47 protein-coding genes, 6 pseudogenes and 1 riboswitch are annotated in these 48237 nt (G+C 37.4%); of the genes and pseudogenes, 34 read left to right on the top strand and 19 right to left on the bottom strand.

Annotation, left to right across the window (positions count from 1 at the left end; genetic code table 11):
• The 5 genes from M44_RS27345 to M44_RS11600 all read left to right on the top strand — a co-directional run.
• Positions 1 to 207: hypothetical protein (locus tag M44_RS27345; protein ID WP_010173800.1), on the top strand; the 207-nt coding region annotated here is incomplete at its 5' end.
• A gap of 52 nt (positions 208 to 259) precedes the next feature.
• The gene (locus M44_RS11615; RefSeq protein ID WP_010173798.1) at positions 260 to 535 is read left to right on the top strand and encodes a hypothetical protein; all 276 of its coding nucleotides are present in this window, start codon (positions 260 to 262) and stop codon (positions 533 to 535) included.
• An 18-nt stretch (positions 536 to 553) separates the two neighbouring features.
• Positions 554 to 1018: a hypothetical protein gene (locus tag M44_RS11610; RefSeq protein WP_010173797.1), complete on the top strand. Its 465-nt coding sequence runs from the start codon at positions 554 to 556 to the stop codon at positions 1016 to 1018.
• 881 nt (positions 1019 to 1899) lie between these two features.
• A complete protein-coding gene (locus tag M44_RS26280) occupies positions 1900 to 2556 on the top strand; it encodes a hypothetical protein (protein WP_155814955.1) in 657 nt (218 codons plus the stop codon).
• Positions 2557 to 2567: 11 nt separating this feature from the next.
• Entirely contained in the window at positions 2568 to 2978 is a 411-nt protein-coding gene (locus M44_RS11600; protein WP_010173793.1) for a hypothetical protein, read from the top strand.
• A 329-nt stretch (positions 2979 to 3307) separates the two neighbouring features.
• Here M44_RS11600 and M44_RS11590 read toward each other — a convergent pair whose 3' ends face one another.
• Positions 3308 to 3508 (bottom strand): helix-turn-helix domain-containing protein, encoded by a 201-nt coding sequence (locus M44_RS11590; RefSeq protein WP_010173791.1) that lies wholly within the window; start codon positions 3506 to 3508, stop codon positions 3308 to 3310.
• A gap of 165 nt (positions 3509 to 3673) precedes the next feature.
• Here M44_RS11590 and M44_RS11585 point away from each other — a divergent pair, with 165 nt between their 5' ends.
• The 17 genes and pseudogenes from M44_RS11585 (at position 3674) to M44_RS11510 (ending at position 18220) form a co-directional block, all read left to right on the top strand.
• Entirely contained in the window at positions 3674 to 4456 is a 783-nt protein-coding gene (locus tag M44_RS11585; RefSeq protein WP_010173789.1) for a recombinase family protein, read from the top strand.
• A gap of 125 nt (positions 4457 to 4581) precedes the next feature.
• A complete protein-coding gene (locus M44_RS11580; RefSeq protein WP_010173787.1) occupies positions 4582 to 5814 on the top strand; it encodes an IS110 family RNA-guided transposase in 1233 nt (410 codons plus the stop codon).
• A gap of 400 nt (positions 5815 to 6214) precedes the next feature.
• Positions 6215 to 6601 (top strand): hypothetical protein, encoded by a 387-nt coding sequence (locus M44_RS11575; RefSeq protein ID WP_010173785.1) that lies wholly within the window; start codon positions 6215 to 6217, stop codon positions 6599 to 6601.
• Between the two features lie 728 nt (positions 6602 to 7329).
• A complete protein-coding gene (locus M44_RS11570) occupies positions 7330 to 7944 on the top strand; it encodes a DUF421 domain-containing protein (RefSeq protein WP_010173783.1) in 615 nt (204 codons plus the stop codon).
• Between the two features lie 143 nt (positions 7945 to 8087).
• Positions 8088 to 8741 (top strand): ABC transporter permease, encoded by a 654-nt coding sequence (locus tag M44_RS11565; RefSeq protein WP_010173782.1) that lies wholly within the window; start codon positions 8088 to 8090, stop codon positions 8739 to 8741.
• Between the two features lie 14 nt (positions 8742 to 8755).
• Positions 8756 to 9748, top strand: coding sequence for an ABC transporter ATP-binding protein (locus M44_RS11560; RefSeq protein WP_010173780.1), 993 nt, complete (start codon positions 8756 to 8758; stop codon positions 9746 to 9748).
• A 5-nt stretch (positions 9749 to 9753) separates the two neighbouring features.
• Positions 9754 to 10491, top strand: a complete 738-nt coding sequence (locus M44_RS11555) for an ABC transporter permease (protein WP_010173778.1) — start codon at positions 9754 to 9756, stop codon at positions 10489 to 10491.
• A gap of 12 nt (positions 10492 to 10503) precedes the next feature.
• Positions 10504 to 11403 (top strand): glycine betaine ABC transporter substrate-binding protein, encoded by a 900-nt coding sequence (locus M44_RS11550; RefSeq protein WP_010173777.1) that lies wholly within the window; start codon positions 10504 to 10506, stop codon positions 11401 to 11403.
• Between the two features lie 279 nt (positions 11404 to 11682).
• Positions 11683 to 12234 (top strand): Ig-like domain-containing protein, encoded by a 552-nt coding sequence (locus M44_RS27340; protein ID WP_010173775.1) that lies wholly within the window; start codon positions 11683 to 11685, stop codon positions 12232 to 12234.
• On the top strand, positions 12116 to 13231 hold the full coding sequence (locus M44_RS22640; RefSeq protein ID WP_337444092.1) for a glycoside hydrolase family 18 protein: 1116 nt from the start codon (positions 12116 to 12118) through the stop codon (positions 13229 to 13231). Before M44_RS27340 ends, M44_RS22640 begins: the two co-directional genes overlap by 119 nt.
• A gap of 467 nt (positions 13232 to 13698) precedes the next feature.
• On the top strand, positions 13699 to 13920 hold the full coding sequence (locus M44_RS28260; protein ID WP_337444091.1) for a nuclease-related domain-containing protein: 222 nt from the start codon (positions 13699 to 13701) through the stop codon (positions 13918 to 13920).
• Positions 13857 to 14402: a nuclease-related domain-containing protein gene (locus M44_RS22635; protein WP_010173771.1), complete on the top strand. Its 546-nt coding sequence runs from the start codon at positions 13857 to 13859 to the stop codon at positions 14400 to 14402. The genes M44_RS28260 and M44_RS22635 overlap by 64 nt, the downstream gene beginning before the upstream one ends.
• A 28-nt stretch (positions 14403 to 14430) precedes the next feature.
• Positions 14431 to 14949, top strand: a complete 519-nt coding sequence (locus M44_RS11535) for a YfiT family bacillithiol transferase (RefSeq protein ID WP_010173769.1) — start codon at positions 14431 to 14433, stop codon at positions 14947 to 14949.
• Between the two features lie 313 nt (positions 14950 to 15262).
• Positions 15263 to 15965: pseudogene (locus tag M44_RS22630) on the top strand (class I SAM-dependent methyltransferase).
• 1318 nt (positions 15966 to 17283) lie between these two features.
• Positions 17284 to 17547 (top strand): annotated as a pseudogene (rpsN, locus tag M44_RS22625) (30S ribosomal protein S14); the annotation flags it as partial.
• 21 nt (positions 17548 to 17568) lie between these two features.
• Complete coding sequence (locus tag M44_RS11515; RefSeq protein WP_010173763.1) at positions 17569 to 17820, top strand: type B 50S ribosomal protein L31; 252 nt, start codon at positions 17569 to 17571, stop codon at positions 17818 to 17820.
• Between the two features lie 28 nt (positions 17821 to 17848).
• A complete protein-coding gene (locus M44_RS11510; protein WP_010173761.1) occupies positions 17849 to 18220 on the top strand; it encodes a hypothetical protein in 372 nt (123 codons plus the stop codon).
• Positions 18221 to 18295: 75 nt separating this feature from the next.
• On the opposite strand, the gene M44_RS29480 is transcribed toward M44_RS11510, so the two are convergent.
• From M44_RS29480 to M44_RS22615, 8 genes are all read right to left on the bottom strand, one after another.
• Positions 18296 to 19921, bottom strand: coding sequence for a hypothetical protein (locus tag M44_RS29480; RefSeq protein WP_337444089.1), 1626 nt, complete (start codon positions 19919 to 19921; stop codon positions 18296 to 18298).
• On the bottom strand, positions 19896 to 21599 hold the full coding sequence (locus M44_RS29475; RefSeq protein ID WP_337444088.1) for a hypothetical protein: 1704 nt from the start codon (positions 21597 to 21599) through the stop codon (positions 19896 to 19898). The genes M44_RS29480 and M44_RS29475 overlap by 26 nt, the downstream gene beginning before the upstream one ends.
• Positions 21596 to 23008: a glycosyltransferase family 2 protein gene (locus M44_RS11500; protein WP_010173759.1), complete on the bottom strand. Its 1413-nt coding sequence runs from the start codon at positions 23006 to 23008 to the stop codon at positions 21596 to 21598. Before M44_RS11500 ends, M44_RS29475 begins: the two co-directional genes overlap by 4 nt.
• Positions 23005 to 23226, bottom strand: coding sequence for a HEAT repeat domain-containing protein (locus M44_RS26275; RefSeq protein WP_029326861.1), 222 nt, complete (start codon positions 23224 to 23226; stop codon positions 23005 to 23007). Before M44_RS26275 ends, M44_RS11500 begins: the two co-directional genes overlap by 4 nt.
• A complete protein-coding gene (locus tag M44_RS28255) occupies positions 23216 to 24055 on the bottom strand; it encodes a hypothetical protein (RefSeq protein WP_029326860.1) in 840 nt (279 codons plus the stop codon). Before M44_RS28255 ends, M44_RS26275 begins: the two co-directional genes overlap by 11 nt.
• Before the next feature lies 1 nt (position 24056).
• Entirely contained in the window at positions 24057 to 25349 is a 1293-nt protein-coding gene (locus tag M44_RS11485) for a GGDEF domain-containing response regulator (RefSeq protein ID WP_162013669.1), read from the bottom strand.
• Entirely contained in the window at positions 25321 to 25662 is a 342-nt protein-coding gene (locus M44_RS27030; protein ID WP_010173755.1) for a hypothetical protein, read from the bottom strand. Before M44_RS27030 ends, M44_RS11485 begins: the two co-directional genes overlap by 29 nt.
• A 246-nt stretch (positions 25663 to 25908) precedes the next feature.
• Positions 25909 to 26562: a TetR/AcrR family transcriptional regulator gene (locus tag M44_RS22615; protein WP_010173753.1), complete on the bottom strand. Its 654-nt coding sequence runs from the start codon at positions 26560 to 26562 to the stop codon at positions 25909 to 25911.
• 211 nt (positions 26563 to 26773) lie between these two features.
• Here M44_RS22615 and M44_RS11470 point away from each other — a divergent pair, with 211 nt between their 5' ends.
• Positions 26774 to 27559, top strand: coding sequence for an SDR family NAD(P)-dependent oxidoreductase (locus M44_RS11470; RefSeq protein WP_202795625.1), 786 nt, complete (start codon positions 26774 to 26776; stop codon positions 27557 to 27559).
• Positions 27560 to 27766: 207 nt separating this feature from the next.
• On the opposite strand, the gene M44_RS11465 is transcribed toward M44_RS11470, so the two are convergent.
• A complete protein-coding gene (locus M44_RS11465) occupies positions 27767 to 28399 on the bottom strand; it encodes a 2OG-Fe(II) oxygenase (protein WP_010173751.1) in 633 nt (210 codons plus the stop codon).
• A 445-nt stretch (positions 28400 to 28844) separates the two neighbouring features.
• Here M44_RS11465 and abc-f point away from each other — a divergent pair.
• Positions 28845 to 30396, top strand: a pseudogene (gene abc-f / locus M44_RS22610) (ribosomal protection-like ABC-F family protein).
• Between the two features lie 46 nt (positions 30397 to 30442).
• Here the strand turns inward: abc-f and M44_RS11455 are convergent.
• Positions 30443 to 30808, bottom strand: a complete 366-nt coding sequence (locus M44_RS11455; protein WP_010173750.1) for a rhodanese-like domain-containing protein — start codon at positions 30806 to 30808, stop codon at positions 30443 to 30445.
• A gap of 210 nt (positions 30809 to 31018) precedes the next feature.
• Between M44_RS11455 and M44_RS29970 the strand changes: the two are divergent.
• From M44_RS29970 to M44_RS11430, 6 genes and pseudogenes are all read left to right on the top strand, one after another.
• Positions 31019 to 31677 (top strand): annotated as a pseudogene (locus tag M44_RS29970) (histidine kinase N-terminal 7TM domain-containing protein); the annotation flags it as partial.
• Positions 31672 to 32604 (top strand): sensor domain-containing diguanylate cyclase, encoded by a 933-nt coding sequence (locus M44_RS11445; protein ID WP_420167112.1) that lies wholly within the window; start codon positions 31672 to 31674, stop codon positions 32602 to 32604. The pseudogene M44_RS29970 and the gene M44_RS11445, both read left to right, overlap by 6 nt.
• 169 nt (positions 32605 to 32773) lie before the next feature.
• A pseudogene (locus M44_RS22605) lies at positions 32774 to 34233 on the top strand (protein adenylyltransferase SelO).
• An 89-nt stretch (positions 34234 to 34322) separates the two neighbouring features.
• A riboswitch (cyclic di-GMP riboswitch) is annotated at positions 34323 to 34407 on the top strand.
• Positions 34408 to 34493: 86 nt separating this feature from the next.
• On the top strand, positions 34494 to 35942 hold the full coding sequence (locus tag M44_RS11435) for a sensor domain-containing diguanylate cyclase (RefSeq protein ID WP_155814953.1): 1449 nt from the start codon (positions 34494 to 34496) through the stop codon (positions 35940 to 35942).
• 31 nt (positions 35943 to 35973) lie between these two features.
• Positions 35974 to 36120, top strand: a complete 147-nt coding sequence (locus M44_RS29965; protein WP_010173745.1) for an EAL domain-containing protein — start codon at positions 35974 to 35976, stop codon at positions 36118 to 36120.
• Positions 36086 to 36577 carry an EAL domain-containing protein gene (locus tag M44_RS11430; RefSeq protein WP_010173744.1) on the top strand — a complete coding sequence of 164 codons (492 nt, stop codon included), beginning with the start codon at positions 36086 to 36088 and terminating at the stop codon, positions 36575 to 36577. The genes M44_RS29965 and M44_RS11430 overlap by 35 nt, the downstream gene beginning before the upstream one ends.
• A gap of 15 nt (positions 36578 to 36592) precedes the next feature.
• Here the strand turns inward: M44_RS11430 and M44_RS11425 are convergent, their stop codons facing one another.
• Positions 36593 to 37180, bottom strand: coding sequence for a CBO0543 family protein (locus M44_RS11425; protein WP_010173743.1), 588 nt, complete (start codon positions 37178 to 37180; stop codon positions 36593 to 36595).
• A 219-nt stretch (positions 37181 to 37399) separates the two neighbouring features.
• A complete protein-coding gene (locus M44_RS11420) occupies positions 37400 to 37960 on the bottom strand; it encodes a DUF2179 domain-containing protein (protein WP_010173742.1) in 561 nt (186 codons plus the stop codon).
• Positions 37961 to 38093: 133 nt separating this feature from the next.
• Here M44_RS11420 and M44_RS28250 point away from each other — a divergent pair, with 133 nt between their 5' ends.
• The 3 genes from M44_RS28250 (at position 38094) to M44_RS11410 (ending at position 39751) form a co-directional block, all read left to right on the top strand.
• Positions 38094 to 38522: a hypothetical protein gene (locus tag M44_RS28250; protein ID WP_237705275.1), complete on the top strand. Its 429-nt coding sequence runs from the start codon at positions 38094 to 38096 to the stop codon at positions 38520 to 38522.
• The gene (locus M44_RS28245) at positions 38513 to 39031 is read left to right on the top strand and encodes a TRM11 family SAM-dependent methyltransferase (RefSeq protein ID WP_237705274.1); all 519 of its coding nucleotides are present in this window, start codon (positions 38513 to 38515) and stop codon (positions 39029 to 39031) included. Before M44_RS28250 ends, M44_RS28245 begins: the two co-directional genes overlap by 10 nt.
• A gap of 150 nt (positions 39032 to 39181) precedes the next feature.
• Positions 39182 to 39751, top strand: coding sequence for a CBO0543 family protein (locus tag M44_RS11410; RefSeq protein ID WP_010173741.1), 570 nt, complete (start codon positions 39182 to 39184; stop codon positions 39749 to 39751).
• A gap of 38 nt (positions 39752 to 39789) precedes the next feature.
• Here the strand turns inward: M44_RS11410 and adhE are convergent.
• Together adhE and M44_RS11400 are read right to left on the bottom strand one after the other, a co-directional pair.
• A pseudogene (gene adhE, locus M44_RS22595) lies at positions 39790 to 42394 on the bottom strand (bifunctional acetaldehyde-CoA/alcohol dehydrogenase).
• A gap of 142 nt (positions 42395 to 42536) precedes the next feature.
• On the bottom strand, positions 42537 to 42764 hold the full coding sequence (locus M44_RS11400) for a hypothetical protein (protein ID WP_010173739.1): 228 nt from the start codon (positions 42762 to 42764) through the stop codon (positions 42537 to 42539).
• A gap of 348 nt (positions 42765 to 43112) precedes the next feature.
• On the opposite strand from M44_RS11400, the gene M44_RS11395 reads away from it, so the two are divergent.
• The gene (locus tag M44_RS11395; RefSeq protein WP_010173736.1) at positions 43113 to 44150 is read left to right on the top strand and encodes a serine hydrolase domain-containing protein; all 1038 of its coding nucleotides are present in this window, start codon (positions 43113 to 43115) and stop codon (positions 44148 to 44150) included.
• Between the two features lie 202 nt (positions 44151 to 44352).
• Here the strand turns inward: M44_RS11395 and M44_RS11390 are convergent, their stop codons facing one another.
• The 4 genes from M44_RS11390 to M44_RS11375 all read right to left on the bottom strand — a co-directional run bounded on the left by M44_RS11390 (position 44353) and on the right by M44_RS11375 (position 48082).
• A complete protein-coding gene (locus tag M44_RS11390; protein WP_010173734.1) occupies positions 44353 to 44952 on the bottom strand; it encodes a response regulator transcription factor in 600 nt (199 codons plus the stop codon).
• A 14-nt stretch (positions 44953 to 44966) separates the two neighbouring features.
• Positions 44967 to 46088 (bottom strand): sensor histidine kinase, encoded by a 1122-nt coding sequence (locus tag M44_RS11385; RefSeq protein WP_010173732.1) that lies wholly within the window; start codon positions 46086 to 46088, stop codon positions 44967 to 44969.
• 47 nt (positions 46089 to 46135) lie between these two features.
• Positions 46136 to 47140, bottom strand: coding sequence for a Delta(5) desaturase DesA (gene desA, locus M44_RS11380; RefSeq protein ID WP_010173730.1), 1005 nt, complete (start codon positions 47138 to 47140; stop codon positions 46136 to 46138).
• A gap of 234 nt (positions 47141 to 47374) precedes the next feature.
• Positions 47375 to 48082 carry a nitroreductase family protein gene (locus M44_RS11375; protein ID WP_010173727.1) on the bottom strand — a complete coding sequence of 236 codons (708 nt, stop codon included), beginning with the start codon at positions 48080 to 48082 and terminating at the stop codon, positions 47375 to 47377.
• Positions 48083 to 48237: the final 155 nt, after the last annotated feature.

Genomic DNA, 48237 nt, shown 5'->3' with positions numbered 1-48237 from the left:
GTCAAAAAACTAGTTCAGACAGGATTAGATTATGGAGGGTACATTCCTGGCCCGTTAGGAGCAGTAGCTGATGGAGTGAATGCACTAATCTACTTAGCTGATGGTGATTATAAAAACGCAGCATTAAGTGGTATGGCCGTCTTACCTGGAGGTAGTGCGGCTAAGAGTGGAATTAAAGCAGGAGGAGCGTTAGGGGAGTGTTGCTAAGGGTAAGGTAAAAATTCATAAAAACTCGAATGACTATGTAGGTCACCAAGGCGTGTATGAGATAAAGATTGATGGGAATCTTCATAAATATGGAAAAGCAGATATGACACAAATTTCAAGTACAGGCAACCCTAAGAGACTTCAAACTCAAATAAATAAGTTGCAAAGGCAAAACCCCAATTCACAAGTTAGCGGAAGAGTGATATATGAAAACCAAAATATAAGTACAGCAAACATTAAAAAGGTAGAAACAAAAGCTATTCAAGGTTATTATGACAAGTACAAACAATATCCACCTGGTAATCAAAATCATCCAGGTGTGAATTAGTAGGAGGTTAGATCTTTAATGGAAATATTAACAAGTAGCTTGTTTTCTGAAGTAAACTGTAACTTTTCGATTAGCCATAAAATTGACTTGGAAATCAGAAAAGCTCTTAATGAAAAAATTAAGTCAGAATTGAGAATTACCTCAAGAGAAGAAGGGTTTAAGTTCATTAATCTGATGGTATCAACAAGTAGTAGTACCCACGAAGTGGAAGTGAAAGGACCGGATTTTAATCGTAAGGAAAAGATAATTAACTGGGGAATTTGGTTGCCATATAAAGAAATCGTGAACTCAGCTAATCAAGTAGTTCTCTATCTACAGTTTTACTTTGATGCCTTGGTATTGTTATTTAGAAACTATGGCATAAGTGAAGAGATTATAAGATCTATTCAGGAAGAAATTTCAAGTAAGGTAATTGGAAATAGTGAGTATGAATATGAAGATGACAGTATTGAATTTGATTTTTCCGAGTTTGATTCTAAATAAACGTATTTTTATCAACCTTGATTGGCTATATGCCTTTCAAGGTTGTTTATGTTTAAGAACTTTATTGTTAAAAATTCTATGGTTAAAAACAACGAGCCATTTAAATCGAAAACTCATGATAGTTAGCAAACTTACGAGATTGGTTGCAGTGACATTTGAATAAAACGGCAACACTCTTACTACTCGTTTTACATTTGCACACGAGAATGACAAAGCTCTTAATGCTAATGTGGTAACATACAAACACATAAAGCTAGTAACAAAAAGAAAAGATGTGTGAGCAAAATGAACAATGCCTTCATGAAATTCAGAGCTCATGAAGGTAGTACCATCATGGAGTTTGGTTTTAATACTTAGATAGGGAGACCCGTACGATAATTAGGCGAGATGACATTTTACATGGTAAGGGTATGACCTGGCATAGCTAACAAACTAACGAGAGTGACAAAGCTCGTCACGAGAACAATGGGTAACGTAAAAGAGTGTTTCCTATAATGTTTTGGCGTATAAATTTTGGGTTGTGTTTTTCCTGGAGACGGTCGTATAATACTCGCTATTCGTTTAAAAAGCGTTACGAATATTAAAATTTATGTAACGGGAGGGTAAAAAGTTGACCGTTGTCGGGTATATACGAGTATCGACTCAAGGGCAAAAGATATTTACAGCTTGAAATGGATACATATTTTTAGAGATAAAGGAATAAGCGATGCCAAACTGAACGAACACTCTTTATTTCCCAAGACACGTACTCAGGTAACGCATTTGACCCATGGACGCAGCATCTTTATACGTATACGACAAACAATCCAGTCAACTTTGTAGATCCAACAGGTCACTATCATGTGGATCCGGATGGGAATAAGGTGTTAGGGTCTGGTCAAGTGATAAAGAATCCAAGTCAACCAGGTCCATCAAATTATGGTACTCCAAGTGGTGTTAGTAAGAGTAAACCATCTACTAAGAAAACTTCTGGGGGTTCGGTCAAAAAACTAATTCAGACAGGATTAGATTATGGAGGGTACATTCCTGGTCCGTTAGGAGCAGTAGCTGATGGAGTGAATGCTCTAATCTACTTAGCTGATGGTGATTATAAAAACGCAGCATTAAGTGGTATGGCCGTCTTACCTGGAGGTAGTGCGGTTAAGAGTGGAATTAAAGCAGGAGGAGCGTTGGGGAGTGTTGCTAAGGGTAATAGTAATGCTCTTGCAAAATATGATGTTAAATTTGCCACTAGTAATCTGATAAGAAATGGAAAAATTTCAGTTGATGATTTAAAATCTATGATACCGAAGAATACACCAAATACTTTTAGACCAAGTGAAACTATAAAAGAAGGATATAAATACAAATTTGAAGTAAATGGTCAAAAAGTAGAAGTAAAATGGCATTCACCAGACTTAAATGCAAAACAACTGTATCCAAATAGTAATTCAGGGAATATGTGGACTGCTCAAGTGAAAATAGGTAAAAAACTTCTAGGACAAGATGGTAATCTTTATAAAAAACCTAATAATTTAACACATATTCCAATACAGTAGGAGAGTGAGAAATGGATTTTTCTATACTTGATGAGTTACCTGATTATTTGTCAGAAGAAACATTGAAAATGTATTTCAATCAGGTTATTGAATATTACGAAAGTACAGAAAGTGTAAATAAAATCGATTTTTCTGAGGGTATATATCAATTGTCAGAAAGACAGTGGCATACTTATAAACCTTTAGATGTGTTAATAAAACAAAAGGTAGACTTAATAATTAAAGAAATTCTAGACCCAATTTCTTATGAATTAATGGATAATGTAACATCAATAATTGCATATTTAGGACTCACAGAAAGTTTTCAAGCATTGAAGGAAATAGATAAAACAAATCTAGGTGTCGATGTTAGAAAATTGATAGAGGAAACAATAAATGAATTAGATGGAAACATTGATAACCCATATTCAGGTATAGAGTAACATTCTTTTTAACCTTGATTGGCTAAATGCCTTTCAAGGTTTCTTTTTTGTTTGTAAGGGGCTACCTAGTGCCGAATAAAACAATCTTTATTCAGACAATATACTTAAACCTTGTAAGCCCTATATGATGTTTTAACTAATTTTTTTAGTACGTACMACACCTTTAAAACGTATACCCTATTTATTCAATTTATTTACAAATAATTAACCTGAAAATTATCAGGTTWCCCACCTTTTTCATTTAGTATATCCTTACCTTCGCTTTCTCCCTGSYTTTTAAATTTTTTCGCAMCTTTTACGTACATAGAACGATTACTATGGSAAGAGGRCTACTCCACCTCGATTAACTCCTGAATGTCAATGTCTAACACCTTGCATACCGTTTCTAATGTCGATAAATAAATCCTGTCCACGTTGTCTGAACAAAGATGACTAATAGTATTTGGGCGAAGCCCTGTCATTCGTGCCAATTCACGTTGTGAAAGGTCACGTTCTTTAAGGATTTCCTTCAGTTTGATTGATATTGGCATGATATTTCCCTTCCTCTTTGTCATGTTACTTTTACGATACACAATAAATTTGTATCGGTAAAGGGGTTGATTGTATCGCTAAAGCCGCATACAATGAATTTATATTAAATATAGCGGCTAAGCGTTACGTTAATTGAGATTAGTGTAACGGAGGGGGAAAATATCATGAAAGTTATCGGATATATTCGAGTATCTACACAAAGACAAGCAAGGGATGGATATAGCCTTGCTTACCAAGAAGATGAAATCAAAGCATACTGTCAGGCTCAAGGATACACGCTTTTACGCTTGTTTAAGGACGAGGGTATCAGTGGGGCTAAAGTCGATGAAGAAGCGTTAGAAGTAGACAGAATAGGGTTTCAGGAGATATTGGAGTATCTCTCCCACCATAAGGTGGATTATGTTGTCACGCTGAATACAAGCCGTTTATGGCGGTCGGACATTGTGAAAGTGCTAGTTCATCCAGAAATGAAAAAGTATGGAGTGGACATTCGGAGTATAGAACAACCGCAGTATAGTATTCACAAGAAAGACCCTAGCGACTTTTTAATCAATGGCTTAATGGAGTTATTAGACCAATGTCAACGATTAGAAATCTCTTTAAAGCTAGGGAGAGGGCGAAACAAGAAAGCCCAACAGGGCGGCTATGCTGGAGGAAATATCGCATTAGGCTACAAATTGGAGAAAGGACAGAAAAGGCTTGTCATAGATGACAGACAAGCACAGACCGTTCATAGAGTGTTTGAATTGAAAGAGGAGTATCCTTCATGGTCATTAACCAAGATAGCAGAACAACTGAATGCAGAAGGACACAGAACGAAACAAGGAAAGCTGTTTACGAAAGTCCAGATCAAACGGATTTTAGATAGAAAAGCGTTTTATAGTGGGTTATACCACTATGGAGAAATAACGGCAAATGGCAAACATCAAGCCATTTATAACGGTTAACAGATAGAGAATGGATAGGCTTTCGTACCCTTGCGAGTCTCTTGAGACTAACGCTCGACCTAAGGTTGCCGACATTCTCTGTCTTGCTTTTACCGTTCAATCTAAAATAGGGGTGAGGTTTTCTGATGAGAAGAGATGAGTATATTTATATAGGACTTGATTTACACAAGTTTCAGCATACAGCGGTGATATTGGACTGTTGGAATGAAAAGCTAGGGGAAATGACTTTTCAAAATAAACCATCCATTTTCCAAAGTTTACTAGAGTATGTGAACAGATATCTAACAGAAGGTTTGACCCCTATATTTGGATTAGAAGATGTGGGCGGTTACGGACGAGATTTAGCTTTATACTTGCTAGAGCAAGGCTATATCGTGAAATTTGTCAATTCCTCTTTATCTAATGCAGAACGGAACAGCCATGCGATGATACAAAAGAATGATAGTTGGGACGCTCAATGTGTGGCAAGGGTTTTAATACGTGACCTACCGTATTTACCTGAAGCTACACCATCCGATATTCATTGGATAATTGCACAACTCGTGGGTAGAAGAAGTGCGATAGTAAAAGCCCAAACAGCCTTGAAAAACCAACTTCATATGCAATTAAACTATCATTATCCAAGCTATAAGGAGTTCTTTTCAGAGGTGGATGGGAAAACAGCTTTAGCATTTTGGGAAAGCTATCCTTCACCATCCCATTTGGAGGGGGAAACAATTAAGGGCTTACGAACATTCCTATTAGAAGCTAGTAACAATGCTTGTTCGACTAGAAAAGCAGAACAAATATTATCCTTCGTTCAAGCTGATGGAGAGATAAAGCGTGAATACCAAACCTCAAGAGACTTCATGATTCAAAGTATAGTAAGAGATATTCGCTTTAAAAAGCAGGAAATTAAGAAGGTGGATAGAGAATTAAAAGTAACTATTCAAACACTAGGTATGCAGCTTGAAACTATGCCTGGAATAGATGTGGTTACTTCATCCGCTTTAATTGCAGAGATTGGTGACATTCATCGGTTCGCAAACTCTGATAAACTTGCAAGATATGCAGGAATAGCCCCTATCAGAATGGGTTCAGGTGGTAAGGAAACGATGAAGAAAACAAAGCAAGGTAATCGAAGGTTATATGACATCTTTTACAACTTAGCTGTTCAACAAGTACAGGTATGCAAAGGGAGTAAAACACCTCGTAATCCTGTCTTTTACGATTACTATAACCGTAAGCTAAGTGAAGGGAAATCCAAGTCACAAGCCCTGCTCAGTATTATGAGAAGGTTAGTCAGAATTATCTATGGTATGATGAAAAATAAGATAGCATATATCATGCCAGATCAACCTGAAACAATAGCTAGTTAACTAATATGGGTGGTGGTTCATTAACTGCCACCCTTACATAAAGTACAATTTTAGATATTCCTAAGGGTACGGGTAAAATACCATCTTCGAACACTAAGGTAATAGAATTACATGAAAAGGCAGCCTTACGGCCAGTAAAACCTCAGGATGCTACAAAAAAGTGGGAGGAGTTTTTAGGGGAAGGAGAGTATAGTAATACACATCCTATAAAAGGAACGTCGGACCCTAATAGAATATTTTCTGCAGATGGAAAACGTAGCATTAGATATGGAAATCATGAAATGGGGAGCAAACCAACAAAACATTATTATCATTAAGAAATATAGGACTATGACCCAATCGAAGATACTATGATTTACAGTAACACTATTATAAGAGTTCCTTTTCAGAGGTGATGTTCATGAAAGTCAAAATAATAAAAGATGAAGGGAAATATAATGACCAGAATGTAGTAAGCTTTACTTCTAAGTTTGGTGGTGGAAAAGCTAGGTGGAATGGAGAAAATCCAATAGAAGGTCGAGAATATTTTGTCGAGCTAGAAATACCAGATACAGTAGAGTGGAGAAAAGATGTTACTATGTCGATCACAGAGCAATACTGTATTAAAAGTGATGGAAACTCCACAATTATAGTTTGTGAAGTTGAAACTTTAATAGAGTATGGGTGTTGTGATTTTAGAATAGGTTCAAGTATAGTAACTCTTGATATCGAGGGAGAACCTTATCCGAAAGGAACATTTGTTGAGATAAATTCTCAGAATCTCGTTTTGTATGATATAAACTTGTAATGATTTAACCTTGACTGGCTAAATGCCTTTCAAGGTTTTTTACTTTAAGATATTTATGGTAAACAGCAATATGACTTTTGAATCAAATACTCATGATCGTTAGCAAACTTACTAGATTGGTTGTAGTGACATTTAAATAATATAACCACACTTACTACTCGATTTATATGTGCACACTAGAATAACAAAGCAAGTAATGCTAATGGTGGCAACATACAAACACATAAAGCTAGTAACAAACAGGAAAGATGTGTGAGCAACATAAACAATGCTTAAATGAAATTCAGAGCTCATGAAGGTAAAACCATCAAGGAGTTTGGTTTTAAAAGCAGGATAAGGTGACAAGTACGATAAATAGGTGAGATGACATTTTTATGGGAAGGGTAGTTTTTGAGATGGTATAGCTAACAAACTAACGAGAATGACAAAGCTCGTGGGGATAAAAGGTAGGCTACATAAGAAGGTTACTAGTTAGCAATAGGGCAGACAAAAATTGGTTGCATTTTTCCTGATATGGTCGTATAGTACTCGCTATTCGCTAAAAAGCGTTACATAAAATCCTAATTTCCGTATCGGGAGGGTGAAAAGTTGAATGTTTGGATATTGTTCGAATTAACCAGAGGATAAAATCAAAGTATACTGTGTTACTCCCATATATATTCGAATGATTCCCTACCTTTTTCCACAAACTACTCCTAATCTAAAAATGGAATGGGAGTGGTAGGGAGATGGAATTTCAGTGGATCTGGAAGGCTGTACTCATTGTGTTTGTCGGAACTATTCTCCTCCGCATTGCGGGGCGTAAATCAATTTCTCAAATGACTTTAGCACAGACCGTGATCATGATTGGAATTGGGTCCCTTCTTATTCAACCCTTGGCTGGGAAAAATATTTGGGTCACGTTTGGGGTAGGAATGATGCTGGTCTTGACCCTCGTTGTCACAGAATATCTACAAGTAAAATTTGACTGGTTTGAAACATTCATTACAGGTAAGTCCAAGATGATTATTGATAATGGAGTTATTCAAGAAGATTCATTAAAGAAATTACGTATGACGGTCGATCAACTAGAAATGAAATTAAGGCAACAGACCATTAGCAGAATGGAAGATGTGAAGTATGCCACACTCGAGCCTAATGGACAAGTAGGGGTTGAACTGCAAAACGATGCAAAACCGGCAACGAAGAAAGACATTCAAGATCTTATGAGCGAAGTCCAGCATTTGAAAACTTCCTTGAATGTGATGGCCATGGCACAAAATGTATCAATCAATCATGGTGACATTTTTGAAGAAATATTATATGAGGGTCACGGTAAAGAGCCTCCAACTTATTTAAAGTGAGCTACATGTATACAAACCTATCTTATCGTTTCTACTTTTTTTCTTTAGGGTAGAACATAATTAGTTTGTAAAGGGAGAGAATAGGTCAATGTTGATGAGTATGATAAGATTTCAATTTAAAATCGTTAAAGGAGGATAATAGGGTGGAAAAATGGATGAAGTTCCTTGAGGTCAATTTTCCGCGAATTGTTGATTTAACCATTCAACATACGGTTTTAGTAGGGTTAGCCATTATAGTGGCTTTACTCATAGCGGTTCCACTGGGAATATATTTAACAACCAATGATGATTTAGCTGAAACTGTGTTACAAATTGCTTCTGTTATGCTAACTATTCCAAGTATTGCGTTATTTGGAATCATGATTCCAATCTTTTCACAAATCAATCAAGGAATAGGCTTTGTACCTGCGTTTGTTGCATTAGTTTTGTACTCTCAGCTTCCTATCATACGTAATACATATACAGCAATCAAAAATGTTTCACCAGAAATGAGAGATGCAGCCAAAGGTGTTGGAATGAAGACATTTCAACGATTATGGAGAGTTGAAATCCCAAATGCTTTTCCTATTATTATGGCAGGAATCAGAACAGCTGTTGTGTTAAATATCGGTATTGGCGTAATTGCAGCCTATATTGGAGCTGGTGGTTTAGGAGTTTTAATCACACAAGGAATAACTAGAGGTGATAATTATTTAATTATCACTGGTTCTGTTGCAGTCGCGATATTAGCCATGATTGCTGATGGAATCCTACTTTTCATACAAAAAAGATTTACTCCAAAAAGCATAACGAATTAAGGATGGGTGAAGGAATGATTACATTTGATCAAACGACAAAAATTTATGAAGGTGGAGTAACAGCAGTAGACGGGGTTGATTTTAAAGTGGAAAAAGGGCACATCGTGGTTCTGCTTGGACCCTCGGGGTGCGGGAAGACCACCTTGTTACGAATGGTAAATCGCCTTGAGTCCATCACAAAGGGAAGAATCGTGATAGATGGACAAGATTCAATGGAATTGAATGAAATTGAATTAAGGCGGAAAATTGGCTACGTTATTCAGAGTAATGGTCTTTTTCCTAATATGACCATAGAAGAAAATGTCATGATTGTACCTGATATGCTTGGTTGGGATAAGGATAAAAAGCGAAAACGTTTTGAGCGATTAATGGATATGATCGGTCTTAGTGCTGATAAATATCGAAAACGATATCCGTATGAACTTTCAGGGGGACAACAACAACGTATTGGTGTGATTCGCGCGTTAGCAGCAGATCCACCTGTTATGTTGATGGATGAGCCTTTTGGAGCTTTAGACCCTATCATCCGTGAGAAGATTCAAGATGAATTCTTACAGATTCAAAGAGAAGTAAAAAAAACGATTTTGTTTGTTAGTCATGATATTGATGAAGCGATTAAAATGGCGGATAAAATTGTGCTTCTAAAAGGCGGACAAGTTATGCAATATGATTCTCCTTCTGAAATGCTAGTACGACCAAAAAATGATTTTGTAGTTGAATTCTTTGGAAAAGATCGAGCGTTAAAAAGTCTCTCTCTTCATACCATCCGAGAGCTTAACGAGATAATAGGATTAGAACAAATTGACGACAACATTCCAGACACCAAAACACTAAACGTAAATCAAGACCTTCGCAATACGCTTTCTATGTTACTAAATCAAGAGGCAGATCAAGTAATTGTTATGGACGATTTAGGAGATCGACTTGGGGCAATCACAATTGATATCGTTCAGAAATATTTACACTATGAAATTAAAGGGAAAACGGCGGTAGGACAAGGAGGTTGAAGCAGGTGAATAAGAAGAAACTAGCCAGTACGATTGTGAAAATAGTAGTGTATGGATTTGTTATATATTTTTTTATTTGGTCTATTGGAAATGGATATTTTAATTATATCTTTAGTGAAACTTCAACTTTTTTACTCCTTATGAGGCAGCATGCTGAATTAGTACTTGTTTCTTCCATCCTTGCAATTATTATTGCAGTGCCGGCAGGTATACTCATCACTCGTAAAGGGATTAGAAAAGCAGAATGGTTAGTATCTAACGCCGTGAATTTTGGACAGACTATACCAAGCCTTGCGGTACTCGCCCTTATGATATCAATATTAGGCATAGGTTTTAAGACAGCCATTTTTGCATTGTTTATTTACTCCCTGCTACCGATATACAGAAATACAGTAGCAGGAATTGACTCTCTTGATGAAGATTTAATTGATGCGGCAAGGGGGATGGGGATGACGCCTGCTCAAATTTTATTTCGCATTGAGCTTCCGAATGCCGCATATAGCATATTAGCAGGAATTCGTACGGCTGTTGTATTAAATATAGGTACAGCTGCCCTTGCCTATGTAGTAGGAGGTGGGGGGTTAGGAGTCTGGATTTTTACAGGTATTCAATTATTTGATAACGGATACCTAATATCCGGAGCAATCCCTGTCATTCTGTTTGCAATAGGTATAGATCTGCTATTACGACTAATCGAAGCTATGGTTGTCTCAAAAGGATCTAAACCAACAGCTGAAATATAAGGGGGTGTTGAAATGAGTACCAAAGTAAGGAATATCATAGTGGGTGGACTGATTTGCTTGCTCTTAAGCTCTTGTGGTGTGACAGGTAAACAAATTTCCATTGGGGGAAAAAACTTTACAGAACAATATTTGTTGTCTGAAATGACGGCCTTCTTATTAAAAGAGGAAGGCTATAACGTAAAACAAATGAATAACTTAGGTAGTACGGTTGTCCGCACAGCCCTTGAAAATCAACAAGTGGATCTTATGTGGGAATACACTGGAACAGCCCTTATTACGTATTTAGGTGAAGAGCCAATTAAAGATCCAAATAAGGCTTTCGATAGAGTAAAAGAGGTAGATGGAAAAAACGGAATCATTTGGATGAACCAGTCAGATGTAAACAATACGTATGCACTAGCTATGAATAGAGAAGATGCGGAAGAGCTAAGTATTATATCTATCTCAGATCTCGCGGACTATGTACGTGAACACCCTGGAGATTTAACTATCGCATCAGACGCAGAATTCGCTAATCGCCCGGATGGACTTCCTGGTGTAGAGGATACATACGGCTTTGAATTCGGAATAAATCAAGTTAAGCTAATGGATATCGGTCTAACTCAACGGGCGCTAGAAGATGGACAGGTAGACGTATCCGTAGCATATGAAACGGATGCGACAATCAAAGCATATGACTTGGTTGTTTTAAAGGACGATCAGCAGTTTTTCCCTCCTTATCGTGCCGCAGTTGCGATCAATGAGAAGACTTATGAGCAATATCCTGAACTAAAAGAAATAACGGCTAAAATTGGAGAAAAATTGAACAGTGATATTATGAGAGAACTTAATTATAGAGTAGATATTGAGGGGAATCCTGTCTCCATTGTGGCATATGATTGGTTAGTTGAAAACGGGTTAGTAGAAGATTAAGAAAGTACAGCATCTAGAAAATTAAATCCTAGGTGCTGTACTTTTATTTACGTCCTCCCAAGTTTTGCTAATGTTTTAGTTTAATAGCTCCCTCTCAACTACTAATAGAATACAAATTATTATGAAACAAGATAGGATTTAATATAACTCTTAAAATGGCGAAGACTCCTGCGCCCCTCAGAAGTAAAAGTCATTTTGCAGAAATCAAAAATTATACGAAACAGAACGACCTATATTACACTAAACATAACAACATAAAGAGAAGAGGCATGGATACTTTTGAAACAAATCTCAGCTAATATAATGAAAAAAACAGTGGGTTTACTGGTACTTGTATGTGTCATCATATTTATAATGTGGTCGGTATTTGGCGAGAGAGTTGAGAATTGGAATGGGAATGTACAAGACGGTGACGTGGCTCTACAAGTGTCTCCTCTTGAAAATGATGGTAAGACAACGAGTGGGACGGTTCAACTTTCCATTGATTTTGAACGTTCAATTCGAGTGAGCAAGGTCGAGTTTTACAGTGAACAAGGTGACTATTTAATTAAAAGCGTATCCGCTGCACCGTTTGCTGTGAACTGGGAGACTGATCCTTGGGTTCCAGAAGGAGAGCAGACTTTGTTGGTTAAGGTGTATGATGATTTGAATGAGGTAACGGAATTGTCTAAAACCGTTGTAATAGATAACAGAAAAGAAATTTCAGGAGAATATAAGAAAGTGGGATACTATACGAGCTGGTCTGCTTWCTCTTGGTTATCATGTATGGCAAGATTGMCGCAAAAAAAACTCMYTCAATATTAWTTATGCGTTTGCCAAGATTTCGCCTGATGGAAGAATAGAGTTAGGTGACCCCGAGGTAGATATCCAGAGTCGCCTTGATGGAGATCCAGATGGCTTACCGTATTACGGGAACTTCTATCAATTGACTAAACTGAAGGAGCTGTATCCACATATCCAAACGGTCATATCGGTTGGCGGGGGGAGATGGTCTGAGCGGTTTTCAGATGTTGCGTTAACTGAGCAGTCTCGTGCTAAGTTTGCTGAGAGTGTGAGAGATTTTATACTAACGTACGGGTTTGACGGAGTGAATATTGACTGGGAGTATCCAGTTGCAGGTGGAGAAGAGGATAATATTCATCGACCAGAAGATAAGCAGAATTACACCCTCTTATTTCAAAAATTACGAGAAGTCTTGGACGGACAAGGTGAGAAGGATGGGAACGAGTATGTGATTTCCATGGCTGGTGGTGTAACGAAGAGCTTTGCGAACAATACAGAGCTTGGCTTAATTCAAGACTATGTAGATTATATTGAGATCATGGCGTACGATTTTCACGGGGAGTGGGATTCATTTACTGGCTTGAATGCACCATTGTTCCAAAATGCATCATCAAAGGATTACTTCGAATGGTCGATTCATGATGGAGTGGTGATGTACTTGTCTGAAGGGGTACCAGCAAATAAAATTCTCCTCGGGTTACCGTTTTACGGCCGGACGTATTCAGATGTGGAGAATAATAGAAATGGAATGTACCAAGATTATTACGGGGAAGGGACAGCTCTATCGTATGGAGAGATTGAAGAGGTTTATTTAGATAGCGAAGAATATGTGCGGTACTTTGAAGAAGACTCTAAGGTGCCGTGGTTATTCAATGGGATTGAGTTCATTAGTTATGACGACCCTGAGTCTATAGGGTATAAGACTTCTTATATTAGAGAGAACGGACTCGGTGGTGCCATGATGTGGGAGCTTCGACATGATCCTAAATCTGTGTTACTTTCAAAGGTAGATGAACGATTAAAGAAAAAAGATAAAACCAACTAATTCTTGGAATTAGTTGGTTTTGTATTATAAATAGAGCAAAAATAAGCCAATGATTCCCGTTACAAAATAACAAGCTAAGCCAATTCTCTTACTATGTTTATTCAAATCTGTCTTCTTTTCTAAACGTGAGATGTAATCATAGACAATCGAAAGGCATATGAGAAGTAATAATCCAAAGGCTGATTGATTTTGCAGTAAGCTGAGAGCGAAAATGGTCAGAATGGCAAGTGCGATGTGGCTTACAATAGTTGAGAATATGGTACGTACCTCCTTTTGTTTGAAAACTGTAAGTTTTTCTTAATTATACCGATAATATACAAAGAATGTAATATATATTGATAGGAGTACTGCATTGAACTTTATAAAAAGATTATTTAAGAGTAATAAGGAACTAACCAAAAAATAGCAGTTCAAACAATCGAGCAAATCAACCTAGTAAGGCTAAAACTAAGGCTACTTCAGAGCGTATAGGTCAGCTGGGAGAATATAAGATTGATATTCAGCTTAGCCAATTTCCTAACAACTATCGGTATCTTTCCGATATCATGCTTCCAAATAGTAAAGCAAAATCAGGGTATTCTCAAATTGATCATCTATTAATCACACCATTTGGTTATTTTTTGTTATGGAGACCAAAAACTATTCTGGGGAAATTCGAGGGGGAAGGCAAGATAAACAATGGATTGTGAATAAACGTTTTAAAATGATGAACCCATTTAATCAAAATTATGGACATGTGCAAGCTCTTAAAAGTGTGTTAGGAAATCATGATCTACATTTCATTTCTATTATTACTTTTACTAAACGAGCGGTATTCAGTATTGATCCAGAGCTAAGGAAAATCCAATCAGATGATCTTTGTGTGTATGATACGGAGTTAACAGAATTTATTAACAGAAAAATTCAAGTGATCAAGCTATTGAATGAAACTAAGAAATTAACTAACGAAGAGATAGATGGCTATTATAAACGAATAGTCGAAGTGAACATCGATGATACGGCTACTAGAAAGGAGCACGTGGAAAAAATAAAAAGCCATGATAGTATCCCGGCTGTGTGCTCCCATTGTGGAACTAAAGTGTCTGAGAAGGTAAAAGAGTATTGCTTATCCCATAACAGATACAACGGTCAGGTCTATTGCTTTGATCATCAAAAGTTAAACAAAAAGTGATCATCTTTTTTAAAAGGAGGCACCAACCATGAACCAGCGTTATCCAATCGGACAGTATGAAGTAAAAGAAATTATTACAAAAGATGATATCAAAAGATGGATTCATCAAATAGAAGGCTTACCAAGCGAGCTACATCTTGCAGTGGCAATTTTAACTGATGACCAGCTCGATACGCCTTACCGTGAAGGTGGATGGACAGTTCGTCAGGTTGTGCATCACCTGGCGGATAGCCATATGAATGCATATCTTCGAGTAAAGCTTGCGCTTACGGAGGACAATCCAATTATTAAACCTTATGATGAAGTGAAGTGGGCGGAATTAGTGGATTACACCTTACCAGTGCACTTGTCATTCAAGGTTCTTGAGGGGGTCCATGGTCATTGGGCGTTACTTTTGCAGAATCTATCTGAGAATGAGTTGAAACGGACATTTATTCATCCAGATTCTGGAGAAGGGACAATTGCTAAAAACATTGGGATGTATGCTTGGCATGGTCGACATCATTTAGAGCATATACTTTCACTCCGAAAGAGGATGAAGTGGTAATTTCCCTTCTAGACAGATGTAATCTTATTGTCATATTTGTAATAAAAATTACCCTGAGTTATATAGTAGACCCATTTAAATAGGTAGGTATGAGCCTATATACGACTTATTGATACAAGAGTACTATACTATTTCCCTTCGGTTTAACTACAAGTCCTCATACTTTATGACCCTGTTAAATGCAGAATTAATAGTCCCTTGTAGCCTCATCAATCTATATATGTCTTCATCTTTTAACATCCTTAAAACCTGCAGAGCTAGGAAGTTTAATACAATAAAAGAGTGTAATATTATTTGAAAAGTAGGGGATAGGATGAATGAATGGATTAAAGATTATGAAGATGTTTTAGAAATGTTAGATTCTTTTTTTAGTAGAGCCTGCACCGTTTTGGGATAGATTCTATAAAGATCGAGAAAAGAAGATTCCTTTCTTTGTGAATGAACCTGATGAAAATCTCGTGGGTTATTTTGATAACGGGTTGTTTGCAAAAGGAAAGGTACTAGAGCTGGGCTGTGGCCCTGGTCGAAACGCGCTGTATTTTAGTCATCAAGGGTGTCAAGTAGATGCAGTTGATTTGTCAGAGGAGTCTTTGGAGTGGGCAAATGAGCGAGCACACGAAGCTGGGGCTGACATTCATTTTATAAAACAAAATATCTTTCATTTATCAATAGAAGAAGGTACATATGATATAGTGTATGATTCTGGGTGCTTTCATCATATAGCTCCCCACCGACGTAACAGATATATCCATTTGGTGGAGAAAGCATTAAAGCCCGGCGGTTATTTTGCCCTAACTTGTTTTAAGGAGGGTGGAGAGTTAGGTGGAGCGACTTTGACCGATTGGGACGTATATAGACAGGGAAGCTTAAAAGGTGGACTTGGTTATACAGAGGATAAGCTTCGAACGCTGTTTCATCCCTTCCATGAAGTGGAAATTCGTGAAATGAACGAATGTAAAGAGTCAGGTGCATTTGGAGTCAGGGGTCTATTAACTGCCGTGTTTAGAAAATGGTAACGTGAGAGAGTTTTTAAATTAATAGTATACAAGTACCTTTTTTGAAATCCCTATGTTTATAGGGGTTTTTTATTTAGGGGGGATCTTTAGACCAATTAAGGTGAACTTCTGATTATAAGCTTTTCAGGTTGAAGTGATGGTCACATGAGAACTAGGCTGGCGCACGAGAAAGTGGAAAAGCCGCACAGGACGGGGCGGCAACCGCACGAGAAGAGAAGAGATCCGCCCAAGATAAAGCCCGCCCCGCACGAGGAATAGGCTGGCGCACGAGAAAGTGGAAAAGCCGCACAGGACGAGGCGGCAACCGCACGAGAAGAGAAGAGATCCGCCCGAGATAGAGCCCGCCCCGCACGGGAACTAGGCGGGCGCACGAGAAAGGGGGAAAGCCGCACAGGACGGGGCGGCAACCGCACGAGAAGAGGAGAGATCCGCCCGAGATAGAGCCTGCCCCGCACGGGAACTAGGCGGGGCGCACGAGAAAGGGGAAAAGCCGCACAGGATGGAGCGGCAACCGCACGAGAAGAGGAGAGATCCSCCCGAGATTGAGCCCGCCCCCGCCACGGGAACTAGGCGGGCGCACGAGAAAGGGGAAAAGCCGCACAGGTTGGAGTGGAATCCGCACGAGAAGAGGAGAGAACCGCCCGAGATTGAGGCTGCCCCGCACGAGGAATAGGCATGCGCACGAGAAAGGGGAAAAGCCGCACAGGATGGGGTGGTTACCGCACGAGAATAGAGGGGATCCGCCCGAAATAGAGCCCGCCCCCGCACAAGAACTAGGCGTGCGCACGAGAAAGTGGAAAAGCCGCACAGGATGGAGTGGAATCCGCACGAGAAGAGGAGAGAACCGCCCGAGATAGAGCCCGCCCCGCACAAGGAATAGGCGTGCGCACGAGAAAGGGGAAAAGCCGCACAGGATGGGGCGGCAACCGCACGAGAAGAGGAGAGAACCGCCCGAGATAGAGCCCGCCCCGCACAAGAACTAGGCGTGCGCACGAGAAAGGGGAAAAGCCGCACAGGATGGGGCGGCAACCGCACGAGAAGAGRAGAGAWCCGCCCGARATAGAGCCCGCCCCGCACAAGAACAAAGCGCCAGCACGACAAATTAGAATAAGTCCGCCCTAATCCCCAACAAATAGTTATCCCCATTACTTTCATAGTCTTCACATCATTTGAGTAACACAAAAAACTTACTAAAAAAATAAAAAAGCATTTGTATTGCGTTAAATCATCATATGTGGTTTAATACTCATACAAACCAATAATCGTAATCATTACGGTTTAAATTAAAAAAACATAACTAGGAGGTTCCCCTTGGCTAAAAAATACAAAAGTAGTAAAAGAACAAAAACGTCAGCAAATGGTCCAGCAATATGCTGAGCTTAGAAGAGAACTGAAAGAAAAAGGTGACTATGAAGCGCTTCGTAAGCTGCCGAGAGATTCATCACCAACACGTCTAAAGAATCGTTGTGAGGTTACAGGTAGACCTCGAGGCTACCTACGTAAATTTAAAATGTCACGTATTGCTTTTCGCGAATTTGCTCATAAGGGCCAAGTGCCAGGTGTTAAAAAATCAAGCTGGTAAACATATAGGAGGTTTTTAAAAATGAAAGAATCAATTCACCCAGAGTATCATAAAGTAGTATTTATGGACTTAAACAGTGGGTTTAAATTTATGTCAGGTTCAACAAAGACGTCCTCAGAGACAATTGAATGGGAAGATGGTAACACATATCCCCTTCTTAAAGTGGAAACAAGTTCAGACACTCATCCATTTTATACGGGTAGACAGAAATTTGCCGATCGTGATGGACGTGCTGAAAAATTCATGAAAAAATATAATTTAAAAAATACTTAATCAATAGCTGCTTGATAGAGGTGATGGCATGAATGAAAGGTTAACAGAAATATTAGCAAGACAGGTAGTAGAGTCACTGCCACCGTTTAAAAAGAATTTGTATAAGTATGTAGTGGATCTTGAGGACGAATTAGCTCAGGAGGCTACTTCACGTGATCAATTTATGCAATTGTTAAAAGAAAGAAAGCCTCACCAACAAGCAGCTAGTTACTTTGGAATGTCATTTGGAGCATTTGTCTCCCTTATGCGTGAGATAGAAGAGGAGATAAACGAGCAACTTGAGATCCAGCTTCAAACTGTTAAATGGCTAGATCTTACAGACAAACTTAAGGCAGATTCTAATAACAAACAACTATTCTATTTCTCAATGGACACACGAAGGTCTCAAAGAAGTGGTTAAGAATGAATGAAGCTTACGTAAACTATATCGATAAATAGAAGACGACCACAAATGTGTGGTCGTCTTCTATTTATCCTATTCAGTTCCATCTGTTTTAGTATTCTTACTTAGATCAAAAGCATCCACCTGTTCAAAAGCATCCTTCATAATATAATAAGAAGGTTTTAATCGTTCATGATAACTTGGGAACTCCCATGCTTCAAGTTTATAAGTAGCAAAGCGTTCTGTATTCCATTGATCTCCGCTCAGATCTGGTAGAGCGTTCACTGACTCTTCTGATTCCATGTAGGCACCAATGTGAATTTCTTCAATTGTTTGGGTTACTTTTTCAAAAGGAAAAGCAGTGTTTTTGATCGTTCTTTCTCTCCAAAAATCTCCCAACGCTTCATTCAAACTAGGATCCTTCATATTTAATAACAGCCAAGGAATACGAATCTCATACAAGTCTTCATTCAAATTGACATTAATGTCGGCGAGAGAATTATAAGCCGTATCTTCTGGGCTGCTTGTACCAAATTGCATTTTCCCTGTTTCATATGAATCAAGTGGAATTACCTCACCCGCCACAATTAATTGATTACTTAACATCAATTGAATTGGATGGTATACACCATTATCTTTTTTATGGCTATAATTGTTTTGGCCAATTCGCTTTAATAGGTGACCATACTGATAGTAATAAGGGTCATAGTAACTATCCACCATGAGACGAGCAGATTCTTTTCCCTTCATAAAGAGAGCGAAATCTACATTTGCACTAGTTAAATCCACTTTATCGGTGAAAGGCAAAGTGGATTGACCTTGATTAAGAATCGTATCAAATACTATGGTTGTTCTTGTATCTTCTGTTATCTCATTCATTTGTAACTGTATATACAAATAGCGTTCATCACTTGTTACTGATAAGCTCTCTGTCTCACTTGATAATAGAGGTGAGATATTATTAAACTCCCAGTCACCAGTTCGACCATCTACTTGTATTTGTGAAGTTTTATGTGAAGTTGGATCAAAGGAAAGAAGTCCAAATTGCTGCTCATTTGTCTGGGCATTCGACCAATAAGGTCGTCGATCTGGATTATCCAAAGTCTGAGTATTCCACGTTCTCTTAAACCATTCATCCTGCCAGCTAAATACTAGTCCCCCAGCATATTGTTCTGCAGCAATATCTTCATATAAATGGCGAATCATTTCCCCTTGCTCTGTCTCATCATGATTCCCTTGATTAAAACCATAGACATTTCGATGCGTCATTCCTCGAGAAGATGGGATACCAAACTCAGCAACAAGGATAGGCATATTGTGAGCACGCTTTAATTCATTTAAATATCCAGCATAGTTGTTTTTCTCTCCTCTATGATCCACATAGTTTACATAGTCTGGATCATGATTTAAGACATCTGGATAATATGGATAAATATGATAGGATGCAAATATTCCTGAATGAAAAGCATCTGTTGCTTTCATGACATTTGGATTTACACCAACTAAATCTTCATCTGTTAACGGCTCATAGTCTGAATGATCTAGTAAATCAGTGGTTACCCAGTTCGTAAAGCTCACTGGACGTTGCCACTTGTATTGTGTTGTTTCATATTCTATCGCTTCATCCATTCGAGTGGCTAACCAGATTTCAAATGGAGTGGCATTCTCTGTTTTAATATAGTTCCCGTCATAGTCAGCTAATCCTTTTATTTTTTTCATCGGTTGAAAGGACTACATGTGGGTTCCATTCTATACCAAATATCCAGCCTAAAACATATGGAGAGATATCATACGTATAAGACCCAGTAGCGTGTCCTTGACGTACTGGAAGTTTTGCATTGCCGTGGACAAGATCAATCACACGTTTAATCTCTGCTTTGAACTCATCCGTATTGGTAGGATTGAATGCATTATTGGCCTTCTCAATAGTATTTTCATCCACCCATACCCCGTGGAACATATACAGTGGCTCGTCTGCCATTTGATTATATTCATAGAAGGCCTCATAGAAATGAGGGGGATGAATCGTATAGACACGTAGTGCATTAGCATWCATTGCCCCAATTTGTTTGAACCAACGAAGGTATTCTTCTTTGCTAATCCCTGTTTCACCTGGGAACGTACCGGGTTTAGCAATGCCCATATTCACACCTTTTATAAAGAAATCTTTCCATTTACCCTCTTGGTTGATTTGAACATAATCTTCTCCTACTTGACCGGCAAGAGAAATACCATCAACTTGTGGAATGGCTGCTAGGTTTTTTTCTGAATGATTGTTCTTAATATCATTTAAAATGGTTCTCATCATAGGAATATATCCCTTCCAGAAAAACTGAGAAGTGTTGTCGGGAAGAGATTTTTCTGTCCATTGTCGCCATGTGGTTAATCCAACAGTTTGATAGAGATTCGGTACATCTGCTTGGTCAGCAAAATCACCAGCAAAGTAAAACGTTTCATATACTTGGTTGTTCTGATGAATAACCGCAGGGAAATTGGTTGGAAGCTGAAGTGCTTTTAAACGGTCTTCTCCCTTTTTTGAAAGAGACATTGAATACGTTGCGAGCACTTCATCTTCATTCAACGGCTCGACGATATCAAACCAATAAGAATAAGGGATGGATAAAGGTTGACCGAAGAAATCCTCCCCTTTTTCATTGTAAGAGAAAATGGTCCCTTCTTCTCCAATATCTTCTTGGTCTAAGACGATTAACTGATCGTTTCGGTCTACTAATACGTAGCCTGGACCTGTAAAATGATAAGGTTCCCCGTATTGCTTTTCGTAATTGGTTCTAGCCCATTGAGGCACTTCCTTATCTTCTAGCATCGGAAAGTAACGACCAATCCAACCGGACCACTCGAGATTAAATAAAGAGTAGAACTTTTCTCTCGTTTCTTGTGGAGTTGGATGTGCCATGGAGTTGAATTCAGCAATAATGGTTTTTCCTTGTTTTAAAGCAACCTGATGCAATTGATCAATCTCTTCGTTTGTTAGTCCCCCGTATATCTTTGATGAGCGTTCTCCAATAATATCTTCTTTTTCTGAATGGTATTCCTCTTCATAGACTCCGTACGTATCGGCAAGATAGATCGCATCGTAAGGATCTAATTGAGGAGGAAGACTACGAACATCAAACTCCTTGCCTTCACTTGGAATAAATCCAATATAGTCCTGAATCATATCGTAATTGGAACCATCTGGTTGAACGTATTTCTGTTGATTTAATACCCACATCAGTCCTTTATGCTCTCTGTATGTCTGGTCAGGAACGGTTTTATCCATTATTAAAAGGTTTAAAGGCTTAGAGGGCATCAATTGCCAAAGGATAAAAGGTGATAGAATGACCAGCACAATACCTATAATCGCTAGAAAGAATGTTAGGGTCTTGGCTTTTCTCAATTCGATACCCCTTTTCGTTTCATTTCGCCCCAGTCTCTCTTACGTAGGAAGACTTCTATGATTCCTTCTACACGCCATAGAACAGTAAGGGGACGATACCAAAGATTCTCAGTTAAGGAGAAAAAGAATAATCGTACAACATCCATTGTTTTTGGAAATTTTCGAATACTCCATTCCTCTAGTAGAACGGCAGCCATGGATAAAATAGAGCCGTACAAAATGGATAGCATAAATAAAATAATGGCAAACTCTAAATAAATTCCACCAAACCATATGGAAAGAATCATATAAATATAGCCAGATAATTCTACGACAGGTCCTAAAAATTCTATAAATAAATAATAGGGCATAGAAATCATCCCAATCGATCCATACTTAGGATTAAAAAGTAGCTTTTTATGCATCCAGATACTTTCAAATAAACCTCGATGCCATCTCTTTCTTTGTCTTCGTAAATATTTTAAAGATTCCGGTGCTTCAGTCCAGCTCACAGGGTCAGGTACGTAAACAATTTTCTTCTTTTCTTTCTTCTCTTTAATCAGACGGTGTAGTCTAACAACCAATTCCATGTCTTCCCCGACGGTGTGTTTATATCCACCTGCTTCAATAACCCAGCGTTTAGAGAAAACTCCAAAGGCACCAGAAATAATTAAGAGGAGGTTATGTCGACTTAATCCTATTCGACCCATGAGAAAGGCACGCAAATATTCCACTACCTGCATGACTACTAGAGGAACAGAAGAAAGGCCCACCTTGATAATCTGACCACGGTCAATTTCACATCCATTGGCAATTCTTATACTTCCTCCAGAAGCAATCACATCTCCGTCTGATTCGATGATTGGCTTCATGACCTTTAAAAATGCGGTTCGTTCGAGTACAGAATCGCCATCAATGGAGCAAAAATAAGGGTAGCTTGAAAGGTTGATTCCTGCATTTAATGCATCAGCTTTTCCACCATTTTCTTTATCTACTACAAGAAGATTAGAATAGACCTTTGAACGATAGACGCCGATTATAGGCTTTGTATCAAGCTGTTGTCGGAAAACGGAGCTTAATTCTACAAGTTGAAAGGTTTGAATCAACTTAGTTAGTGTATCATCGCTTGAGCCATCATTTATAACAATAATCTCATATTGGGGATACTCTATGCTTAATAATGAACGGACCGTTGCCATGATACCAACGGATTCATTATAAGCAGGAACTAGGATGGACACAGGTTTTGTTTGATCTAACGTTAATAGTTCTTCGTATGGCTCATAGTCATCGAGCTGATAGGTTCGTCTGAGCTGGAGAAGAGCAATAATCAAAAGAGTTCCATAGAACAAAATTATCCCTATCATATAAATGAATACGAACCACCCAATGAACCATAAGAGTGACTCTCCGAATGTATCGATTGTCATGCTAACGAACTCCTTTCGAGCCAAAGTCCTGCCATGTCACGTGCATAGGCATCATCAGATGTAAGACAAATCTTTTTTAATAGTTCTCTACCATTTTTCATGCGTAGTAATGCTTGAGCTGCTTGTGAACGAACATAGTAAGAGCTATCTTTCATCAAGGTAGTAAGGGGGGGGATAAACTCTTCTTTTCTCATATATTCGCTGATTTTAATTGCCATTAAACGTTCTTCCCATAAAGGGGACTCCAGAAAAGCAATCAGTCTCGACGCTTCTACATAATGCTCGATAGAAGCCAGTGCCTTTAGTGACCGTATTCGGATTTCCTTTTTGTTCATGAGATGTAAGTTCTTCAAGAAAATGCACAAAATTAGTTTCTCTTCTTACACCAATTGAATCAATTAAGGCGAATTTCATCACTTCAGGTAAATCTTTATAAGCAGTGATAAATTCATTGAATTGATTATCATTTAATAATTGAAATAACATGCTATATTCAAATTCGGATAATTCATTTCGACTAGAACATAGTCGTTTCATGACAGTAGAATTACCTGATAAGATAAGAGTTTTTAATGCCTGTATTTCTTCCCCTTTTGAGAGCTTTTTTGTGTTTGTTAAAAAGTGAATAAGAGATGACTGCATGTGATTCATACGAAACTCTTCCATCCAATAGAGAGCATTCATTCGATAACTCCATCGTCTATGAAACAATTGTGAACGTAAAAAGGAAGTGAAATGGTCTTTTGCAAACAGTTGAATTTGATGATGAATCTCTTTTCCGTCAAAGGTTTTTGAAAAACTAGCTAGAAGTTCAATAAAGGCAACCCTTTGCAGGGAATCTAATTCATCTATTTCTCGTATTGGCTTGCCCTCTTTTAAATAATAAAAGAGGGGAAGTTGATACTGCTCTTTATATTGTTCTATTTTCGCGAGGTTCTTATTTTCTCTTGTTTTGGTAAATATCAAGTAACCAAAAATAACAAAGAGTATGGACAAAAAGGAAAAGAGTACAAGAGATAAATAAAAAATTTCTTGATTAAATGTCATGTTAGACCATCCTTTTGATAAGCTGTTGCAGACGGGCTTCAAGCTCAAGTAATTTAAATGGCTTCGTCATATAGTCATTGGCTCCTAATGATAATGAAAGGGCAATGTCCTTGTCACTTCTACGTGAGGATAACATTAAGACCTGATAGCGATCTGAATCTTCCCGCTTTCTTAATTGTTCTAATACTTCAAGACCATCCATTTTGGGCATCACCCCATCTAAAATAACTAGACAAGGAGAGTCGTTGTGCCAAGGTGATTCTATAAAAGTTAATCCATCTGGAAATGCCATAATGTCAAATTGAATACCTGGGTCCCGTGGTAAATTATTTAGTATATCCGTCAAAATAGTACGAATGATCGGATCATCATCAACGATGGCCACTTTCATTTCTTGAATGAATTTCCCATCATCAGATGAATGCAGGAGAGTCGCTGTTTGAGTTTCATCCTGTTCTTGTTCGTACATTGTTTCATGAGCAAATGTGATCCAATCTAACAGGGATTTAGTTGAATGATCCATTTTGACAACCGTTGCTGAGAAAGATGAATAAAAGGTTTTCCCCTCCGCAAGGAATGGATGCTCGGAAAAAATAGTTTGTAACCACCGGATTCTTTTTATCACCTGATGCTTTGTTGTTTTAGGCAGTAGAAGAGCAAACTCCTCGCCCTTTATTCTAATTAATAAATCTTCTTTCCTTGCATGCTCCTTCAGCAATTGACTAAGCCACTGTATGACTTCGTCACCATAATCATAACCAAAGGCGTCATTGACGACCTTAATACGATCGATATCTATATACACCAAATATGAGCCTTCAGTATATCCATTATAAAGAGCTTCTAGGGTTTCATTAAAATGTTTCAAGAATCTTTCATTCGGTAGCTTAGTAAAGGGGTCTATTAAAATTATTGGTTCATTTAGCTTTTCTTTTCGAACAATACTTAACAAACGATTGTGAACAGTTGATATCTGTTCTTTCTTTAAAAAAACTACTTCTGCTCCTAAACGATAAAATGATGTAGAAGAAGTGCCTGGGTTATCAAGCTGAATGGAAAAGGGAATTCGAATATCACGTAGCTTGTTCATAAGAGTGTAAATAGTATGTTTAGTACGATCATCTTCAACTATCGAAGAATGAATTAAGATGGTATCTGGCTTAAATCGATAAACGGCACGAATAATTTCTTCATTCACTGTAATCGGTGCAACATACCAACCCCAGGCATCGAATTCTTGTTTAGATTGAACCATTCTTTCTAGATCATGATCGATCACCATGAGTGTGGGCAAGTCGCCTCCTACGGTTTTTTTTAGAGAGTGATAATTGGATGTCATCAGAAGATAAATTGGATAAAGTTTGTAATTGTTCTTCTAAAAAAGGGTAAATGGATGTATAGGAGTAGTCTTTCGCTTCTTCCGATAAGATAACTTCTAAGTAATCTTTAGATTGTTTTTCTATGTCAATTAGTCCAAGAACTGTTGATGAACTTATTAATGTTTGAAGGTATTGAATAAGGTCTGAATGAGAGATCAGGTTGAGAGCCTCCCATTCATCTATCTTTTGTTCTATAGAGTGTATAAGATGCTTTTTGTATTTCATCATATCTTCTCGTCACCTTTCGTTGCATACTCATTCTCTGTTTCTCAAAATTAATGAGGTACGAGTAGTAGTAGTTATTCAATTCATTATACTATCTTTTAGAACACTAATAGAGTGAATTATGCATTATTTCGACAAATATCTTACATATTCGACAACTTCATGTTATCAATGTATTCTCTAAAAATAAAATGCCCAATTGAGTTGGCTACTATCACTCAGTTAGGCATGTTCTTCTGGCTATTTAATTTAAACTATTTTTCCAAGCCTCATGCCATTTACAATAAGCACGAGGGTCTCCGTAAAGGAGTCCACAAAGTTTGGAAACGTGTAGCTATAGTGAGATAGCTTTGTTGCCTCACGCTGCAAATCACTTGGCTGGCAAAAGGAATAGCCTGAAATGATGTAAGCAAATGACATATGAAGTAGTTTTGCTACATCTTGGTCATTAAATTCTGGAAAGTTATGCTGAATAACTTTTGAAATTCGTAGGTTAATCGTAGCTAGCTCGTTTTTAAACTCTACTAAAGTTTCTAAAGTAGCATTCTGTTCAAGTATGGTGAACAAAAGGGAGAATAACTTTAAATACCGTGGATTTTTGTCTAATAGTAAAGCCCACGAATAGGCAAAGGATTTAGCGTCAAGTTGATCCTCTGTCATAAGGGTAATTTCCATTTCATCCACTACATGTTTAATTTCATCTAACATAATATGAATATAAATATCCTCCTTAGAGGAAACATATTTATATAGATTGGCTCGCGTAAAATTGATTTCTTTTCCGATTTTAGCAAGCGTTATTTTATGATAAGGATAATGATCAAACAACTTAATTGCAGCTGATTTAATTTCTTCTAAACGTATCCGTTTGTTTTCCTCGTTCCTTGCTCGTTCAAACGTCATATCATTCACCTCTGTGTACTATGAATATTGTATCATAATCGTTTATTTAGTAACAAACTGAAACTTAAAATGGTAGCATTCTAAAATAACGTCTTATTTTCATCTTATATTCATTGACAAGTAACACTGTGTAACTTATATTGAATAATAAGTAACATTGTGTAAACTAACTAACATTATATAGAGATGAAATACGAAAGGATGTAGGAAGATGAATATGAAAAACACAGCATTAATTACAGGAGCATCAAGTGGAATTGGCAAGGAGTTTGCAAGAATTCATGCAAGTAAAGGCGGAGATCTTGTCATTATTGCTAGACGTGAAGATAAACTGTTAGAGTTAAAACATGAACTTGAAAAAACGTACGGTGTGCAAGTAAAAGTATTGTCAAAAGATTTAACGGAAAAGGCAGCACCAAAAGAAATCTACGAAGAAGTAAAGAATAGTGGGATTGAGATCGATTATGTAATAAATAACGCAGGCTTTGGTGGGCGTGGGAAGTTCCATGAGCGTGATTGGGAACAAGACCTTGCGATGATCCAATTAAATATTCTTGTTCTAACCGAATTAACTAGATATTTCTTACCTGATTTTGTAAAGCGAAACAGTGGAAAAATTCTAAACGTATCGTCAACTGCTTCTTTAATGCCAGGTCCGCTTCAAGCTGTCTACTATGCAACAAAAGCGTATGTGACGTCATTTAGTAATGCCATCGCAGAAGAGCTTCATGATACGAATGTAACAGTAACCGCTTTGTTACCTGGTGCTACTGAATCAGAATTTGCGCAAACTTCAGGAATGGATCAGACGAAATTATTCGATCGTACATTTAGTCCGAAAGAAGTCGCGCAGGATGGATATGATGCCATGCTAGATGGGAAGTTAAATGTTATTGCAGGAGTAACATACGGTCAACGAATAGTAATGAATATGGCACCGCTATTACCTAAGAAAATGTTAATGAAGCAAGTTCGTTTGATGCAGGAAGTTGAATGATTTTGGAGTGAGTTACTATTAGAGAAGGTTATGCTATGGACTATACGATTATTGGAAATATTTCCAAATAAGAAACCCGACTCTTCTAGTAAAAGAAAGTCGGGTTTCATGTTTGCAACATTCATTTTATTGAGGGTACGATACGGCGGGACTAAGCGGAAAGCAAAGTTAATTTCCGCAACGAAATAAACGTAATGAACAAGCCTATTATCTAATCGCTTTTCTCCTCATCCACATCGTCGCTGCCCATTTATCACCAATAGTGACAGGTGCACCGCCGTGCAAAGTCAATTCATTTAACATTGGATCATCGTAAAAGTACTCAAAATACACAGCCATCCCTTTATGAGGAGAAACGGATAACTTTAAGTTTGGAAAGTATGTGTCTCCTCCTTCTTCTACATCATTTAGATATAGAACAAGTGTGCTAATACGAGGGTTTTCAATTAATTTTTTTGGTGAAAAGAAGTCAAAATGGGCTTTGTATTCTTGTCCTATTTGGTAATTTAATAGTTGAAGACCTTCCCCGTGTTCAACTGGTATATTCATAATTTGCGAGATTCGCTTTTCCACTCGCTGCACTACTTCACTCGCGTCTTCAGGTAGAAAGACACTTGTACTTGTGCGAATATCGTTTTCCTGGTTGCCGGCAATTTTAGAACGATTCATACGATCTTTTGATAGAGAAATTAGTTCATCACATTCTTCATCACTCAGTACATTTCCTAGTACAGCTACAAATGGCTCGTGGAACTTCGCAAGTATTTGAACATCTCGATCATCTGTCTTAATTTTATTTCCAATATGGTTGAAGATAGCTAATTCTTTTGTTTCCATCATCAATTTTATCTACCTCTTTAGTATTCATAAAATTTCGAAAAAACAGGAGAAATGAGAAGCAAGTTAAACGTAAAACTTTTTTATTGAATAATATATCACCAGGATGGGAGAATAGCTATCTTTTTTTCTAGTTTAAGATTTTGAAAGATTTGACAATTTTAACGAGGTGTTTTACAGTGTACCTAATGAAATAAGGAAAGGGTGACCCAATTAGATGAAGTACTAATCCTATGATGTGAACAAAGTGAATCTAGGGCAAGGATAAACGGACGATATGTCTGTATTATTTGCCATGAGTTCATTTGGTTTCAGAATAGGATGTTGCTTCATATAGTTGACGCCAGCTTAGTTTTCTTTGGCGACCCTTCTATACGTATGCCTCCTATTCTGATTTGAATAAGGGGGCATTTTTTGTCCCAGAAATTAAGAGGGATAGGTGATATGTATGAATCTAATAGAAGCAGTCGGGATTCAATATTATATAAAAGATAAACTCTTGCTAGATATTGAGCATGTAAAAATTGAACAGAATGCAAGGATAGGACTTGTTGGAGTGAATGGAAGTGGAAAGTCTACATTAATAAATATTCTTCACGGGTCTTTAAAGCCAGATACAGGACACATTCATCGTTATGGAAGTAGTGAAGTGCTTTCCCAATTGGTCGATCATGAACAACCGAAAAGCGGAGGTGAGATCACGCAAGAGAATGTTCAAGAGAAGCTTTTATTAGCACCAGAACTATTATTTGCAGATGAGCCAACATCTAATCTTGATACATCCCATATTGAGTGGGTGGAAAAACGATTAAAAAATTATCAAGGAGCTCTTGTCATCGTTTCTCATGACAGAGCATTCTTAGACTCCATTTGTACTGTCATATGGGAGCTTGAAGATCAAAAAATAAAAGTGTATAAGGGGAACTACTCTACCTATCAGCAACTGAAACTGGCGGAGAAAGAAAGGCAAATGGTCGCTTATGAAAAGTATGAAGCGAAGAGAAAGCAGCTTGAAAAGGCCCTAAAGCTAAAGAAACTGAATGCTGAAAAAACAAACAAAGGTAAAAGAAATTGAAGTAAGAGGAAGTAAACCTCACTTTGCTAAAAAACAAAAGAAGCTGTATCAATCTGTAAAGGCGATAGAGTCAAGAATAAAAAACCTTGAACGAGTAGAACGGGTGAAAGAAATTCCACAAGTGAAAATGGATTTACCAGATGAAGACTATATTAAAGGTAAAATGATTGCGCGTCTAGAGAGTGTGTCTTGTAAAGTAGGTTCAAAGATTCTGTGGAAACCTGCAACCTTCTATATTAAAGGAGGAGATAAGTTAGCCATACTTGGTCCGAATGGAAGCGGAAAGTCTACGCTAGTCAATATGGTTATAGAGGGAGCGGAAGGAGTATCAGTTTCACCCCATAGTAAAATAGGATATTTTAGACAAGACTTAATGACGATAGATGACGAGCTAAGTGTCTTGGAAAATGTTCAATCAAGTTCGGTTCAACATGAAACATTGATTCGAACAGTTCTTGCAAGACTTCATTTCTATGGGGATGATGTGTATAAAAAGGTAGGAGTGTTAAGTGGAGGGGAGCGAGTGAAAGTGTCACTTGCAAAGCTTTTTGTTCGTGACATCAACACGCTAATTTTAGATGAGCCCACTAATTTCTTGGATATCCAAGCTGTGACTGCACTACAATCTCTATTGCAGGAATACGATGGAACGGTCCTATTTGTCTCTCATGACCGAAGATTTGTAGAGCAAGTCGCCAATCGAATCCTTCGAATAGAGAACCAGGAATTAGTGATGTATGAAGGTGGATATCAAGAGGTTAAGGAGAATGCATGGACGAATAAACAGTCAATAATTAATGAAGAGCTTATGGTGATTGAAAACAGAATCATCGACGTGCTAAGTCGTTTAAGTTTGGAGCCTAGCGAGGAATTAGAAAATGAATTTCAAAAACTACTTGCACAAAAACGTTTACTAAAAGATTAAGAGCAATAGGAATTGAAAGAGTAGGAGATCTGTGGACCTTCTACTCTTATTCTATCTCATATCTCCAATTTCTCATCCCATCTTCCGCATTATAGAACCCACTTACTTCATTTTTCGCCAAAATTTCACTTGCCTGCTGTGAACGGTTCCCACTTTGACAGATTAAGATAAAAGATTCATATTGTTCCAATGATGTTAGTTGATTTTCTATGTCATCTAAGGGAATATTTATTGCGTTTGGGATGTGGCCAGAATGATATTCATCTGGTGTTCGTACATCAATGACTTGAACATTCTCCCTAAGTTCATTCACCTTCTCTAGAGAAATGGTCTCATATTTCTCATCTTGCTGGTTAACACAAGCAGTTAAAAAAATGACTAGTGATACTAAGACTAAAATCGTTCTTTTCATTTCTCAATCTCCTTTCAAATGGTAAAGAGTGTTTCTGTATTTTATATAATCATTATACCATACAGGGTATATGAAGGGTGGAATTTCTCTTTACTAAAACTCTTAAATCTTCCAAAACTCCTTGTTAGTTATGAACGAATAAAATTCTTTTCACTATAGTGGTTAAGTGTATCCAAGTGATGAAAGGAAAATGGTATGATTGTACTATAAATGAATAACGGAGAGATGATGATGCCGCAAGATCTGATATTCTATATCTTGGCCATAGGCTTAGCTGGACTGTTAAGTAGTTTCTTATGTGTACAGGGAATGATCCGAATTAAAGATGCACCTGGAGGAACGTACTTTATTTTAGCAACCTTATTTGCCGCTGTATTTACTTTTTCGTACGTGTTTGAGCTTTTGAGTGGGGAGTTAAGCACTGTACAATTTTGGGTGAAGATGGAGTATTTTGGTCTCCCATTTATTCCTGTGTTCGTCTTACTGATGTGTTTGAATATATAGGATTAAAAACGACACTGTGGCTTAGAAGTTCGCTATTTATCATTCCATTTTTAACATTGTATTTTAATCACACGAATGAATTACATGGTCTTTATTATAGGTATATGGGAATGAGTCAGGATACACCATTTCCAATTCTACGACTGGAAGGTGGTCCACTTTATTACGTTCACTCAGGATATTCCTTTCTTTGTGTGATGCTTGGTGTTGTCATACTGTTAAGACAACTTCAATCTTCAGTCAGAAGGTTTCGCATACAAATACTTCTTATGATTATTGGGCTACTTCTCCCATTAGCTGGTGCTAATCTCTATATGATTGGTTTGAGTCCCTATGGAATAGATCTAGGGCCAGTATTTATGAGCTTATCATTCGTTTTATTTGGTATTTCTCTTAGATACTTTCAAATGTTTAATGTCGCTCCGATTGCAAGAGATTCTGTGTTTGAGAGCATGCAAGATGGCGTTTTGGTTGTAAATAAGCAAAGGATGATTGTTGATTTTAACTTAGCATTGGTAGAAATCTTTCCTTTTCTTGAACAAGGAATGATTGGTAAAACTGTTTCTACTGTGTTTTCTATTAATCCAGCAATAGTTGATATTCTCTCCATTGAACAAGATGTAGACTTAGAATTACCTGTTGAGAATGCTAATAAAATATTCCATTTGAAATTTACTCCAGTAGCTAGTAAAAGAGGTGTCATGGGGCAGGCCGTTACATTTATGGACATAACGGAGAGAGTACAAATGCAACGACAATTAAAAGAACTTGCAACAATTGATGGACTAACAAAAATATGGAACCGAACATATTTTATGGAGTTAGCAGAAGCATTAGTAGATAAATTACATACTCAACAAGAGCAATTGGCAGTTGTCATGTTTGATATAGACCATTTTAAACAGGTAAATGATACATATGGTCATGAAACGGGAGACTACGTATTAGAACACGTAGCGTCTCTTGTAAAAGACATGCTAAGATCAGAAGATTTATTTGGAAGATACGGTGGGGAAGAGTTTATCATTTGTATGGCAGGCGTTACCTCTTTGGAAGCTGAAGAGAGATCAAACGACATCCGCCTTGCTATCTCTAAGTTTAATCAATGGGGAATAGGTGTACCCATAACGATTACTTCAAGCTTTGGGGTAGCTTGTGGAAATATAAATAAAGAAGAGCTAAAGCCTCTTATTCGAAAAGCTGATTTTGCCTTATATCATGCAAAGGAGAATGGTCGAAATCGAGTGCAGATATATCAAGACGAGATAGGTAGTGTAATTCAATATACATAGAAATAAAAAAGCAAACTGATTCTTTTCGCAGTTTGTTTTTTTGTCTAATTCTTCTTGCGTTGAGTTAATATACTATTTTTTTCCCATTCACAATTCGAGCGTTGTAAAGGTAGTTAGGGTTATAATAAAGGTAAATCTATTCTATACGCATCTCTTGAAAGGAGATCCTATGAACTCAAATAAGTGTGGGTGGAATTTAGAGCTAAGTTATTCTAAATTGCCCAATAAGTTTTATTCCAAACAGCTACCGACACCAGTTCGCGCTCCGGAACTATTGTTATTGAATGAACGATTAGCCAGTGAACTAGGTTTAGATGAAAAAATGCTGCAAGAGGAGGAGGGAGTCGCCATTTTATCTGGTAATGAAGTACCAGAAGGAGCCAATCCTATATCACAAGCCTATGCAGGTCATCAATTTGCTCACTTTACGATGTTAGGCGATGGTCGAGCCGTACTCCTTGGTGAACAAATTACGCCTAATAGTGGACGGGTTGACATTCAGTTAAAAGGAGCGGGAAGAACACCTTACTCAAGAGGGGGCGATGGCAGAGCTGCTATTGGCGCAATGCTACGTGAATACATTATTAGTGAAGCAATGTATGGACTTGGGATTCCAACTACCCGAAGCTTAGCGGTCGTGTCGACAGGCGATGAAATTCTTAGAGAGACCAGGCTTCCTGGTGCAGTGCTCACAAGAGTAGCTAAAAGCCATCTTCGGGTAGGAACCTTTCAGTATGCCGCCTCTTTTGGGACCATTGACGATGTCAAAGATCTGGCCGATTATGCTATAAACAGGCATTTCCCACACCTACTTAACGAACCTGATCGCTACTCAAAATTTTTAGAAGAAGTTTTGAAGAGTCAAGCGGAATTAGTAGCGAAATGGCAACTAATTGGGTTTGTCCATGGAGTTATGAATACAGACAATATGACCATTAGCGGTGAGACCATTGACTACGGGCCATGTGCGTTTATGGATACATTTGACCCAGGTACGGTTTTCAGTTCCATTGATGTAAAAGGTCGTTATGCATTTGGGAACCAGCCATACATTGCAGGATGGAACGTAGCCCGTCTAGCGGAGTGCTTAATTCCTCTTTTACATAAGGATGAGAAAGAAGCAATTGATATGGCACAATCTATACTCTCCTCATTCCCTACAACCTATCATACCTATTGGAAGAAGGGAATGAGAGATAAGCTAGGTTTATTTGAAGAGCATGTATCGGACCAATCACTATTTGATGGGTTACTTAAAATAATGCATGAATATAAGTTGGATTATACGAACACATTTATCTCGCTTATGAACAATAATAAAGAAGAACTTGTCATGTATGAGTCAGATGAGTTTCAAACGTGGTTGAAAAACTGGAAGAAACGTCTGCACGATCAAGAACAATCTCAAATGGAAGCGTATAAGCAAATGCAACGCTCAAATCCTGCCGTAATCCCAAGAAATCATCGAGTAGAAGAGGCACTTGAAGCAGCGGCTGAAGGAAATTATGATGTGATAAAAAATTGCTTGAAGTCTTAAAAAATCCATACGCCCACTCTGAAAATCAAAAGGAGTATCAGAAGCTTTCACGAGATGGTAATGATGATTACATTACGTACTGTGGAACGTAAAGATAAGGAAAATATTTCTATTATTTTATAAATTATCATTTACTCTTTCATAAATATATATTATATTGAATTTAGTAAATAATACCTAATTTTATATTCGGCAAACTACTTGAAAGGGTAGGACGCAAAACTAAAGGGGCTAAATCATTCGTGACATGCCAGCCAGTTGCAGTCTATTGTAGTAGATTTCAACCGTCCTTTTAGTAAGGTCGGTTTTTTTATTGTAGATAGTGGTATAAAAGAACTAGGTAGTTGAGAGGGTGAATAGAGTGAAAGTAGGGAGTAAGCGAGTATTTATAGTAGCTATGGCGAGTATAGGCATTATCTCGTTTCTTTTAAAAATCATTCTTCATCAGCTCTTTTCAATTGATAGTGATTGGACCAATTTCTTTACCTTACTTCTTTCGTTTAGTGTGATTGGACTATTTATATATTTTCATATCTTGACAGGCAATCGATCTATTTGGACATTTAGTATTCAAACAATTGGATTAGTCACCATTATTGAATCTATCTATTGGATTTGGTTTAGATATCCTGTCATATTTCATGCTGACAGCACGATTAATCTTCTATTATTCGTTGTAGCCATTCCTAACCTACTATTTGTAGTCAATGGATTTCAGCGTGCTTCTAAAATAGAGCAGAAGCTTATGCAAAATGAGCAACAATTAAAAACCATTTACCAATCCATGGACGTTGGTATTTATTTAATGAATGTCACCAGTAAAAAAGTACATTTTGTATCTTCTGGAATGGAAAAATTAACGGGAATTCCTCAAAAAGATTTACTAGTGAACTATGATTATTATTTAGAAATGATTCATCCAGAAGATGCCTCGCGACTAAATTTTCTCACTTTTCAAGGGATCCAACAGGATTCAGTTAAACGGGAATATAGAATTATCAAAAGCAACGGGGAAGTTCGGTATATTAAAGAACGATTGTATCCGTATCAGGATGGGCATTCAGAGACGTCTCTACTGACAGGTATTTTATTTGATGTGACGGAAGAGAAAATGAAAAGTCAAAAGATTGAATTTTTAGCCTATCACGATGAGCTGACAGGTGTGTACAATCGAAGATTTTTAGAGAAATACATAAACGAACTAAACGAAAATGAGCAGAAATCCCATGAAAACCTATCATTAATGTATATTGATTTAGATCGTTTTAAAGCGATTAATGACTTATATTCACATGAAGTAGGAGACAACCTCCTTAGAGAATTTGCATTAAGACTGAAAGAGTGTCTGGGAGACTATGGAAAGGTCATTCGATTAGGTGGAGATGAGTTTTGTATTCTTCTTGCAGTAGGTGAGAAACAAGTTGAGAGCTTAGCAGAGAAAATGGTTGATGTGCTAAAAGTTCCGTTTTTCATTAATTCATTTGAATTATCTTTGTCGTGTAGCATTGGTGTAGTTCATTCTAACCTGCATAAAATACATATAAATCAGCTTCTCAAACAGGCAGATGCAGCACTCTATCATGTTAAAGGGTCTGGAAGAAACGGATACGCCGTGTTTGATGAACCCTTATATATTAAGTTTGAACGAAGGAACCAAATTGAACGAGAATTAAAAGAAGCGACCACGAGTCAACGTTTGGATGTGTATTACCAGCCACAATATAAAGGTTCCGAGATTGTCGGAATGGAAGCTTTAGCACGATTAAAAATAGAAAAATGGAGAAAGTGTCTCACCATCTGAATTTATTCCTATTGCAGAAGAAACTGGGCTGATGCCGGATATAGGGGAGTATGTTCTTCGTAAAGCATGTCAACAAGCAAAGACTTGGAGTGAGAAAGGATTTACACCTATAACGGTAGCTGTCAATATATCTGTCAAGCAGCTTGAAAACCAAAAATTTAGATCAGTTAGTTCATGATATCTTAAAAGAAACAGAAGTATCTCCATTACATCTTGAACTAGAAATAACAGAATCAGTTGGCTTGTTTGAGAATTGCGAGGTAGTGGGACAACTAGAGAATATAAGGGATTTAGGAGTTCGTGTGACACTGGATGATTTTGGAACGGGCTTCTCTTCATTAGCTTATTTACATACCTTTCCATTGAATGGAATTAAGGTGGCTAGAGATTTTATCATGAATATAGAGAACAACGAGAAAAGCTTAAATGTAACGAAGGCAATCATTTCTATGGGCAACCACTTACATTTACGTGTATTAGCAGAAGGTGTGGAATCAAAGGAGCAAATGGACTCCCTTGTACAAATGGGTTGTCACTATTTTCAAGGCTATTATTTCAATAAACCCATGCCCTCTGGTGCTGTTACCACTCTATTAGAAAATCTGCATCAACAAAAGCTTTCACAGCTACAATGAATCGAACAGAAGAACTTACTTCTGCTCGATTTTTTTAAATTCATGAACAATCCACCAACAAATGACTGCAAGGAGAAAATAGATAGGAAAAGAGTAGATATTCTTCCATGTGATTTCTTTGTATATATGAAAGAATTCCATTATTGGTTCCGCAACAAATGCTAAAAAAAAGGAGAGAGCTAAAGAAGCAAACAAGAACTTTTTAAAGTTCTCCCCGTAACGTTGGTAAACAAGCATAAAGGGTATTAAAACAATACCTACATCATATGGATATAGTTGAGGGAATAAGTAAGGAGATACCTGAACAGGATAACTCCATATGATGGCATTACTACCGATAGAGTCTAATATAATGGCAGCCATTCCATAAAATAATCCAAACAACGTAATCACGATGATATTCTTCTTATTCACTAACACCCACCAGACAATCGGTGATAGTACACTCAAAATAACCAATACCCACCATTCAGGTGTTAAAAAGTTATGCTCCCACCAATAAGAAATGAAGGAATCCATGTACTCTCTTTTTAATTGTACAATCTCTTCAAAAGCAATCAAATTGACTAGTTGTAGGAGAGGTACTAATTCGTTTGTTATCATAATATTGTCCATCCAATCTACAAGTTAGAATTGATCAAGATGATTCCCTTATTTTGCGACAAATTTCCTATTTTATGAAAATAAAAGAAATAACCAGACTTTCTAAAAGACAGGCTATTTCTTTTCCCTGGATTGGAGAAAGTACTATTCCTTTTCTCTATGTCGAAACGACAAAACCTTCCACTTTAAGGTTGGAAGGTTCTGAAGAGAGAGTGAACATTAATTTTCACTCTTTAGTTTTAATTCTTTTTGTTTTTTCACATTTAACCTCTTCTTCATCGCCTTAACAAGGAATCCACCTTTGAACTTCCTTGGTTCATAGGAGATTATAAAAGCTTTTGGCTCATACTCTTCTATAATCCATTCAAGCTTAGGTTCACTACTGCGCTTTGTAAGAATTTCAAGCTTGTACCGTTTACTGTCACGCCCTTGACCCTCATACACCGTTACTCCGTAGCCTTCAAATCGAAGCTTTTCAATCAACTCTATATTATGAGATTGTAAATTTACATTATACGTTGTATACCCAATCGCCAATTTGTTTTCAATTATACCTCCGATATAAATACCGATTCCGAAACCTAGAGCATAAGCGATCATTTGCCCTATGCTTTGTTCTCCACTTAACACTAGTGATACACCAAAGATGTAGACAAGTGCTTCTAAAGCTCCTACAAATGATGCTTTCTCTTTTTCACTTTTTACCATGAAGATCGTTCGTAGTGTTAAAATTGGGACGAAGACAATTTGAATAAGAAAGATCAAAATAATATCTAGCAAAACAATTCCCCATTTCTGTAAAAAATCATTAGTGTCCTCATGGTATCATTAGTAGCAGAGAGAAAGAAACTATTTTACAAAGATTTAATCTGTAAAATAATACAAGCTAAGAGTAGAGAGTGATGAATTCGACATGAACTTAAATTATGTGTATCTATACGCTTATCATGAAACTGAAAAGGAACTTTGCCAATTAGAGCAACGTGCCCTTTTTGGATATAGTACGGAGGACGAATGGATAGTCAGTGCAACAAAGATAGACCCAAGTCGTAGCCCATTTATTAAGGAACGCTTGGATGTAATAGAGCAGGCAGATTCGATAGACAGTTTGATTTTAACCATCTCTAGTTTCGGTGAAACGTTTCATCAATTTAAAGTAGTTTACCGAAAAGTAGGTAAGGATGAAACATCCTTTCCTACTAGAAAAAGGGTAGAAAAGGAAATAGGATTACGTTTAAAAGGAACTCCTGATTTAATAAATCCTAAAGTTGAATTAGTGGTTTGTAAGGTAGCTGAAAGCTGGCTAATTGGAAAGCGCAAAAAAGTGAGTCTGTGTGGCTAAATCATCAAAAAAAACCTCATCAATATTCGACAGCATTAAGTACAAGAGTAGCGAGAGCTGTTGTCAATATCGCGGCTCCAAGCATTGAAGGGACTCGTGTGATTGACCCTTGCTGCGGAATTGGAACTGTATTAATTGAGGCTCTTTCAATGGGTATCAATATTATCGGAAGTGACAATAATCCGTTAGTCATGAAAGGAATTAGAGAAAATCTTGCATATTTTGGGTACGAATGTGACGTGAGGTTAAGAGACTTACGTGACATTCAGGTTCCTATCCATAAACAATTTGATGCTGCTGTGATTGATTTGCCGTATAACCTATGTTCAGTTATTACGTCTGAAGATCAGCTTAGTATGTTGAAGCAAGCAAGGCTCATTACGAAACGATTAATCATAGTAACGGTAGAGAATGTAAAACCTATACTGAAAGAATCTGGCTTTCTGGTGAAAGATGAAGGGAAGATAGTAAAAGGTTCGTTTATCCGACATATATTGGTTTGTGAATAACCAATAGAAGAGAGTGCCAGCTTATTTATAGTAACAAGAAGTCGTGAGGGCATGTCTGATATTTACGCTTTTGTGTAAAGTAGGAGAATGAATACAGAAATTATGGAAATTATAGGAGGTAAGAAGTTTTAGTCAAGGTAGGTGTTTCAGTTGAATGAAGAACAACGGATAGAATTTGAACAAATGGTAGGTCATCGAATTTCCCTGGCTGAAGAATTAAATCAGTATTGGGAAGCTTACTCAGGGTTTAATTCGTGGGGATTTTGGGCTTCTGTTCTTATGTTAGTAATACCATTACTTGTATTATTCTTCCTGATAGATCGTAAGAGAATTTTTGAGATCGGTTTCTTTGGTTTTTCTATGCATACGATTGCTGTATTTCTCGACTCACTCGGAGTTAAAGATGGACTGTGGGGATACCCATTTTTAATTTCACCTGTGGCTCCGTCAAATGTTACATTGGATACTTCTCTTATTCCTGTAGTGTTTATGTTAATTTATCAATATACATATCACAGGCCTATTCTTTTTTACTTGGTTTCTATTGGTACAACACTTGTGTTTTCATTTATATTGAAACCATTTTTAGAAGCAATTGACCTATTTTGGCTAAGTCCAGACTTTTCTAATGTAAAGCTTTTGTATTATTACTTAATAGCATTCGCATTTAGTGTGATTGTGGTGAAAGTTTTTCACAAAATGTCTAAGTCAGTGGATTAAGATAAAAGGCCATTCTACTTTTAGAATGGCCTTTCTACTTATACTCCTTTATAGGCACTACGGTAAATTTCAGCTAATTCTGTCACAAGAGGTAACTTTGGATTAGCAGTTGTACATTGGTCTTCAAATGCACGATCAGCTAATTGGTCGACTACTTTTTCAAAGTCAGCTTTTTTCACACCGTTCGCTTCAATACTCATCGGTATTTCAAGCTCGCGAGCTAGTTTAATAACCGCTTGAATTAAGCTTTCTACGCCTTCTTCTGTTGTACGTGCAGGTAATCCCAAAATTCTAGCGATTTCTGCGTAGCGCTCGTCGGCTTTGAAGTACTCGTATTTAGGAAATGCAGTAAATTTTTTAGGTCTTTTCAGCATTGTATCGGATAACATGTGGCATCAAAATTGTATTGCTTCGGCCGTGGGCAATATGGAATTCTGCCCCAAGTTTGTGAGCCAAGCTGTGGTTAATTCCTAAAAATGCATTGGCGAACGCCATTCCGGCAATAGTAGAGGCATTATGCATTTTTTCTCGAGCCACTTCGTCACTACCATTATGATATGCCTTTGGTAAATATTCAAATACAAGCTGGATTGCTTTAATGGCAAGCCCATCTGTGTAGTCATTTGCCATATTTGACACATACGCTTCAATTGCGTGAGTTAATACATCCATTCCTGTATCAGCTGTGATATGCTTTGGTACAGTCATGACGAACTGCGGATCGATTATCGCCACATCAGGGGTTAACTCGTAGTCAGCAAGTGGTATCTTAATACCACGTTCCTTGTCTGTGATAACAGAGAAACTCGTTACTTCAGATCCAGTACCTGATGTAGTAGGGATTGCCACAAATTTAGATTGCTCACCAAGCTTTGGATATTTGAAGACACGCTTACGGATATCTAAGAACTTTTGACGTAATCCATCAAAGGATGTTTCTGGATGCTCATAGAATAGCCACATACCTTTGGCTGCGTCCATTGCAGATCCACCGCCTAGAGCAATGATGACATCAGGCTTAAATTTCTTCATCATCTCTGCGCCCTTCATGACAGTTTCAATTGAAGGATCAGGCTCTACATCTGAGAAGATTTGGCAGTGTACATAGTCAGAGCGTTTACGTAAATAGTATAGAACTTTATCCACATAGCCTAGCTTCACCATGCCTGGATCCGTAACGATGACAGCTCTTGAAATATCAGGCATTTTTGCTAGATATTGAGTAGAGTTCTTTTCAAAATAAACTTTTGGTGGAATTTTAAACCACTGCATATTATTATTTCTCTTTGCCATTTTTTTAATTGTTTATCAAGTTAATTGCCCCTACGTTCTGAGATACAGAGTTACCGCCATATGTTCCACAGCCAAGAGTAAGAGAAGGCATATAAGCATTGTAGATATCACCAATTGCCCCTTGTGAAGATGGTGCATTGACAATTAATCGACCAGCTTTCATACGTGCTCCAAATTGGTGAAGAACTTCTTCATCCTCAGAGTGAATAACAGCAGAGTGACCAATTCCTCCGAATTCTAGCATTTCTTCAGCACGAGTTAAGCCTTCTTCTGTGCTTCTTACACGGTAGCATGCAAGAACTGGGCTTAATTTTTCACGAGATAATGGTTCTTCTGGTCCAACTGTTTTCGTTTCGGCAATGAGGATTTTTGTATCTTCTGGCACGGTTACTCCTGCCATTTTAGCAATTTCTGCAGCAGGCTTTCCTACAATATTCGCATTTACTGCACAGGAATGCTCGTTAATGACAAGCTTTTCAACTTTTTTCTTTTCTTCTTCACTTAAGAAATAGCAGCTATGTGAGATCATTTCTTTTTTCACTTCTTCATACACTTCTTTATCGATTATAACTGCTTGCTCTGAGGCACAAATCATACCATTATCAAATGTTTTTGATAGAATAAGATCATTCACTGCTCGTTTCACATTGGCTGTTCTTTCAATATAGCAAGGAACGTTACCTGGGCCTACGCCAAGTGCAGGTTTACCAGAACTGTAAGCTGATTTCACCATACCAGCTCCACCAGTAGCGAGAATTAATGAGATATCATCATGGTTCATTAACGTTTGTGTTGCTTCTAATGACGGAGTTTCAATCCACTGAATACAGTTTTCTGGAGCACCAGCTTTAATGGCAGCATCACGTAATACTCTTGCTGCTTCACTACTACATTTTTGAGCAGAAGGGTGGAAAGCGAAAATAATAGGATTTCTTGTTTTTAAGGAAATAATAGCTTTAAACATTGTTGTAGATGTTGGGTTGGTAACAGGAGTTACCCCTGCAACGACACCAACTGGTTCCGCAATCTCGACTACACCTTCGTGTTCATTTTTTGAAATCACACCAACTGTACGATCATACTTGATATTGTGATAAATATACTCGGTAGAGAAAATATTTTTGTGATTTTGTCTTCATACACACCGCGTTTTGTTTCATCAATTGCCATGCGAGCTAATGTCATATGATTGTCTAATCCAGCTAGTGCCATTTCTTTTACAATGGTGTTAACTTGATCTTGATCTAACTTGCGAAATTGCTCTAATGCTTTTAACCCTTTACTTGTCAATTCACCAATCGTTTCTACAACGGACTTTTCATTCTTTTTTGGTTTGTCTGCCACTACCATGTTTTTTCCTCCTATTCATATTGTGAAACTATTCACATGATGGGGTAAAATTTAAATGGATGCTTGCTGTATATCATTCTGTGTTAGGTGACCCATTATTGTGAAACATTTCACATAAACTAACAAATGTAAACAGCCTTTATTACTGACATACTGGGTTGCGAGGAATCTTTGCAAATGAGATGTCACTAAACATTCTAGTGCTTTGCTTGATGATAATCACATAATTTAATGTCCAGATGTAAGATGGAATTGTTTCTCCTTCTTCGATCATCATTGATTCGAATTGGTCTCCAACAGTTTCTTCAAATGCTTCAAGAGTGTAAGTGTCTGCATCTGTACTAAAGTCTTTCCATTCACATATCATCATTTTCATTCACTTCCTTTGCTGTTCTATGGGTTTATTGTAGCATGAGAGAGCAGGGGATAGTTTGTGAAATATTGAACAAAGTGTGAAAGTATCAAAGTCATATCTTTATAGGATAATTTCATAGGTTGTATACATGTAAATGCTATATAGTCGAATGGAAATTGGATAATTGTGTTAAAATCAGAAGAAGAATGGACGTGTTAAATGGTTTCTTAAAAACGTAGCTTTGTTAAAGATAAGGATGGTTATATGCTCTAACTATACATCACTCCTAAACTTGGAAAAACCCTTCATAGGAGTGACATCCACAGTATTATTTTAATATAAAGCTAACTAGGGGAGAGAATAGTGGAATTAAAAAATATCAATATTGAAGAAAGAATGAAATATTATAATGTAAACGGTTTAAGTATTGTGTTGTTCAGTGACGGTCAAATTAAGAAAACGAAAAATTATGGTTTACTTGAAGTAAATAGCAATAGAAAAGTAAATAATGATTCTATTTTCTGTGCATGTTCCATTAGTAAATTCTTAACAGGATTGTTAGCAATAAAGTTACTAGAAGAGGGGTATCTGAATTTAGATAGTGATGTAAATGAAGCACTTGTTACTTGGAAAGTGCCTGAAAATAAATACACACTAAATAAAAAGGTTACCTTAAGAAACTTGCTTAGTCATCAATCTGGAATTAAGGATCCTGAGAATAGTTTTTTTGAATTAAACTTGGATATGGGAGTTCCTTCAATGGTTGAAATATTGGAAGGGAAATCCCATTATTGTAAGGAGCCTATTGAAGTTCAATTCGAACCTGAGAGTGAATTCCATTATTCAGATGCAGGGTATTGTATTATTCAACAACTAATAGAAGATGTAACGAAAAAGCAGTTTTATCAGGTGATCAATGAATTGATATTTGAACCACTTGAAATAAAAAATAGTCAGTTAAATATGATAATGTCTGAAGTAAATAGAGAAAAATTTTCATGTGGTCATAAGAAAAACGGTAAGTTAGTTGAAGGAAAACATCCAGTATATCCTTATCCTGCAGCTTCTGGACTTTGGACAACTTCTATGAATTTAGCTACACTAGTTCTTGAGTTGATGAATGCAGTAAAAGGAGATAGTAAGCTTGGAATTTCTAAAAGTCTAGCAAATGAAATGATATCTCCGCAAAAAGGTAAGAGCTGGCTAGGGTTAGGCGTATTTCTTGAAGGGGAGGAGATAGAAGTTGAAATTTCATCACTCGGTTGGGGAATAGGCTTTCAATGTATGATGGTGGCATACCCACATATGGAAAAAGGTGCAGTTATAATGACTAATGCAGAATTAGGAGTTCATCAATTAGAAGGAATTATTGGCGAAATATATAAATCTCTTCTAACTTAAAGCTTTAGTTTTTAAAGTGAACAGGTTACCAGTAATGAGAGGAAGCCACTATCCTTATTTAAATATTAAAGCTCAAACAACAGATATAAGTTAAACAACCGGGTGTTTTCAGAGAAAAGAAAAATAGTGAAACACAGCAATGAGCAGAGATTATGATCTCTGCTCATTGCTGTGTTTTCAGTTCAAGGATACTCAGAATATATTATTTAAACCATCCTTTTTCCTTAGATTGAGTAATAGCTTCAATTCGATTCTTTACTTCTAGTTTATCTAAAATAGCAGAAATATAGTTTCGGACCGTTCCGGCCTTAATGCTAAGCTCGTTCGCAATTTCATTTGTATTTTTACCATCAGCGACAAGCCCTAAAACTTCAATTTCTCTTTCGGTTAAGGGGTTTTGTTCTGTATAGACGTCTTCAATCAACTCAGGTGCATAAATCCGTTTCCCTTGCATGATACGGCGGATGGAGCTTGCAAGCTCCTCACTTGGACTGTCCTTTAAAAGGTAACCCATAACGCCTGCCTTCACCGCTCGCTGGAAGTAACCAGTTCGTGCAAAGGTGGTAAGAATAATGACTTTACACCCTAGCCCTTTAAGCTCTTCAGCTGCATCTAATCCTGTTTTCCCGGGCATTTCGATATCCATCATACAAACGTCAGGCTTCAATTCTTGAACTAGCTTAATAGCTTCCTCGCCGTTTGAGGCTTTTCCCACGACTTCCATGTCGTCCTCTAAGCTAAGTAATGATCCAAAGGCACCTAATAATAGCTGCTGATCCTCTGCGATTACAATTCGAATCATAATTTGATCCTCTCCTATTCGGACTGTTTCACATCAATTGGTACAGAAATCACTAATGTGGTTCCATCGTCAGTTTTAATATCTAAATTACCATTCACAAAGCCAAGTCGTTCTCTCATACCTAGTAAGCCGTTTCCTTGAATGCCTTTCATGGAGGGAGCCTTAAACGTTCCGTTATCATGAATGGTTAATATAATATCTTTCCAAGTCTGTTCAATGGTTACGGAGCAAATGGTTGCCCCGCTATGCTTCACGGTGTTCGTGACAGCTTCTTTCAAGCACATACTTAATATATTTTCTGTAAGTAAAGAAACATTTGTTAAAGTGACTTCATCTATTCCAGCATATTTAATCTCAGCGGCTGCAAGAATTTCTTTCACAAGAGGGATCTCGTCCTGAAGACGAATTCCCCTCATGCTTGAAACCATTTTTCGTACTTCGTTCAAAGCGGTCCTAGCTTGCTGTTGAACATCCTTTAATTCTTGCTTTGATTGTTCAGGATTCTTATTGATTAATTTACGAGCAAGATCACTTTTTAAACCAATTAATGAAAGCTTCTGACCTAACGTATCATGAAGATCTCTCGCAATTCTCTGCCGTTCTTCAAGAACAATTAATTCAGAAATCCTTTTATTCGCATCTTCAAGCTTCTCTTCAAGTTCACCCCGTTCATTCCGGTTGTGAATGGTAAAAGGTAAGAGAATCACAGCGATCCAAATGACAATAACAAAGGGAAGCTGCTGGAGAAACATTGGGTTCTGCTGAACGATTCCAAGATTAATGGAAATGGAAGTAGAAATAAGATGAAAAAAGTACAGTATTAAAAAAGTCGGATTTTCTTTAATATTTCCAATGTAATGAGCTAAGAAAAAAGCAAAGTAAACATAGCTAAATAATGTGGTGGAGGTGGCAGAAATTCCAATAAGTATGAACGTCCACAAGTAGACTAGCCACCCTTTCGCAAAAAACGCGATACGATAAAAGATAAAAAATAATACGGTTAAAATAATTCCAATTACCATTTCAACTGTCGTGGACAATTGAAAGATAAAATAAAACGGAAGAATAAATAAAATAACCCATATATACGGGGAGATTCCATTGTTTTTATGAAAGGTAAGATACCGTTTCATCATTGTATATACCTCTCTTTTCAATTTACATGAAACGAAGTACAGTCAAATTAGTTTGACTGTACTGGCATTTCTTTTATAACTTTCAGTTGCTTTAATTGTTTAAATCCGATATATCGCTTGTTTTTTTCGTCCCATAAGCGAAATTTAATCGAAGCTAAACTGGTACGTAATGTAATGGTAGGTACATGCTGAAGTGGCTCTGCATTCATATGAGCATCTTCCAATTTATAATTCGGTACTCTAGGACTAAGATGGTGAACATGATGGTAGCCAATGTTTCCAGTAAACCACTGTAGCACTTTTGGAAGCTTATAATATGAGCTTCCCTCGACAGCAGCTTTTACATATTCCCATTCCTCGCTCCATTCAAAATAAGAGTCTTCAAATGTATGCTGTACGTAAAATAACCAAACACCCATTGTGCCAGAAATTAAGAAAATAGGAGCTTGAACGAGTAGAAACGCTTCCCATCCAATTGTATAGCAAAGTAGGACAATTATTCCAGCTATCAATGCGTTCGTTAGGTACGTATTAAGTCGTTCCGTTTTACGAGCCTTTTTTCGGTTCATTCGATTTTTAAACAAGAATACATACGTAGGTCCAATAAACAGCATCACAATTGGATGACGATATAGACGATATTGTAACCGAGTCATTGGTGTCGCCTGCTGATATTCTTCAACCGTCATCATCCATATATCTCCCACACCACGCTTATCTAAATTTCCACTGGAAGCATGGTGAACCGAATGCTCATGCTGCCATTTTTTAAATGGAAACAATGTTAAGACTCCTGTGATGGTTCCAAGCACACTGTTCAGCTTGCGATTTTTATAAAAGGAATGGTGACAACAGTCATGAAAAATGATAAAAATTCTTGTTAACAGCCCTGCCCCAATTATAGCGAATCCTAGCGTAATAATGTAGTGAATTTCCAAACTTTTGTAAGCTAGAAACCAAACAAGAAAGAAGGGTAGCAATGTATTCAACAATTGAATCGTACTCTTCATATGGTCAGATTTTTCGTAAGGTGCTACAAGCTTTCGTAGCATTTTTTTGGTTTTTCTTTAGACATCGTTTTCACTCATCCCTTCGGATTGCGTTTTTCATTGCCCTTAGTATAGGCGAGGCGCTTACATTCTAATAGACATAGCTGTCATATAGGAAACATGATAAGTGTCATATTAGTAGGGGATAGGCCTTATGGGATAAGGGATAGACAAGTGTTAAGCTTTTGTAAAAAAAAACGCCTGATTGCTATTCATACAATCAGGCGCAGGGAGATATTAATATTTATTCCATTCAAGTACATCTTCAAGAGGTAAACGAGTTTTCTCAAACCCTGCTTTTGCCCCTTTTCCTAGAGATATTAGCATTACGGGTTCTAAATGATTAGGCACATTAAAGGTTTTTACAAATTCATCAGCATCATAGCCGCCCATAGGAACCGTATCATATCCTTTTGCTTTGGCTGCAAGCATTAGTTGCATTGAAACTAATCCACCATCAATTAAGCTAATCTTGCTTAAGCGCTCCTCAGGGAAATTACCATAGTTATCTAGGATACTATTCACGTACATTTCTTTGATTTCATCACTCATATTGCCTTTTTTAGCAATCTGCGTGTAGATTTGATCCGCATTTTTGTATGCATACTTATCACCAAGCACTGCTATTACAACAGAAGCATCGACAATTTGCTTTTGATTATTGGCTATAGGTAAAAGCTCTTCTTTAGCTGCTTGATCTTCAATCACTAAAAATCTCCAGGGTTGAAGGTTAGATGATGAAGGAGCTAAAATCGCTGTTTCTAATATTTCTTTAATTTCGCTGCGCTCCATTTTATGATTCGGATCATATTGACGCACAGAACGACGTTCTTTTGCAACTGTAAAGAAATCAGTAGTATCCAATACTTTAGGTTGCTCTGTAGTGGTATCAATTTCTGTCACTTTCGTTAAATATTCTTCTTTGTTCATCGATTTATTTGTCATTTTTCTTCCTCCACTTTAACTGTATTAATTTAAGATACAGTATAATCTCTAAACTGCAACTGAGTCAAGTACAGTTACTTAGTGAAAGGGGAGGTGAGCGCAAAGGTAGGAAGTGCATGCAAGGGTGTAAAAGGTGCACGCAAGGATGGCGGGGC

It is taken from the genome of Bacillus coahuilensis m4-4 (genome assembly GCF_000171615.1).
GTDB lineage: Bacteria > Bacillota > Bacilli > Bacillales > Bacillaceae_K > Bacillus_T > Bacillus_T coahuilensis.
The sequence above is the reverse complement of the archived record's forward strand: the minus strand, read 5'-3'. Positions and strand labels throughout refer to the sequence as shown.

Excerpts from the sequence above, each read along its gene's own strand:
- M44_RS11610 (WP_010173797.1), top strand. The coding sequence starts at position 554 with ATGGAAATATTAACAAGTAGCTTGTTTTCTGAAGTAAACTGTAACTTT.
- M44_RS11600 (WP_010173793.1), top strand. The coding sequence starts at position 2,568 with ATGGATTTTTCTATACTTGATGAGTTACCTGATTATTTGTCAGAAGAA.
- M44_RS11590 (WP_010173791.1), bottom strand. The coding sequence starts at position 3,508 with ATGCCAATATCAATCAAACTGAAGGAAATCCTTAAAGAACGTGACCTT.
- M44_RS11585 (WP_010173789.1), top strand. The coding sequence starts at position 3,674 with ATGAAAGTTATCGGATATATTCGAGTATCTACACAAAGACAAGCAAGG.
- M44_RS11580 (WP_010173787.1), top strand. The coding sequence starts at position 4,582 with ATGAGAAGAGATGAGTATATTTATATAGGACTTGATTTACACAAGTTT.
- M44_RS11575 (WP_010173785.1), top strand. The coding sequence starts at position 6,215 with ATGAAAGTCAAAATAATAAAAGATGAAGGGAAATATAATGACCAGAAT.
- M44_RS11570 (WP_010173783.1), top strand. The coding sequence starts at position 7,330 with ATGGAATTTCAGTGGATCTGGAAGGCTGTACTCATTGTGTTTGTCGGA.
- M44_RS11560 (WP_010173780.1), top strand. The coding sequence starts at position 8,756 with ATGATTACATTTGATCAAACGACAAAAATTTATGAAGGTGGAGTAACA.
- M44_RS11550 (WP_010173777.1), top strand. The coding sequence starts at position 10,504 with ATGAGTACCAAAGTAAGGAATATCATAGTGGGTGGACTGATTTGCTTG.
- M44_RS22635 (WP_010173771.1), top strand. The coding sequence starts at position 13,857 with ATGGAGACCAAAAACTATTCTGGGGAAATTCGAGGGGGAAGGCAAGAT.
- M44_RS11535 (WP_010173769.1), top strand. The coding sequence starts at position 14,431 with ATGAACCAGCGTTATCCAATCGGACAGTATGAAGTAAAAGAAATTATT.
- M44_RS11515 (WP_010173763.1), top strand. The coding sequence starts at position 17,569 with ATGAAAGAATCAATTCACCCAGAGTATCATAAAGTAGTATTTATGGAC.
- M44_RS11510 (WP_010173761.1), top strand. The coding sequence starts at position 17,849 with ATGAATGAAAGGTTAACAGAAATATTAGCAAGACAGGTAGTAGAGTCA.
- M44_RS29480 (WP_337444089.1), bottom strand. The coding sequence starts at position 19,921 with ATGAAAAAAATAAAAGGATTAGCTGACTATGACGGGAACTATATTAAA.
- M44_RS11500 (WP_010173759.1), bottom strand. The coding sequence starts at position 23,008 with ATGACAATCGATACATTCGGAGAGTCACTCTTATGGTTCATTGGGTGG.
- M44_RS26275 (WP_029326861.1), bottom strand. The coding sequence starts at position 23,226 with ATGGCAATTAAAATCAGCGAATATATGAGAAAAGAAGAGTTTATCCCC.
- M44_RS28255 (WP_029326860.1), bottom strand. The coding sequence starts at position 24,055 with ATGACATTTAATCAAGAAATTTTTTATTTATCTCTTGTACTCTTTTCC.
- M44_RS27030 (WP_010173755.1), bottom strand. The coding sequence starts at position 25,662 with ATGATGAAATACAAAAAGCATCTTATACACTCTATAGAACAAAAGATA.
- M44_RS22615 (WP_010173753.1), bottom strand. The coding sequence starts at position 26,562 with ATGACGTTTGAACGAGCAAGGAACGAGGAAAACAAACGGATACGTTTA.
- M44_RS11470 (WP_202795625.1), top strand. The coding sequence starts at position 26,774 with ATGAATATGAAAAACACAGCATTAATTACAGGAGCATCAAGTGGAATT.
- M44_RS11465 (WP_010173751.1), bottom strand. The coding sequence starts at position 28,399 with ATGATGGAAACAAAAGAATTAGCTATCTTCAACCATATTGGAAATAAA.
- M44_RS11455 (WP_010173750.1), bottom strand. The coding sequence starts at position 30,808 with ATGAAAAGAACGATTTTAGTCTTAGTATCACTAGTCATTTTTTTAACT.
- M44_RS11445 (WP_420167112.1), top strand. The coding sequence starts at position 31,672 with ATGAGCTTATCATTCGTTTTATTTGGTATTTCTCTTAGATACTTTCAA.
- M44_RS29965 (WP_010173745.1), top strand. The coding sequence starts at position 35,974 with ATGCCGGATATAGGGGAGTATGTTCTTCGTAAAGCATGTCAACAAGCA.
- M44_RS11425 (WP_010173743.1), bottom strand. The coding sequence starts at position 37,180 with ATGATAACAAACGAATTAGTACCTCTCCTACAACTAGTCAATTTGATT.
- M44_RS28250 (WP_237705275.1), top strand. The coding sequence starts at position 38,094 with ATGAACTTAAATTATGTGTATCTATACGCTTATCATGAAACTGAAAAG.
- M44_RS11400 (WP_010173739.1), bottom strand. The coding sequence starts at position 42,764 with ATGATGATATGTGAATGGAAAGACTTTAGTACAGATGCAGACACTTAC.
- M44_RS11390 (WP_010173734.1), bottom strand. The coding sequence starts at position 44,952 with ATGATTCGAATTGTAATCGCAGAGGATCAGCAGCTATTATTAGGTGCC.
- M44_RS11385 (WP_010173732.1), bottom strand. The coding sequence starts at position 46,088 with ATGATGAAACGGTATCTTACCTTTCATAAAAACAATGGAATCTCCCCG.
- desA (WP_010173730.1), bottom strand. The coding sequence starts at position 47,140 with ATGCTACGAAAGCTTGTAGCACCTTACGAAAAATCTGACCATATGAAG.
- M44_RS11375 (WP_010173727.1), bottom strand. The coding sequence starts at position 48,082 with ATGACAAATAAATCGATGAACAAAGAAGAATATTTAACGAAAGTGACA.